Source organism: Streptomyces sp. C36 (genome assembly GCF_040932295.1).
Lineage (GTDB): Bacteria > Actinomycetota > Actinomycetes > Streptomycetales > Streptomycetaceae > Streptomyces > Streptomyces triculaminicus.
In genome coordinates, this window is sequence record NZ_JBFQGI010000004.1 from 396102 (window position 1) to 451846 (window position 55745).

Annotated in this window: 51 protein-coding genes, 3 tRNA genes and 2 pseudogenes (2 of these 56 cut by a window edge); 35 read left to right on the top strand and 21 right to left on the bottom strand. The window is 71.4% G+C overall.

What is annotated here, in order from left to right; translation table 11 throughout:
• From AB4K12_RS15320 to AB4K12_RS15345, 6 genes are all read left to right on the top strand, one after another.
• A protein-coding gene (locus tag AB4K12_RS15320; RefSeq protein ID WP_368434731.1) for a DUF721 domain-containing protein crosses the window boundary here: on the top strand, window positions 1–377 show its 3' portion. It extends 166 nt beyond the left edge of the window; the window shows 377 of its 543 coding nt (coding positions 167–543); its start codon lies beyond the left edge, outside the window; the stop codon is at window positions 375–377.
• Between the two features lie 336 nt (window positions 378–713).
• Window positions 714–2753: a DNA topoisomerase (ATP-hydrolyzing) subunit B gene (gene gyrB, locus AB4K12_RS15325; protein ID WP_368434732.1), complete on the top strand. Its 2040-nt coding sequence runs from the start codon at window positions 714–716 to the stop codon at window positions 2751–2753.
• A 51-nt stretch (window positions 2754–2804) separates the two neighbouring features.
• The gene (gene gyrA / locus AB4K12_RS15330; protein WP_368434733.1) at window positions 2805–5435 is read left to right on the top strand and encodes a DNA gyrase subunit A; all 2631 of its coding nucleotides are present in this window, start codon (window positions 2805–2807) and stop codon (window positions 5433–5435) included.
• Window positions 5436–5897: 462 nt separating this feature from the next.
• Window positions 5898–6572, top strand: coding sequence for a DUF3566 domain-containing protein (locus AB4K12_RS15335; protein ID WP_368434887.1), 675 nt, complete (start codon window positions 5898–5900; stop codon window positions 6570–6572).
• Window positions 6573–6644: 72 nt separating this feature from the next.
• Window positions 6645–6718, top strand: a tRNA-Ile gene (locus AB4K12_RS15340).
• 161 nt (window positions 6719–6879) lie between these two features.
• Window positions 6880–7014: a DLW-39 family protein gene (locus AB4K12_RS15345; protein WP_003958712.1), complete on the top strand. Its 135-nt coding sequence runs from the start codon at window positions 6880–6882 to the stop codon at window positions 7012–7014.
• A gap of 197 nt (window positions 7015–7211) precedes the next feature.
• On the opposite strand, the gene AB4K12_RS15350 is transcribed toward AB4K12_RS15345, so the two are convergent.
• On the bottom strand, window positions 7212–8339 hold the full coding sequence (locus tag AB4K12_RS15350; protein WP_368434734.1) for a serine/threonine-protein kinase: 1128 nt from the start codon (window positions 8337–8339) through the stop codon (window positions 7212–7214).
• Window positions 8340–8390: 51 nt separating this feature from the next.
• Window positions 8391–8936 carry a DNA-binding protein gene (locus AB4K12_RS15355; protein ID WP_086568698.1) on the bottom strand — a complete coding sequence of 182 codons (546 nt, stop codon included), beginning with the start codon at window positions 8934–8936 and terminating at the stop codon, window positions 8391–8393.
• A gap of 117 nt (window positions 8937–9053) precedes the next feature.
• Here AB4K12_RS15355 and AB4K12_RS15360 point away from each other — a divergent pair.
• A tRNA-Ala gene (locus tag AB4K12_RS15360) sits at window positions 9054–9126 on the top strand.
• A 112-nt stretch (window positions 9127–9238) separates the two neighbouring features.
• Here the strand turns inward: AB4K12_RS15360 and AB4K12_RS15365 are convergent.
• Together AB4K12_RS15365 and AB4K12_RS15370 are read right to left on the bottom strand one after the other, a co-directional pair.
• Window positions 9239–9475 carry an acyl-CoA carboxylase subunit epsilon gene (locus AB4K12_RS15365; RefSeq protein ID WP_368434735.1) on the bottom strand — a complete coding sequence of 79 codons (237 nt, stop codon included), beginning with the start codon at window positions 9473–9475 and terminating at the stop codon, window positions 9239–9241.
• A 199-nt stretch (window positions 9476–9674) separates the two neighbouring features.
• Window positions 9675–10322, bottom strand: a complete 648-nt coding sequence (locus AB4K12_RS15370; RefSeq protein WP_368434736.1) for a DUF5324 family protein — start codon at window positions 10320–10322, stop codon at window positions 9675–9677.
• A 226-nt stretch (window positions 10323–10548) separates the two neighbouring features.
• Between AB4K12_RS15370 and AB4K12_RS15375 the strand changes: the two genes are divergently transcribed.
• Window positions 10549–11076 carry a peptidylprolyl isomerase gene (locus AB4K12_RS15375; protein WP_368434737.1) on the top strand — a complete coding sequence of 176 codons (528 nt, stop codon included), beginning with the start codon at window positions 10549–10551 and terminating at the stop codon, window positions 11074–11076.
• Between the two features lie 128 nt (window positions 11077–11204).
• Window positions 11205–12068: a rhomboid family intramembrane serine protease gene (locus AB4K12_RS15380; protein ID WP_368434738.1), complete on the top strand. Its 864-nt coding sequence runs from the start codon at window positions 11205–11207 to the stop codon at window positions 12066–12068.
• A 388-nt stretch (window positions 12069–12456) separates the two neighbouring features.
• On the opposite strand, the gene crgA is transcribed toward AB4K12_RS15380, so the two are convergent.
• Window positions 12457–12714 (bottom strand): cell division protein CrgA, encoded by a 258-nt coding sequence (gene crgA / locus AB4K12_RS15385; RefSeq protein ID WP_368434739.1) that lies wholly within the window; start codon window positions 12712–12714, stop codon window positions 12457–12459.
• Between the two features lie 157 nt (window positions 12715–12871).
• On the opposite strand from crgA, the gene AB4K12_RS15390 reads away from it, so the two are divergent.
• The 6 genes and pseudogenes from AB4K12_RS15390 to AB4K12_RS15415 all read left to right on the top strand — a co-directional run bounded on the left by AB4K12_RS15390 (window position 12872) and on the right by AB4K12_RS15415 (window position 17059).
• Complete coding sequence (locus AB4K12_RS15390) at window positions 12872–13633, top strand: DUF881 domain-containing protein (RefSeq protein ID WP_368434740.1); 762 nt, start codon at window positions 12872–12874, stop codon at window positions 13631–13633.
• Between the two features lie 18 nt (window positions 13634–13651).
• Window positions 13652–14476, top strand: a complete 825-nt coding sequence (locus AB4K12_RS15395) for a class E sortase (protein WP_368434741.1) — start codon at window positions 13652–13654, stop codon at window positions 14474–14476.
• A gap of 76 nt (window positions 14477–14552) precedes the next feature.
• The gene (locus tag AB4K12_RS15400; protein WP_086568712.1) at window positions 14553–14747 is read left to right on the top strand and encodes a hypothetical protein; all 195 of its coding nucleotides are present in this window, start codon (window positions 14553–14555) and stop codon (window positions 14745–14747) included.
• 4 nt (window positions 14748–14751) lie between these two features.
• On the top strand, window positions 14752–15390 hold the full coding sequence (locus AB4K12_RS15405; RefSeq protein ID WP_086568713.1) for an aminodeoxychorismate/anthranilate synthase component II: 639 nt from the start codon (window positions 14752–14754) through the stop codon (window positions 15388–15390).
• 197 nt (window positions 15391–15587) lie between these two features.
• Window positions 15588–16298, top strand: a pseudogene (locus AB4K12_RS15410) (class E sortase); the annotation flags it as partial.
• A gap of 68 nt (window positions 16299–16366) precedes the next feature.
• On the top strand, window positions 16367–17059 hold the full coding sequence (locus tag AB4K12_RS15415) for a class E sortase (protein ID WP_368434742.1): 693 nt from the start codon (window positions 16367–16369) through the stop codon (window positions 17057–17059).
• A gap of 61 nt (window positions 17060–17120) precedes the next feature.
• Here the strand turns inward: AB4K12_RS15415 and AB4K12_RS15420 are convergent, their stop codons facing one another.
• Window positions 17121–17624, bottom strand: a complete 504-nt coding sequence (locus tag AB4K12_RS15420; protein ID WP_368434743.1) for an RICIN domain-containing protein — start codon at window positions 17622–17624, stop codon at window positions 17121–17123.
• Between the two features lie 415 nt (window positions 17625–18039).
• Here AB4K12_RS15420 and AB4K12_RS15425 point away from each other — a divergent pair.
• Window positions 18040–18192: pseudogene (locus AB4K12_RS15425) on the top strand (class E sortase); the annotation flags it as partial.
• 76 nt (window positions 18193–18268) lie between these two features.
• Here the strand turns inward: AB4K12_RS15425 and pknB are convergent.
• The 6 genes from pknB to AB4K12_RS15455 all read right to left on the bottom strand — a co-directional run bounded on the left by pknB (window position 18269) and on the right by AB4K12_RS15455 (window position 26327).
• Entirely contained in the window at window positions 18269–20290 is a 2022-nt protein-coding gene (gene pknB, locus AB4K12_RS15430; RefSeq protein ID WP_368434744.1) for a Stk1 family PASTA domain-containing Ser/Thr kinase, read from the bottom strand.
• 162 nt (window positions 20291–20452) lie between these two features.
• The gene (locus AB4K12_RS15435; protein WP_368434745.1) at window positions 20453–21910 is read right to left on the bottom strand and encodes a penicillin-binding transpeptidase domain-containing protein; all 1458 of its coding nucleotides are present in this window, start codon (window positions 21908–21910) and stop codon (window positions 20453–20455) included.
• Window positions 21907–23304: an FtsW/RodA/SpoVE family cell cycle protein gene (locus tag AB4K12_RS15440; RefSeq protein ID WP_086568718.1), complete on the bottom strand. Its 1398-nt coding sequence runs from the start codon at window positions 23302–23304 to the stop codon at window positions 21907–21909. The genes AB4K12_RS15435 and AB4K12_RS15440 overlap by 4 nt, the downstream gene beginning before the upstream one ends.
• Window positions 23305–23353: 49 nt before the next feature.
• Entirely contained in the window at window positions 23354–24874 is a 1521-nt protein-coding gene (locus tag AB4K12_RS15445) for a PP2C family serine/threonine-protein phosphatase (protein ID WP_368434888.1), read from the bottom strand.
• 75 nt (window positions 24875–24949) lie between these two features.
• Window positions 24950–25483 (bottom strand): FHA domain-containing protein, encoded by a 534-nt coding sequence (locus AB4K12_RS15450; RefSeq protein ID WP_368434746.1) that lies wholly within the window; start codon window positions 25481–25483, stop codon window positions 24950–24952.
• A gap of 10 nt (window positions 25484–25493) precedes the next feature.
• Window positions 25494–26327 carry a DUF3662 and FHA domain-containing protein gene (locus AB4K12_RS15455; RefSeq protein WP_086568720.1) on the bottom strand — a complete coding sequence of 278 codons (834 nt, stop codon included), beginning with the start codon at window positions 26325–26327 and terminating at the stop codon, window positions 25494–25496.
• Window positions 26328–26676: 349 nt separating this feature from the next.
• On the opposite strand from AB4K12_RS15455, the gene AB4K12_RS15460 reads away from it, so the two are divergent.
• The 4 genes from AB4K12_RS15460 (at window position 26677) to AB4K12_RS15475 (ending at window position 29976) form a co-directional block, all read left to right on the top strand.
• Window positions 26677–26760: transfer RNA gene (locus AB4K12_RS15460), tRNA-Leu, on the top strand.
• A 512-nt stretch (window positions 26761–27272) separates the two neighbouring features.
• Window positions 27273–28682, top strand: coding sequence for a DUF2252 domain-containing protein (locus AB4K12_RS15465; protein WP_368434747.1), 1410 nt, complete (start codon window positions 27273–27275; stop codon window positions 28680–28682).
• A 93-nt stretch (window positions 28683–28775) separates the two neighbouring features.
• Window positions 28776–29618, top strand: coding sequence for a J domain-containing protein (locus AB4K12_RS15470; protein ID WP_368434748.1), 843 nt, complete (start codon window positions 28776–28778; stop codon window positions 29616–29618).
• A gap of 10 nt (window positions 29619–29628) precedes the next feature.
• Entirely contained in the window at window positions 29629–29976 is a 348-nt protein-coding gene (locus tag AB4K12_RS15475; protein ID WP_086568725.1) for a rhodanese-like domain-containing protein, read from the top strand.
• Window positions 29977–30020: 44 nt separating this feature from the next.
• Here AB4K12_RS15475 and AB4K12_RS15480 read toward each other — a convergent pair whose 3' ends face one another.
• From AB4K12_RS15480 to paaA, 6 genes are all read right to left on the bottom strand, one after another.
• Window positions 30021–31157: an acyl-CoA dehydrogenase family protein gene (locus AB4K12_RS15480; protein ID WP_368434749.1), complete on the bottom strand. Its 1137-nt coding sequence runs from the start codon at window positions 31155–31157 to the stop codon at window positions 30021–30023.
• Window positions 31158–31245: 88 nt separating this feature from the next.
• Window positions 31246–32331, bottom strand: coding sequence for a 2Fe-2S iron-sulfur cluster-binding protein (locus AB4K12_RS15485; protein ID WP_368434750.1), 1086 nt, complete (start codon window positions 32329–32331; stop codon window positions 31246–31248).
• Window positions 32332–32877: a 1,2-phenylacetyl-CoA epoxidase subunit PaaD gene (paaD, locus tag AB4K12_RS15490; RefSeq protein ID WP_368434751.1), complete on the bottom strand. Its 546-nt coding sequence runs from the start codon at window positions 32875–32877 to the stop codon at window positions 32332–32334.
• A complete protein-coding gene (gene paaC / locus AB4K12_RS15495; protein ID WP_368434752.1) occupies window positions 32871–33575 on the bottom strand; it encodes a 1,2-phenylacetyl-CoA epoxidase subunit PaaC in 705 nt (234 codons plus the stop codon). The genes paaD and paaC overlap by 7 nt, the downstream gene beginning before the upstream one ends.
• The gene (gene paaB / locus AB4K12_RS15500) at window positions 33572–33859 is read right to left on the bottom strand and encodes a 1,2-phenylacetyl-CoA epoxidase subunit PaaB (protein WP_086570932.1); all 288 of its coding nucleotides are present in this window, start codon (window positions 33857–33859) and stop codon (window positions 33572–33574) included. Before paaB ends, paaC begins: the two co-directional genes overlap by 4 nt.
• Window positions 33856–34806 carry a 1,2-phenylacetyl-CoA epoxidase subunit PaaA gene (gene paaA, locus AB4K12_RS15505; protein WP_368434753.1) on the bottom strand — a complete coding sequence of 317 codons (951 nt, stop codon included), beginning with the start codon at window positions 34804–34806 and terminating at the stop codon, window positions 33856–33858. Before paaA ends, paaB begins: the two co-directional genes overlap by 4 nt.
• Before the next feature lie 216 nt (window positions 34807–35022).
• Between paaA and AB4K12_RS15510 the strand changes: the two genes are divergently transcribed.
• Genes AB4K12_RS15510 through AB4K12_RS15520 form a run of 3 tightly spaced genes read left to right on the top strand, consistent with a single transcriptional unit; the run spans window position 35023 to window position 37719 of the window.
• A complete protein-coding gene (locus AB4K12_RS15510) occupies window positions 35023–35700 on the top strand; it encodes a DUF5819 family protein (protein WP_368434754.1) in 678 nt (225 codons plus the stop codon).
• Window positions 35697–36944, top strand: a complete 1248-nt coding sequence (locus AB4K12_RS15515) for an HTTM domain-containing protein (protein ID WP_368434755.1) — start codon at window positions 35697–35699, stop codon at window positions 36942–36944. Before AB4K12_RS15510 ends, AB4K12_RS15515 begins: the two co-directional genes overlap by 4 nt.
• 10 nt (window positions 36945–36954) lie before the next feature.
• Complete coding sequence (locus tag AB4K12_RS15520; protein ID WP_368434756.1) at window positions 36955–37719, top strand: TrmH family RNA methyltransferase; 765 nt, start codon at window positions 36955–36957, stop codon at window positions 37717–37719.
• Window positions 37720–37724: 5 nt separating this feature from the next.
• Here the strand turns inward: AB4K12_RS15520 and paaN are convergent, their stop codons facing one another.
• A complete protein-coding gene (gene paaN / locus AB4K12_RS15525) occupies window positions 37725–39425 on the bottom strand; it encodes a phenylacetic acid degradation protein PaaN (RefSeq protein WP_368434757.1) in 1701 nt (566 codons plus the stop codon).
• A gap of 155 nt (window positions 39426–39580) precedes the next feature.
• On the opposite strand from paaN, the gene AB4K12_RS15530 reads away from it, so the two are divergent.
• Together AB4K12_RS15530 and AB4K12_RS15535 are read left to right on the top strand one after the other, a co-directional pair.
• The gene (locus tag AB4K12_RS15530) at window positions 39581–41104 is read left to right on the top strand and encodes a 3-hydroxyacyl-CoA dehydrogenase (protein ID WP_368434758.1); all 1524 of its coding nucleotides are present in this window, start codon (window positions 39581–39583) and stop codon (window positions 41102–41104) included.
• Between the two features lie 2 nt (window positions 41105–41106).
• Complete coding sequence (locus AB4K12_RS15535; RefSeq protein WP_368434759.1) at window positions 41107–41700, top strand: TetR/AcrR family transcriptional regulator; 594 nt, start codon at window positions 41107–41109, stop codon at window positions 41698–41700.
• A 14-nt stretch (window positions 41701–41714) separates the two neighbouring features.
• Here the strand turns inward: AB4K12_RS15535 and AB4K12_RS15540 are convergent, their stop codons facing one another.
• Window positions 41715–42239 (bottom strand): Lrp/AsnC family transcriptional regulator, encoded by a 525-nt coding sequence (locus AB4K12_RS15540; protein WP_368434760.1) that lies wholly within the window; start codon window positions 42237–42239, stop codon window positions 41715–41717.
• Window positions 42240–42409: 170 nt separating this feature from the next.
• On the opposite strand from AB4K12_RS15540, the gene pdhA reads away from it, so the two are divergent.
• From pdhA to AB4K12_RS15585, 9 genes are all read left to right on the top strand, one after another.
• Window positions 42410–43579: a pyruvate dehydrogenase (acetyl-transferring) E1 component subunit alpha gene (pdhA, locus tag AB4K12_RS15545; RefSeq protein WP_368434761.1), complete on the top strand. Its 1170-nt coding sequence runs from the start codon at window positions 42410–42412 to the stop codon at window positions 43577–43579.
• Window positions 43576–44622, top strand: a complete 1047-nt coding sequence (locus AB4K12_RS15550; RefSeq protein ID WP_368434762.1) for an alpha-ketoacid dehydrogenase subunit beta — start codon at window positions 43576–43578, stop codon at window positions 44620–44622. Before pdhA ends, AB4K12_RS15550 begins: the two co-directional genes overlap by 4 nt.
• Window positions 44622–45977, top strand: a complete 1356-nt coding sequence (locus AB4K12_RS15555; protein WP_368434763.1) for a dihydrolipoamide acetyltransferase family protein — start codon at window positions 44622–44624, stop codon at window positions 45975–45977. Before AB4K12_RS15550 ends, AB4K12_RS15555 begins: the two co-directional genes overlap by 1 nt.
• A gap of 109 nt (window positions 45978–46086) precedes the next feature.
• Window positions 46087–46956: an NTP transferase domain-containing protein gene (locus AB4K12_RS15560; RefSeq protein WP_368434764.1), complete on the top strand. Its 870-nt coding sequence runs from the start codon at window positions 46087–46089 to the stop codon at window positions 46954–46956.
• Complete coding sequence (locus tag AB4K12_RS15565; protein ID WP_368434765.1) at window positions 46953–48686, top strand: molybdopterin molybdotransferase MoeA; 1734 nt, start codon at window positions 46953–46955, stop codon at window positions 48684–48686. The genes AB4K12_RS15560 and AB4K12_RS15565 overlap by 4 nt, the downstream gene beginning before the upstream one ends.
• The gene (locus tag AB4K12_RS15570; protein WP_368434766.1) at window positions 48683–49756 is read left to right on the top strand and encodes a TrkA family potassium uptake protein; all 1074 of its coding nucleotides are present in this window, start codon (window positions 48683–48685) and stop codon (window positions 49754–49756) included. Before AB4K12_RS15565 ends, AB4K12_RS15570 begins: the two co-directional genes overlap by 4 nt.
• 46 nt (window positions 49757–49802) lie before the next feature.
• On the top strand, window positions 49803–50780 hold the full coding sequence (locus tag AB4K12_RS15575; RefSeq protein ID WP_368434767.1) for an NAD(P)H-quinone oxidoreductase: 978 nt from the start codon (window positions 49803–49805) through the stop codon (window positions 50778–50780).
• A 139-nt stretch (window positions 50781–50919) separates the two neighbouring features.
• Entirely contained in the window at window positions 50920–51387 is a 468-nt protein-coding gene (locus tag AB4K12_RS15580; protein ID WP_368434768.1) for a hypothetical protein, read from the top strand.
• A gap of 227 nt (window positions 51388–51614) precedes the next feature.
• Window positions 51615–52175, top strand: a complete 561-nt coding sequence (locus AB4K12_RS15585; protein WP_362256206.1) for a bacterial proteasome activator family protein — start codon at window positions 51615–51617, stop codon at window positions 52173–52175.
• Window positions 52176–52384: 209 nt separating this feature from the next.
• Here the strand turns inward: AB4K12_RS15585 and AB4K12_RS15590 are convergent, their stop codons facing one another.
• Window positions 52385–54058 carry a protein kinase gene (locus AB4K12_RS15590; protein WP_368434769.1) on the bottom strand — a complete coding sequence of 558 codons (1674 nt, stop codon included), beginning with the start codon at window positions 54056–54058 and terminating at the stop codon, window positions 52385–52387.
• Between the two features lie 380 nt (window positions 54059–54438).
• On the opposite strand from AB4K12_RS15590, the gene AB4K12_RS15595 reads away from it, so the two are divergent.
• Window positions 54439–55745, top strand: the 5' portion of a protein-coding gene (locus AB4K12_RS15595) for a protein kinase (protein WP_368434770.1). Its footprint extends 292 nt past the window's final position; only the first 1307 of its 1599 coding nucleotides appear in the window; it begins with the start codon at window positions 54439–54441; the stop codon falls past the right edge of the window.

Genomic DNA, 55745 nt, shown 5'->3' on the forward strand with positions numbered 1-55745 from the left:
CGCGCGCCGACGGGCGCGATCCGCTGCCCCTGGGCGCGGCCATCAACCGGCTGATCACCGAGCGCGGCTGGGAGACGCCCGCCGCGGTCGGCGGGGTGATGGGCCGCTGGCCGCAGATGGTGGGCCCGGAGGTGGCGCTGCACTGCGAGCCGCAGCGTTACGACGAGGACGCCCGGGTGCTGACGGTGCAGTGCGACTCGACGGCGTGGGCGACGCAGCTGCGGCTGCTGGCGCCGACGCTGGTGGCCCGGCTGAACGACGACCTGGGCCAGGGAACCGTGAAGATGATCAAGGTGCTGGGGCCCGGCGGCCCCGGGCGCCGGTACGGGCCGCTGCGCGCCCCCGGGAGCACGGGACCGGGCGACACCTACGGGTGATCCAGTGCCCTGGATTGACCTTCGGGCGTCGCGGCGGTGAACGGAGTGACGCCCGCCGACGGCTGAGACTCCGCTCACGGTAGCGGGCGGTTGACAGCTCGAAGCGCTGAGTGCCGCTGTGAGCCTCTTGGAGCCCCGGTCCCCATATAGGGAGTCGGCTGATGCCGGTTCAGGGCGGCACATGAGGACCCAGGCACCGCCAAACCCCCATTCATGTCAGTGCCACCGGTACACTGTGTAGTAATCCCGCCGGAATCGCGGGACTCGTCGATACACGCTGAACGACGCAGCCGCTCCTGCCTGCCCCGGACACCCCCGCCGCAGCAGGGAAGGCCTGTGCTGTGCCAGAAAGGGCGCTTCGTGGCCGATTCCGGCAACCCCAACGAGAACACCAACCCCTCCGAGACCCCGGGCACCGTGCCCGGAGGCGAGGCGTCGTCGTACGACGCCAGCGCGATCACGGTGCTGGAGGGACTGGACGCGGTCCGCAAGCGCCCCGGTATGTACATCGGCTCCACCGGTGAGCGCGGTCTGCACCACCTTGTGTACGAGGTCGTCGACAACTCCGTCGACGAGGCCCTGGCCGGTCACGCGGACACCATCGACGTCACGCTCCTCTCCGACGGCGGCGTGCGGGTCGTGGACAACGGCCGCGGCATCCCGGTCGGCATCGTGCCCTCCGAGGGCAAGCCCGCCGTCGAGGTCGTCCTGACCGTGCTGCACGCGGGCGGCAAGTTCGGCGGCGGCGGCTACGCCGTCTCCGGTGGTCTGCACGGCGTCGGCGTCTCGGTCGTCAACGCGCTGTCGACGCGCGTCGCGGTCGAGGTCAAGACCGACGGCTTCCGCTGGACCCAGGACTACAAGCTCGGCGTCCCGACCGCCCCGCTGCAGAAGAACGAGGCGACCGACGAGACGGGCACCTCCGTCACGTTCTGGGCCGACGGCGACATCTTCGAGACCACCGAGTACTCCTTCGAGACGCTCTCGCGGCGCTTCCAGGAGATGGCCTTCCTCAACAAGGGCCTGCGCATCTCGCTGACCGACCTCCGCGTCGACCACGTCGACGAGGAGGGCAAGGCGCTCGCGGTCGAGTACCACTACGAGGGCGGCATCGTCGACTTCGTGAAGTACCTCAACTCGCGCAAGGGCGAGCTGATCCACCCGACCGTCATCGACATCGACGCCGAGGACAAGGAGCGCATGCTCTCCCTCGAGGTCGCGATGCAGTGGAACAGCCAGTACAGCGAAGGTGTCTACAGCTTCGCCAACACCATCCACACCCACGAGGGCGGTACCCACGAGGAGGGCTTCCGCGCCGCGCTGACGGGTCTGATCAACCGTTACGCCCGCGACAAGAAGCTGCTCCGCGAGAAGGACGACAACCTCACGGGCGAGGACATCCGCGAGGGTCTGACCGCGATCATCTCCGTCAAGCTCGGCGAGCCGCAGTTCGAGGGCCAGACGAAGACGAAGCTGGGCAACACCGAGGCCAAGACGTTCGTCCAGAAGGTCGTCCACGAGCACCTCACGGACTGGCTGGACCGCAACCCCAACGAGGCCGCGGACATCATCCGCAAGGGCATCCAGGCCGCGACGGCCCGCGTCGCCGCCCGCAAGGCGCGCGACCTGACCCGCCGCAAGGGCCTGCTGGAGACCGCCTCCCTGCCGGGCAAGCTGAGCGACTGCCAGTCGAACGACCCGACCAAGTGCGAGATCTTCATCGTCGAGGGTGACTCCGCCGGCGGCTCGGCCAAGTCCGGCCGGAACCCGCAGTACCAGGCGATCCTCCCGATCCGAGGCAAGATCCTCAACGTCGAGAAGGCGCGCGTCGACAAGATCCTGCAGAACACCGAGGTCCAGGCGCTGATCTCCGCCTTCGGCACCGGTGTGCACGAGGACTTCGACATCGCGAAGCTCCGCTATCACAAGATCATCCTGATGGCGGACGCCGACGTCGACGGTCAGCACATCAACACCCTGCTGCTCACCTTCCTGTTCCGCTTCATGCGGCCGCTGGTCGAGGCCGGGCACGTCTACCTCTCCCGCCCCCCGCTGTACAAGATCAAGTGGGGTCGCGACGAGATCGAGTACGCCTACTCCGACCGCGAGCGCGACGCCCTGATCCAGCTCGGCCGGGAGAACGGCAAGCGGATCAAGGACGACTCGGTCCAGCGCTTCAAGGGTCTCGGTGAGATGAACGCCGAGGAGCTGCGCGTCACCACGATGGACGTCGACCACCGCGTGCTCGGCCAGGTCACCCTGGACGACGCCGCGCAGGCGGACGACCTGTTCTCGGTGCTCATGGGTGAGGACGTCGAGGCACGACGCTCCTTCATCCAGCGCAACGCCAAGGACGTCCGCTTCCTCGACATCTGAGCCTGTCGGCCCACGAGAAACAGCCGCAGCGCGAAAGGACTTTGAACACCAATGGCCGACGAGACCCCTGAGACTCCCACCGCTCCCGTGCCCGAGGTGACGCCCGAGGGCGCGCCCGCGCCTCTGGAGGGCGTGGGGATGCGTGTCGAGCCCGTCGGGCTCGAGACGGAGATGCAGCGCTCGTACCTCGACTACGCGATGAGCGTCATCGTCTCGCGTGCGCTGCCCGACGTGCGGGACGGCCTCAAGCCGGTGCACCGCCGCGTGCTCTACGCGATGTACGACGGCGGCTACCGCCCCGAGAAGGGCTTCTACAAGTGCGCCCGCGTCGTCGGCGACGTCATGGGTACGTACCACCCGCACGGCGACGCCTCCATCTACGACGCCCTGGTGCGCCTGGCGCAGTCCTGGTCGATGCGCATGCCGCTGGTGGACTCCAACGGCAACTTCGGTTCCCCGGGCAACGACCCGGCCGCCGCCATGCGGTACACCGAGTGCAAGATGATGCCGCTGTCCATGGAGATGCTCCGGGACATCGACGAGGAGACCGTCGACTTCCAGGACAACTACGACGGCCGTAACCAGGAGCCGACGGTCCTGCCGGCCCGCATCCCCAACCTGCTGATCAACGGCTCGGCGGGCATCGCGGTCGGCATGGCCACCAACATCCCGCCGCACAACCTGCGCGAGGTGGCCGAGGGCGCCCAGTGGTTCCTGGCGAACCCCGAGGCGACGTCCGAGGAGCTCCTCGAGGCGCTCATGGAGCGCATCAAGGGCCCCGACTTCCCGACCGGCGCCCTCGTGGTGGGCCGCAAGGGCATCGAGGAGGCCTACCGCACCGGCCGTGGCTCGATCACCATGCGTGCGGTGGTCCAGGTCGAGGAGATCCAGAACCGCCAGTGCCTGGTGGTCACCGAGCTGCCCTACCAGGTCAACCCGGACAACCTCGCGCAGAAGATCGCCGACCTGGTCAAGGACGGCAGGGTCGGCGGCATCGCCGACGTCCGTGACGAGACGTCCTCCCGCACGGGCCAGCGCCTGGTGATCGTCCTCAAGCGGGACGCGGTCGCCAAGGTCGTCCTCAACAACCTCTACAAGCACACCGACCTGCAGACGAACTTCGGCGCCAACATGCTGGCGCTGGTGGACGGCGTGCCGCGCACCCTGTCGCTGGACGCCTTCATCCGCAACTGGGTCACCCACCAGGTAGAGGTCATCGTCCGGCGCACCCGCTTCCGGCTGCGCAAGGCCGAGGAGCGCGCCCACATCCTGCGCGGCCTGCTCAAGGCTCTGGACGCCATCGACGAGGTCATCGCGCTGATCCGGCGCAGCGACACCGTCGACGTCGCCCGCGGGGGCCTGATGGGCCTGCTGCAGATCGACGAGATCCAGGCCAACGCGATCCTGGAGATGCAGCTGCGCCGCCTGGCGGCCCTGGAGCACCAGAAGATCACCGCGGAGCACGACGAGCTCCAGGCGAAGATCAACGAGTACAACGCGATCCTCGCCTCGCCCGAGCGGCAGCGGATGATCATCAGCGAGGAGCTCGCCGCCATCGTCGACAAGTTCGGCGACGACCGGCGCTCCGAGCTGATCCCCTTCGACGGCGACATGTCCATCGAGGACCTCATCGCCGAAGAGGACATCGTCGTCACCATCACCAACGGTGGCTACGTCAAGCGCACCAAGACCGAGGACTACCGCTCGCAGAAGCGCGGCGGCAAGGGCGTACGGGGCACGAAGCTCAAGCAGGACGACATCGTCGACCACTTCTTCGTCTCCACCACGCACCACTGGCTGCTGTTCTTCACCAACAAGGGCCGGGTCTACCGCGCCAAGGCCTACGAGCTGCCGGACGCCGGCCGGGACGCGCGCGGCCAGCACGTGGCCAACCTGCTGGCCTTCCAGCCGGACGAGAAGATCGCCCAGATCCTCGCCGTCCGCGACTACGAGGCGGCGCCCTACCTGGTGCTCGCCACCAAGTCCGGCCTGGTGAAGAAGACCCCGCTCAAGGACTACGACTCGCCGCGCTCCGGCGGTGTCATCGCCATCAACCTCCGCGAGACGGACAGTGGCGTGGAGGACGAGCTCATCGGCGCCGAGCTGGTCTCCGCCGAGGACGACCTGCTGCTCGTCAGCAAGAAGGCCCAGTCCATCCGCTTCACCGCGACGGACGAGGCGCTGCGCCCCATGGGCCGGGCCACGTCCGGCGTCAAGGGCATGAGCTTCCGCGAAGGGGACGAGCTCCTCTCGATGAATGTGGTCCGTCCCGGTACGTTCGTCTTCACCGCCACCGACGGTGGCTACGCGAAGCGGACGAACGTCGACGAGTACCGCGTCCAGGGCCGCGGCGGCCTCGGCATCAAGGCCGCCAAGATCGTGGAGGACCGCGGATCGCTCGTCGGTGCTCTGGTGGTGGAGGAGACTGACGAGATCCTCGCCATCACGCTGAGCGGCGGCGTGATCCGTACACGGGTCAACGAAGTCAGGGAGACGGGCCGTGACACCATGGGCGTCCAACTGATCAACCTGGGCAAGCGCGATGCCGTCGTGGGCATCGCCCGGAACGCCGAGGCCGGTCGCGAGGCTGAGGGTGTCGAGGACTTGACCGACGCAGCCGGCGGCGACGGGTCCGAGGCGGCCGAGGGTGTCGCGCCCCCGGTCGAGGACACCGAGGAGTAATTCGTGAGTCGAGCCACGGGCACCGCCGACGGCGGTGCGGGTACCAAGCGGCGGGACCCTGCCCGGCCCGCCACCGGCAAGACCGGTGCCCGTGGCTCGGATACGGATACGGATACGGCCAAGCCCGTCGACGCCGACGGGAAGCCGGCCGGGAAGCCGTCCGCCGAGCCGACGGAGAAGCCGGCCGCCCAGGCGGCCGACAAGGCGGCCGGGACCAAGCCGGACGCCAAGGCCGAGGCCAAGGCCGAGATCAAGGCAGCTGACGCCAAGACCGAGGCCAAGGCGGCCGACGTCAAGGCCGACCCCCGGGCCGCGGTCGCCAAGGGCGAGGCCGGGAAGACCGGCGACGAGACGGTCGCCATGAAGAAGGTCGCCGCCGACAAGGCCGGTGACAAGAAGGCCGGCGCGGACGGCGCCGGCTCCGGGGACGGCGGGGCCGGGCCCGCAGGCAGGGGGAAGACTGTGACGGAGACCCGAGGTCCGCAGCCGTACCACCCGCCGAAGGCCTACGAGCCTCCGGCCGAGCGTTCCGCTTCCGGTGCCGCTTCTGCTTCGGGTTCCGCTTCCGGTTCCGCTTCCGGTGCCGCGGCGCAGCCCGCCAAGGCCGCGGCCGACGGCAAGGGCGCCAAGGGTGCCAAGGCCGCCAAGAACGCGGGGAAGACCGTCCCCGCCGCCCGGCAGGCGCCCGAGCGGGCCGCCGACCGGGCCGAGGCCCCCGCGGCGCGCCCGGCGGCCCGTACGGCCCCGGCGGACGTCACCGCCCCTCGTACGCGCAAGGCCCGGCTGCGGGTGGCCAAGGCCGATCCGTGGTCGGTGATGAAGGTCAGCTTCCTGCTGTCCGTCGCGCTGGGCGTCTGCACCATCGTGGCCGCGACGGTGCTGTGGCTGGTCATGGACACCATGGGCGTCTTCTCCGCCGTCGGCGGCACGGTCAGCGACGCCACGGCCTCCGGTGAGGGCGGCGGCTTCGACCTGGAGTCGTTCCTGTCGCTGCCGCACGTCCTGCTCTTCACCTCGATCATCGCGGTGATCGACGTGGTGCTGGCGACGGCTCTGGCGACGCTGGGCGCCTTCGTCTACAACCTCTCGGCGGGCTTCGTGGGCGGCGTCGAGCTCACTCTCGCCGAGGACGAGTAGCACTCGTGCGCACGGGGCCCGGACACGATTTTGGGACTGGGCCCCACGTGCGCTAATCTTTCGGTGTCGCGAGGGGCTATAGCTCAGACGGTTAGAGCGCTTCCCTGATAAGGAAGAGGCCACAGGTTCAAGTCCTGTTAGCCCCACTCGCACGATCGGCCCGGACGGAATTCTCCGTCCGGGCCGATCGCTTTTGGGAGTTCGCCGGCCGTGGGCGGACCGGACGCAGGTCACCGATCGGTATCGGCCGGTGTGTATCATCGGCCCCCAGAGGTCCCCTCACGTCAAGGAAAGACGAGGTCGCGCGGTGAAGAAGCTGCTCCTGGTCGCACTGGCCGCCATCGGCGGGCTCCTCGTGTACCGGCAGATCCAGGCGGATCGCGCCGAGCAGGACCTGTGGACGGAGGCGACCGACTCCGTGCCCGCAGGTTCGGGTGTGTGAGCCACAACAAGCCTGATGCAGGGCCCTGACCGCTTCGGCGGTCGGGGCCCTGTCTCGTTTCCGCCGGTGCCGGCCAGCGCCCGCCGGGGGCGGGCGCGGCCGGGCGCCCCACCGGGCGGAACGATTTTGTTGCGTTCGCAAATAAAATGATTGCGAAAGTGAAGAATGTCCCGTCTGGAATGTCCCGTCCGGGCCGGTCAGCCCGCCGTGAGCGCCCACACCCCCACGGCGATGCAGAGCAGCGCCACGATCAGCACGGGGACGGCCACCTTCGCCGGCGGCCCCGAGTGCCCGCGCGCGGCCCGTACGGGCACCGCCGGGGCCTGGCGGGCCGAGGGTGGCGGCACGGCCCGGGGGACGGGCTGCGGGGCCGTGTAGGGGCGTGTGGGCGGGTAGTTCGGGCGCGGCGGGACCTGGGGAGGCCCGGGTGGCGGCATCGGGTGGCGCTCCGGCCCCTCCGGGCCGAATCCCGGCGGCAGCGGGCCCAGCTGGTCGAAGACCTCGATCTCCTCCTCGTCGGCGGGCCGTTCGCCCAGCAGCTCGACGGCCGCCGCGAGGGCCTTCCGCGCCCCGGCGGCCGTACGGAATCGGGCGTACGGGTCCGGGTGCAGCAGGCTCGAGATCACCTCCCACAGGGGCGCGGGCACCTCCTCGGGGGCATTCGGCACCCCTTGTTCCCGAAAGTGCTCCACCAGTGCCTCGGCGTCCGGTTTCCGGCCCGTGAGCAGATAGAGCGCCACCAGGCCGACGGCGAAGAGATCGGCGGGGAAGTCGGGCTCCTCGCCCAGCATTTGCTCCGGCGCGAAGTAACCGGGCGTGCCCATCACAAAGTTGGTGTCGGTCAGCCGTGGCTCGCCCTTGCGCATGGCGATCCCGAAATCGGAGAGCCGTAAATGCGGCCGGCCCGTACCGGTCGCCTCCAAAAGGAGATTGGCGGGCTTGATGTCCCGGTGCACCACGCCTTCCGCGTGCACCGCCGTGAGCCCGGACAGCAGCTGATCCAGGAGAACACACACGAAATGCGGTGGTAACGGCCCATAGTCACCGATGAGATGGGCCAGCGAACCGCCGCCCACCATCTCCATGGTGAACAGCACCTTGTCGTCGTCCGCCGCCCAGCTCATCGGCGCCAGCACATGCGGGTGGTCGATGCGCAGCGCCTGCTCGCGGACGAACCTCAGCAGCGTGTGGGCGTCGCTCTGCTGCAGCACCTTCGCCGCCACATAGCGCCGCCGTCGCTGGTCCCAGGCCCGCCAGACGGCTCCCACCCCGCCCCGCCCGATCGGGTCCACCAGCTCGTACCGCCCAGCGAAGACCTCACCCATGTCCGACGCGTCGCCCCCGCTTCCCCCGGCACCGGTCCCGCCCCGGCACGGTCAGCTCTGATGCGCCTCGTAGTGCGCGACGGCCTCGGCCGTCCGTCCGGCGCCGTACACCCGGAGGAACTCGGCCAGTTCGGGATGGGTGGGGGCGAGCGTTCCGGCGGCGTCGATGATGTCCCCCGCGCCCGCCACCGACCGCAGCAGCGACTGGATCTCGCGCACCACCCGGCGCACGGTCGGCGCCCCGCTGCTGGCGGTGGTCTGCGTGGAGTTGAGGACGGAGCCGCCCGAGCTCTTCTTGACCTCCTCCATCCGCTCGGCGGCCTCGGCGGCGCTCACGCTGCCGTCGGCGACCTGGCTGGAGAGCTCCTGCAGGGCCTGGACCCGCTGGACGACGGCGGGGTTGCCGATCTTGGCTCGCTGACCGCTCATCAGCTGGGACAGCATGGGCGCCGACAGGCCCAGGACGGACGCGAGCCGGGCCTGGTTGAGGCCCAGATCGTCGATGAGGCGACGGAAGAGCGCCCCCAGAGGCTCCCCGTACCAGCTGCGCTGCAGCTCCCGTGCGCGGGCGGTGGCTTCCTGCTGTGCTGCGTCCATTCGCTCTCCCCTTCGCTTCGCTGCAGCGAATCTTGCGGTGCATCCTACGGAGAGTGGTGGGTCGCGGCGATACCCGGTCGGGAAACACTCCAGGCACCGGGTAGTCTGGTCCCCGACGGGGCCTTAGCTCAGTTGGTAGAGCGCTGTCTTTGCATGGCAGATGTCAGGGGTTCGACTCCCCTAGGCTCCACAAGAAAAACCCCCTGACCTGCGCACATGCGGGTCGGGGGGTTTTGCTGTAGGGCGCCGGCGCGAACTCTTGCGCAACGGCTGCGACCGCTGGGATCCATGTGATCCGTGGGTCAGAAAACGGTGTTCCGCAGCCGGGGGCTCGTCCAACAGGCCGGTGGCCGGAACGCGGCGAGCGTCGTCCAATGGGGCGTGGGCAGCGCCGCGCCACCCGCCGGGGAGTCGTCCTCCGCCTCGCCCGAGCACAGGGCGAGGCCGATGACCAGCGCGGCGAGCTCGTCGGGGTCGGGGCGGCCGCGCGTCACCCGAACCGTGGTGGGGTCGAGGGCGCCGGACAGGTCGTCGTTCATGAGCGGGGCCTTACTGCCGTACCGGGTCGCTGAAGGGACGCCTTCCACCGTGCGCCCGATCACCGGCGGACGGGAAGCCGGGTACCTCCGGACGAGTGACGGCCGCGCGGACGACGGAAACCTGGAGGAACGACGACGGGCCCGGAGACCCCGTGGGTCTCCGGGCCCGCTCCCGGTCGTCCGCCCGTCTTCGTGCCGGTCAGCGCGGCGGGCCGTTGTCGTCCGGGGACGACGCCTCCGTGTCCGCCCGGTCCTGCTTGGCCTGGACCTCCGGGTCGAGGCCGGCGGAACTGCCGTCGACGGAGGTCAGAGAGGACCGTTCGCCGGGCTCGGTGGCCTCCGGGGGCTCGACCAGCCAGTCGGGGTTGGCCTGCTTGTCCCACCACTTCCACACGGCGACGGCCGCGCCGACGAGGACGCCCAGCACCACCAGGCGCTTGGCCGCCCGCCCCGCCCGGCCGCGGCGGCACCGGCGCTTGCCGAGCTTGCGCACGTCCTCCGCCGAGACCTCCCCGCGCAGTGCGGCGAGCGCGGCCGTGCCACGGGAGAGCGCCTCGTCCCGCACCGGCTCGGCGACGGCGCGGGCCCGCACGGCGGCGTGGTCGATCCTGGGCGGCAACGCGTCCCGGGCGTGTTCGAGGCGGGGATGGAGGTGCGCGTCGTACTGCGAGCGGGCCTGGTGCGCCGCCTCGGCCACCTTGGGGGCGAGCCGGGTGCGGGCCTCATGCGCGTAGTGCACGGCCGTGTCCTTCGCGGTGCCGGCGTAGGGCGCCACCACTTCCGCGGCGTGGCGCACGCTGTCCTTGGCAGTGTTGGTCGCGGCGCGCACGCTGTCCTTGCGGGTCACGAGAACCTCCTCCTCGGTGGCGTATGGTTTGTCGCCTTTCCACCCATTGAAAAATCATGCCTGCCGATGGGCGGTGCGGCATGTGCGAGCGGGCATCCGGGTCAAAGGGGGGCTTCGGTCGACAATGCCATGCTTCGCCGCCGCGCGCGGGGCTTTGATGGTTACTCGCCGCGAAGGCGCCGTGCGAGGATCGTCAGTCGTCAGCGAAGACTATGGAAGGTAGATCGTGGCTGAGCAGCTCTACGCCACCCTGAAGACCAACCAGGGCGACATCGAGATCCGGCTTCTCCCGAATCACGCGCCCAAGACGGTCGCGAACTTCGTGGAGCTCGCGAAGGGCGAGCGTGAGTGGGTGAACCCCGAGACCGGGGAGAAGACCACGGACAAGCTGTACGACGGCACGGTCTTCCACCGCGTCATCGAGGGCTTCATGATCCAGGGCGGTGACCCGCTGGGCAACGGCACGGGCGGCCCCGGCTACAAGTTCAAGGACGAGTTCCACCCCGACCTCGCCTTCACCAAGCCCTACCTGCTCGCCATGGCCAACGCCGGCCCGGGCACCAACGGCTCGCAGTTCTTCATCACCGTGTCGCCCACCGCGTGGCTGACGGGCAAGCACACGATCTTCGGCGAGGTCGTCAACGACGCCTCGAAGAAGGTCGTGGACGCCATCGCGACCACGCAGACCAACCCGCGCACCGACCGCCCGGTCAACGACGTCGTCATCGAGTCGGTCGTCGTCGAGACGCGCTGACCCCGAGGCCGTACGGTCCCACGGGAACCTGCCGCCCCGCCCGTGCGTATGACGGGCGGGGCCGCGCGGTGCGGACAGGGCACACCGGCCCAGGGCCGACCGGCCCGCGACAGGGGCAAGGGGAGAGCATGAGCGACCAGGCCGTCCGCTGCTACCGGCACCCGGACCGGGAGACGGGCATTCGCTGCACCCGCTGCGAACGTCCGATCTGCCCCGAGTGCATGGTCAGCGCCTCGGTCGGCTTCCAGTGCCCGGAGTGTGTGAGCAGCGGTTCCGGTACGGGTCACGCCCCCCGCGCGAACGCCCCGCGCACGGTCGCGGGCGGCGCCCATGTGGACGACCCGCGCCTGGTGACCAAGGTCCTCCTGGGGATCAACGTCGCCGTGTGGATCGCCGTGATGGTCACGGACGGCATCCTGCTCGACAGCCTCGAGCTGTTCGGGCGGGCGGCGCTGACGGAGGGCGGCCCGCTGGAGGGCGTCGCCGAAGGACAGTGGTACCGCCTGCTGACGGCGACCTTCCTGCACCAGACGCCGATGCACATCGCCTTCAACATGCTCTCGCTGTGGTGGCTCGGCCCCCCGCTCGAGATGGCCCTCGGCCGCGCCCGCTTCCTGGCGCTCTACCTGCTGTCGGGCCTCGGCGGCAGCGCGCTGACCTATCTGGTCGCCCCCGAGAACCAGCCCTCCCTGGGCGCCTCCGGTGCGATCTTCGGGCTGCTGGGCGCCACGGCCGTGCTGCTGCGCCGGCTGAACTACGACATGCGCCCGGTCATCATCCTGCTGGTGCTCAACCTGATCTTCACGTTCACCTGGAGCAACATCGCCTGGGAGGCCCACGTCGGCGGCCTGGTGGTGGGCACGGTGGTGGCGTACGGGATGGTGCACGCGCCCCGCGAGAAGCGGGTGCTCGTCCAGCGACTCACCTGCGCGGCGGCGCTGCTGGCGATCATCGTCGTGGTGGGCGTGCGGACGCTGCAACTGACGCCATGAGGCGGTCGTGACCCGCTGAACGGGCCCGTTTCCGGGCCCCGTCGCCCCTCACCCACACCGGTGGACGCACAGGTTGTCCACAACGAGTGGGGAATCTTGTGCACGACGTGGGGAACATGTGTTCGTGGCCGCCGTCACGCCCCTGAGCTGGGTTTCTGCCCCCGGATACCGGGGCCGCCATCGATACGCAGCGCTCGCGATCAGTCACACCGGCGTCAACTTCTGGGAAGTTATCCACAGACAGTCTGAGTTTTTCCCCACTGTGGACGAGGGTGTGGATAACTCCACGGCAAGTTCAGGGCAGGGTTTTACGGGTGCGGCGCCCGGCCATGGTCCGGGCGCCCGCCGCCTCCCTCGGGACGTGCGCTACCGCCACTGTGTGGATGCGCTACTTCCACTGTGTGGAGACGACGAATCCCGCGGCGATGAAGCCGAAGCCGACCACGATGTTCCAGTTGCGCAGGGAGTGGATCGGCATGTCGCCGCTCGTCACGTAGAAGACCACGATCCAGGCCAGCCCGATCAGGAACATCGCCAGCATCAGGGGCGCCACCCAGCCACGCCCGGTGCTCAGCTTGAGGTTCTGCTGCTGCTTCGCCGGCGGGGGCGTGAAGTCTTCTTTCTTGCGGATCCGTGACTTCGGCACGAGGGAACTCTCCTGTCGATGCGCTGCGTGACCGCGCTGGGATGAACGCTGGGATGAAACGGGCCTGTCCGCCGGGGCCGGAACGACGGGAACGCCGCCTTCCCCCGGGCGTCCGTTAGCGTAGTGCTTCCGCGGCGTCGGAGAGGATAAGGGTACGTTGAGCAATTCTGCCGACTCCACCGGTGCGCCCGTCCGGCGGTTCCGTCCGGTACGACTGTTGACCGGCGGCGTCTTCGCGCTGGCCGGGCTCATCTTCTGGATGAGCTTCAACACCGCCCAGGGCACCAACATCCGTACCGACGCCTCGATGCTGCGGCTGTCCGACCTCATCCAGGAGCGCAGCCGGAAGAACGGCGACCTCGAGGACAGCGCCGCCGGCGCCCGGGCCCAGGTCGACGCCCTCGCCCGGCGCGACACCGGCAACACCGCGCAGGACCGCAAGCTCACCGCGCTGGAGACCGCCGCCGGCACCCGCAGGCTCGACGGCCCCGGACTGACCGTCACCCTCATGGACGCCCCGCCCAACGCCACCGCCAGGATCCCCGGCGTCCCGCAGCCCCAGCCCAACGACCTGGTCATCCATCAGCAGGACCTCCAGGCCGTCGTCAACGCCCTGTGGAAGGGCGGCGCCAAGGGCATCCAGGTCATGGACCAGCGGCTGATCTCCACCAGCGCCGTCCGCTGCGTCGGCAACACCCTCATCCTCCAGGGCCGCGTCTACTCACCGCCCTACAAGGTCACCGCCGTCGGCGACCGCGGCATGCTGCGCAAGGCCCTCGACCAGTCCCCCGCGATCCAGAACTACCTCCAGTACGTCAACGCCTACGGCCTCGGCTGGAAAATCGACCAGCACGACGCGGTGACGCTGCCCGGATACTCGGGCACAGTGGATCTCCACTACGCCAAGCCCGTGGGGTGACCCGGGAGGGAGCCGGCGATGGGGTTACGGCTCGTCGTCCGCACGCTCAGCGAACTGTGCCTGACCATCGGTACGTTGATCGTCCTTTTCGTGGTGTACGTCCTGTACTGGACCTCGGTCCGCGCGGACGGCGCGATGGCGCACGAACTCGACCGCCTCGAGCAACGGTGGGCGGCCGCACCGGCCGAGCCCGCCGAGCCGGACTCGGGGCCCGGCACCGGCACCGGCACCGAACCCGCCCCGGACGCCGGTGAGGCCGGCCCGTCGGCCCCTCCGCCCCTCGCGGGCGGGCAGCCGGACGATGCCGCCGTCCCCCCGCCACCGGGCAGCGGAACGCGACGCCCGACCGTTTCCGCTCCCCGTACGGACTACCGCCCCGGCGCGTCCTTCGCCGTGATGCGCATCCCCCGCTTCGGCCCCGGCTGGGTCAAGCCCGTCCTCCAGGGCACCGGCACCGAGCTGCTCAAGAAGGGCCTGGGCCACTACGAACGCACCGCCCGCCTGGGGGAGACGGGCAACTTCGCGGTCGCCGGCCACCGCCGCACCTACGGCGACCCCTTCAAGGACCTCGACGAGCTGCGGCCCGGCGACGCCGTGGTGCTCGGCGACGGCACCAGCTGGTTCACGTACCGCGTGGACACGCGCCCGTACCGCACCCTGCCCGGCGACACCGCCGTCCTCGACCCCGTGCCGGCGGCCGCCGGCTACCGGTCGCCCGGCCGCTATCTGACGCTCACCACCTGCGATCCGGAGTGGGGACACAGCCACCGGCTGATCGTCTGGGCGCATCTGGAGGAGACCCGCCCGGTCGCCGCGGGAAGGCCCGCGGCTTTGTCCGGCTGACCCCCCGCTCACGGCGTGTCGCCCCTTAGGCTGGTGCCGCACATTACTGAACCGACCATCGGCGAGTGGGTAGAGCATGTACGTCTGGATCTGGCGTCATCTGCCGGGCAACGCGTGGGTGAAGGCGCTGGTCTCGCTGCTGCTCGTGCTGGGGACGGTCTACGTCCTCTTCCAGTACGTCTTCCCCTGGGCGGAACCGCTGCTGCCGTTCAACGATGTGACGGTCGACAACGGCATGCCCGCCGGCGGCGCAATGACGGAATGGCGGTAACGCGGTGAGCGCGCGCATCCTCGTCGTGGACAACTACGACAGCTTCGTCTTCAACCTCGTGCAGTACCTCTACCAGCTCGGCGCCGAGTGCGAGGTGCGCCGCAACGACGAGGTCGAGCCCGGCCACGCCCAGGACGGCTTCGACGGCGTCCTGCTGTCCCCCGGCCCCGGCGCGCCCGAACAGGCCGGCGTCTGCATCGACATGGTGCGGCACTGCGCGAACACCGGCGTGCCGGTCTTCGGCGTCTGCCTGGGCATGCAGTCGATGGCCGTCGCCTATGGCGGCGTCGTCGACCGCGCCCCCGAACTGCTGCACGGCAAGACCTCGCCGGTCACCCACGAGGGCAAGGGCGTCTTCCAGGGCCTCCCCTCGCCCTTCACGGCCACCCGCTACCACTCGCTGGCCGTGGAGAGGGACAGCTGGCCGGACGAGCTGGAGATCACCGCCTGGACGGACACGGGCATCGCCATGGGACTGCGCCACCGCGACCTGCCGGTCGAGGGCGTGCAGTTCCACCCCGAATCGGTGCTCACCGAATGGGGCCACCGGATGCTCGCGAACTGGCTCGCCGCCTGCGGTGACACCGGGGCGGTGGAACGCTCGGCCGGCCTGGCCCCGGTGGTGGGCAAGGCCGGAGCGTGACCACGCTCCGGCCCGAGCAGGAACCCCGGAGTACGGCGGCGGCCGCACGGCCGCCGCAGGGCGCCACGCACCACGCGTACGGCACGGGCTCCCTCTCGCAGCCGCTGCCGCCCGAGGACGTCCCGACGATGACGTTGCGCCGCCTCGAGCCCGCGCCGCCGTCCGCCACCGGAGGGCGCGCGGAGCGCCGCCGGGCCGCCCAGCGCGCCGCGCGCGCCCACAGGGACAGCCTCGGCGTGATCGTGAGCCGGTCCGTGGGCGAGCTGTTCATCACCCTCGGCGTCGTGATGCTGCTGTTCGTCGCCTACCAGCTGTGGTGGACCAACGTCATCGCCCAGCGCCAGGCGGGCGGCGCCACCAAGGACCTGCAGCACAGCTGGGCCGGCGACGACGCCGGGGCCGACCGCGACGCGGGGGAGTTCTCGCCCGGCCAGGGCTTCGCCATCCTCTACATCCCCACGCTGGACGTGAAGGCCCCGATCGCCCAGGGCATCGGCAAGCAGAAGGTGCTCGACCGCGGCATGGTCGGCCACTACGCCGACGGTCCGCTCAGGACCGCCATGCCCTGGGACCGGACGGGCAACTTCGCCCTCGCGGCCCACCGCAACACCCACGGCGAACCGTTCCGCTACGTCAACCGGCTGAAGCCCGGCGACAAGATCGTCGTCGAGACCAGGAGCGCCTTCTACACCTATGAGATGACGAGCCGCCTGGATCAGACGTCTCCCGCGAACGTGCGGGTCATCGAGCCCGTGCCCGTCGGCTCCCGCTTCACCGGGCCCGGCCGGTACATCACGCTGACCACCTGCACCCCCGAGTTCACCAGTACCTACCGCATGATCGTGTGGGGCAAGATGGTCGACGAGCGGCCCCGGAGCAAGGGAAAGCCGGACGCGCTCGTCAACTGAGACACGCGTGAGACAGCGTGAGACACGCGTGAGACGCACGAGAACAGCGAAGCGGGGTACGAACGTCTGTGGCACGGACAGACCGCGTACGGGGGCGCATCGCCGCCACCGTCAGCGTCATAGGCGAGCTGCTGATCACAGCAGGCGTGATCATGGCCCTCTTCGTCGTGTACTCCCTGTGGTGGACGAACGTCCTGGCCGACCGCGAGGCGAAGAAGCAGGGCAACCAGGTGCGCGACCACTGGGCCAACGCCCCGTCCGGCCCCGGCGCCCTGGACACCAAGGACGGCATCGGCTTCCTGCACGTACCCGCCATGAAGAACGGCGAGGTGCTGGTCAAGCCCGGCACCGGCGGCAAGGTCCTCAACGAGGGCGTCGCCGGCTTCTACCGCGAGCCGGTGAAGGCCGCCATGCCCTGGGACAAGAGCGGCAACTTCACCCTGGCCGCGCACCGCGACGGACACGGCGCGAAGTTCCACAACATCGACAAGATCAGCACCGGTGACCCGGTCGTCTTCGAGACGCGCGACGTCTGGTACGTCTACAAGGTCTTCGCCGAGCTCAAGGAGACCTCCCGCTTCAACACGGACGTGATCAACCCCGTCCCCAAGGAGTCCGGCAGGACCGCGCCGGGCCGCTTCCTGACCCTGACGACCTGCACCCCCGTCTACACCTCCGACTACCGCTACATCGTCTGGGCGGAACTGCAGCGCACGGAGAAGGTCGACGCCAAGCGCACACCGCCCAAGGAACTGCGCTAGCGGCTGGCCGCAAAGCCGCCGGTTTTGAGGTTGTCAGCGTCAGGACGGTTGTTCTGTCGGTTTAGTAGTTCCACAGCTGTCCGGGCGCCCCTGGGGAGAACAGCCACTGCTGAGCCCGTGCTCCATTGCTAGTGCTTGAATCTGCTATTTCCAGAACCTTTCCGCTGTTTAGGTTTACGATTGCTCCGTTGTTGAAGTACCACATCTGGGTTTTATTTCCTGGGTCGCAGAGCCACTGTTGGGCAGGTGCGCCGTTGTCGGTTCGGGAGTCTGCGATTTCCAAACACTTGTCGCTGTTGCTGTTTATGATATAGAAAGCCCATGATGGACCGCCGGATTGGCCAGCAGTGGCTGTGCGCCAGTACTGTCCGGCAGCCGAGCTGGTGCAGCTCCATTGTTGGACTCTCGCACCGTCCCGAGTGCTCGAGTTTTCGACCTCCAGGCACTTGTTGCTGCCTTGGTTTCCTAGGTGAGTGCCCTCGGATGCGTGCCCAGTTCCTGGGGATGTCAATGTTATGGCGGCGGCTATGGCCAGCGTTCCAATGGTCTTCGAGAGTTTCTTCATTTCTGCTCGCTGTCGTCGAGGATGGCGCTTTCTGCGTGTAAAGCGGAATGGATCTTACCCTAGTTTCTATTGGAGGTAATCGCATGGAATGCCTCTCTCCGTTTAATGGCGCATTTCAAGCCTTTCTGTAGGCAGCCCACGGTCTTGACAGGTGCCACTCATGGTGCAAGTTAGGTGGCGTGTGAGGAGGTAGTTTGATCGACCTTGAGGGAAGGCCGTGAGGTAAGGACGGGCCGGATTTGGAACTGTCTGGGGCGGCTTTCGACGGTCTGTTTTCTGTCGGGCCGGTCGGTGAGCTCTCGCTCAGGGGTCGGCAAAGTCTGCTGTGATGAAGGTGCTACGTGAGGGGGCGCCGCCCGTCACCTGTGGGAGGGGCACGCTGAGCACATTGCTCGCCAAGTCATCGCCGCCAAGTGAACTTGCGGGGGTTGATCGCCCCGGCCGCTTCCTGACCCTGACGACCTGCACGCCCGTCTACACCTCCGACTACCGCTACATCGTCTGGGCGGAACTGCAGCGCACGGAGAAGGTCGACGCCAAGCGCACACCGCCCAAGGAACTGCGCTAGCGGCGCCCACACGGCACGAAGAAGCCCCGGCGGCCATCGGGATGGCGCCGGGGCTTTCGCGTGTCCTACGGGGCGATCAGCTGCGTCGGCCGCCGGTGAAGCCGCCGAAGAGGCCGCCGATGTCCTGGTTGCCGCCCGTCTGACCGCCGGTCTGGCCGCCGGTGCCGGGGTTGGGCGGACCGGCCAGCGTCATGAGGTTGACCGGGGTGTCCTTGGCGACCTGGGCACCCGCGCCCGGGTCGGCGGTGACGACCACGGCGTTGTCGTCCTGCGGGCCGTTGATGCTGCCGACCTTCAGGCCCGCGTCCGTCAGCGTCTTCTTGGCGTCCTTCAGCTTCTGCTGGAGGACGCTCGGCACGGTGACCTTCGCGCCGCCCTTGGAGACGTACAGGGTGACCGTGGAGTTCGCCCTGGCCGAGGTGTTGCCGTCGGGGCTCTGGCGGGACACGGAACCGGCCGGGACGGTCGCGGAGTCCTCGTCCTCCCTGACCACCTTGAAGCCGAGGTCGGTGAGCTGCTTCTTGGCCGCGTCGAAGGGCTGGTTGACCACGGACGGGATCGTCTTGGTCGCGGCCGGCGTGGCGACGGTGAGCGTGATCTCCGTGCCCTTCGCGGCCTTGCCGTCCTTGGGGTCCTGCGCGGTGACGATGCCGGGGGTCCGCTCGGACTCCTCGTCCTTCTTGGTGACCGAGAAGCCCTTGGCCTCGAGCTCCTTGCGTGCGACGTCGAACTGCTGGCCGGTCACATCCGGGACGGCGATCTGCTCCGCGCCCGTCGAGACCACGACCTTCACGTCACCGCCACGCTTGACCTTGGAGCCGACGCCCGGGTCCTGCGAGCAGATCTTGCCCTTGTCCTGGTCGCAGGGCTTCTTCTCGGCCTCGACGACCTTGAAGTCGCCGTTCTCGCCCAGCTTCTGGGCGTCCGCCAGCGATTCGCCGATCAGCTTGGGGACCGAGACCTCGTCGTTGTTGCCGCCACCGCTGAAGAGCGAGCGGCCGATGAAGATGGCGCCGACGAGCACCAGGATGCCCGCGACGACCAGCAGGATCGTCGAGAGGTTGCTCTTCTTGCCGCCGTTTCCGCCCCGGTGCCCGCCGGAGTGGTCGTCGTAGCCGCCGTAGCCGCCGCCGTCGGAGACGGGCGGCATCATCGACGTCTGGCCGGCCGCGCCCGCGTGGTCCTGGGACCGCAGCATGGTGGTCGGCTGGTCGTCGCCGTAGCCGACGACGCCCATGGAGGCCGTGGCGGCCACGGGCTGGCCCTCGAGGGCCGCCTCGATGTCGGCGCGCATCTCGTCGGCGGACTGGTAGCGGTAGTCCGGGTCCTTGGCCAGCGCCTTGAGGACGATGGCGTCGATCTCCGGCGTGACCTCGGGGTCGTGGATGCTCGGCGGGTTCGGCTCCTCCCGCACGTGCTGGTAGGCGACGGCCACCGGCGAGTCGCCCACGAACGGGGGCCGGACCGCCAGCAGCTCGTAGAGCAGGCAGCCGGTGGAGTAGAGGTCGGAACGCGCGTCGACCTGCTCGCCCTTGGCCTGCTCGGGCGAGAGGTACTGGGCGGTGCCGATGACGGCCGCGGTCTGGGTCATCGTCATGCCGGAGTCGCCCATCGCACGGGCGATGCCGAAGTCCATGACCTTCACCTGTCCGGTGCGGGTCAGCATGACGTTGGCGGGCTTGATGTCGCGGTGGACGATGCCGGCGCGGTGGGAGTACTCCAGCGCCTGCAGCACGCCGATGGTCATCTCCAGCGACCGCTCGGGCAGCAGCTTGCGCCCGGAGTGCAGCAGTTCCCTCAGCGTCGACCCGTCCACGTACTCCATGACGATGTACGGGATCGAGACGCCGTCCACGTAGTCCTCGCCGGTGTCGTACACAGCGACGATGGACGGGTGGTTGAGGGAGGCGGCCGACTGGGCCTCGCGGCGGAACCGGGCCTGGAAGGACGGATCGCGGGCCAGGTCGACCCGCAGCGTCTTCACGGCGACGGTGCGACCGAGCCGGGTGTCGTGCGCGAGGTAGACCTCGGCCATGCCACCGCGGCCGAGCACCGAGCCCAGCTCGTACCGGCCGCCGAGGCGACGCGGCTCTTCCATAGCTCCAGCCCTTCCGTGTTCCTGACCTCACCGGCGTGGGTCCGGCGGTGTGCTGTCCGGCATACCGTACCCGGCGCGATGGGCGCCTTCCGGGCGCCACCGTCACCCGATATACGACCGGTACAGACGGTGGCGCTCAGCGGAAGCGGCGGGTGAGCCGGATCACTTCTCCGTGGCGAGGACCGCCTCCATGACGCTCTTCGCGATGGGGGCGGCGAGCTTGCCACCCGCGATGTCGTCGCGGACCGTCTCCGAGCCCTCGATGACGACGGCGACGGCGACCGGCGAGCCGTCGCCGGTCTTCGCGTAGGAGATGAACCACGCGTAGGGGTTGCCGCTGTTGTCGACACCGTGCTGGGCGGTACCGGTCTTGCCACCCACCTTGACGTTGCCGTTGTTGATCTGGGCCGCGGTTCCGGTGCCCTTCTCGACGACCGTCTCCATGATGCTCTGCAGCTTCTGCGCGTTCTCGGCGCTGAGCGGCTGGTTCATCTGCTTGGGCTGGTGGTGCTCGATGACGTTGAGGTTCGGGGCGCGCAGCTTGTCGACCATGTACGGCTCCATGAGCTTGCCGTTGTTGGCGACGGCCGCGGCCACCATGGCCATCTGCAGCGGGGTGGCGCGGTTGGACGCCTGGCCGATGCCCGCCATGGCGTTCTGCGGGCGGTTGTCCTTGGGGTAGACGCTGGGAGCGGCGCGCACGGGCGTGTCGACCGGCTTGTTGAAGCCGAACTTCTCCGCCGTCTCCATCATCTTCTTGTTGCCGAGGTCGGCGCTGACCTTGCCGAAGACGGTGTTGCACGAGTACTGCAGGGCCACGCGCAGCGAGGCCTCCTTGCAGGGGATGTTGCCCTCGTTCTCCAGCGCCACGCGGGTGTCCGGCAGGATCCACGGCAGCGGCGAGTCGGTCTTGGAGTCCACGTCCTTGTACAGGCCGTTCTCCAGCGCCGCGGCGGCCGTGACGACCTTGAAGGTCGAGCCCGGCGGGTAGGTCTGGCGCAGCGCCCGGTTGAGCATGGGCTGGTTCTTGTCGTCCTGCAGGCTCTTCCACGCCTTGTCGTCCTGCGCCCCGGCGATCTTCGAGGGGTCGTACGACGGGGTGGAGGCGAGGGCGAGGATCCTGCCCGTGCGCGGGTCGAGGGCGGCGACCGCGCCCTTCTTGTCGCCGAGGCCCTTGAAGGCGGCCTCCTGGGCCTTGCTGTTGAGGGTGGTGATCACGTCACCGCCCTTCTTGCCCTTGCCGGTGATCATGTCGACGGTGCGGTTGAAGAACAGCCGGTCGTCGTCGCCCGTGAGGACCTTGTCCTCGAGCTTCTCGATCTGGTTGGCGTCGAACACCTGCGAGCTGTAGCCCGTGACCGGGGCCCACATCTCGCCGTTCTTGTAGGTGCGCTTGTACTTGTAGTCGATGCCGCCGGTCTCCTGGGAGCCGGTGACGGCCTGCCCGTCGACGATGATGTTGCCGCGGGGCTGGCCGTAGCGGGCGATGGTCACCCGGCGGTTGTGCTTGTTCGACTTGAGCTCGTCCGCCTGGACGAACTGGATCCAGTTGTCCCGGATCATCAGCGCGAGGACGAGGAGACCGCAGAAGATGGCGATCCGGCGCACGGGCTTGTTCACGGGCGGACCACCTGGGTCATCTCGGCGTCGGGGGACGGGGCAGGGGCGGGAGCGGGACGCCGAGCGGTGTCGCTGATCTTGATGAGGACGGCGATCAGGGCCCAGTTGGCGATGACCGACGAACCACCCTGCGCCATGAACGGCATGGTCATACCGGTCAGCGGGATGAGGCCCATGACACCGCCGGCGACCACGAAGACCTGGATGGCGAATGCGCCGGACAGGCCCGTGGCGAGCAGCTTGCCGAAGGGGTCGCGGGCGGCCAGCGCGGTGCGCACGCCGCGCTCCACGATCAGGCCGTAGACCAGGAGTATGGCCATGACGCCCGCCAGGCCCAGCTCCTCGCCGACCGTGGCCAGGATGAAGTCGGAGTTGGCGGCGAAGCCGATGAGGTCCGAGTGACCCTGACCCCAGCCCGTGCCGAAGACGCCGCCGGAGCCGAACGCCATCAGGGCCTGGGCGATCTGGTCGGAGCTGCCGTCCTTGAACGCGTCGAAGGGGTGCAGCCAGGCGGTGACGCGCTCCTGGACGTGGTGCTCGAAGGTGGACACGGCCACCGCGCCGACGGCGGACATCAGCAGACCGAAGACGATCCAGCTGGTGCGCTCGGTCGCGACGTAGAGCATCACGACGAACATGCCGAAGAACAGCAGCGACGTACCGAGGTCGGTCTCGAAGACCAGGATCAGGATGGAGAACGCCCAGACCGCCAGGATCGGGCCGAGGTCACGGCCGCGGGGCAGGTACAGGCCCATGAAGCGGCGGCTGGCCAGGGCCAGGGCGTCGCGTTTCACCATCAGATAGCCGGCGAAGAAGATCGCCAGGACGATCTTCGCGAACTCGCCCGGCTGGATCGAGCCCAGGCCGGGGATGGTGATCCAGATGCGCGCGCCGAACTTCGCGGGGAAGAACATCGGGGCGACCAGCAGGATCAGCGCGGCCACCATGGAGATGTAGGTGTAGCGCTGGAGGATGCGGTGGTCCTTCAGGAGGACCAGCACGGCGACGAACAGGGCGATGCCCAGCGCCGAGAACATCAGCTGGTTGGTGGCGCTGGCCGTGAAGAACTTACGGGCCTGCAGTCGCGGCGACTGGTCGAGCCGCCAGATGATGACCAGGCCGATGCCGTTGAGGAACGTGGCCAGCGGCAGCAGCAGGGGGTCGGCGTACTTGGCGAACTTGCGCACCACCAGGTGCCCGACGCCGGCCATCAGGCCGAGGCCCATGCCGTAGCCGAGCAGACCGGAGGGCATCTCGCCGTCCATGGCGAGGCCCACGTTGGCGTAGGCGAAGCACGGGATCAGCACCGCGAAGGCCAGCAGCGCGAGCTCGGTGTTGCGCCGGCTCGGCGCGCCCTCGGTGCTGATCGTCGTGGTGTTGGTGGTGTTGGGCATGTTCGGCATGGGTGAAATAGGTGACATGACTTGATGGCCCCCTACGGCTTCACTGCGATGCGCTGCTGCACTGCGGGACCAACTTCTGCTCTTCCTCGCTGAGGGTGGGGCCCGGGGACGGTGCCGGGGTGGCCTGGACGGCGTTGTTGCGGGTCTCGGGGGCGCCGGGTTCCTTGGTGGCGCCACCGGTGCGGTCGCTGTTCTGCTTCTCGCTCTCCCGCTGCTGCGCCTCGGCCTTGCGGCGCTCGTCGTCCTTCTTGCAGGCGCCCGCGAGCGTGCCGAGCTCCTTGGCCTTCTGCAGGGCCTGTTCGCGGCTGCCGACCGTGATCGTGTCCACCACGCGGCTGCGCTGGTCGACCGGGAGGTACTTGAGTTCGATCTCGGGGTGGTCCTGGTAGAGCCTGCTCAGGCTCACCCACGCCAGGTCCTGGTTGATGCCCTGGTAGACGGCCACGTGGTCGTTGTCCTTGGCGCCCACGTAGTACTGCGTCTGGGTCCACTGGTAGCCGCCGTAGAGGCCGCCGCCGACGAGACCGAGCGCCAGCGCGATGATCAGCGACCGCTTGAGCCACCGGCCCTTGCGCTGCGGCTTGACGAAGTCCTCGTCCGTGAACGGGCCGAAGGAACCGTCCGGCGCGCCGCCCATCCCCGGGTCGCCGCTGCCGGGTGGCCCGAAGCCGCCCGAGGCGTCCTGCTGCGGTACGGGCCGGTGGGCGCGGGCGTGCTCGGCGGCCCGGCCGGCCGGGGTCTGCATGGCGCCGTTGTCGCCGAGCTGCATCTGGTTCTCGGCCACCGCGCCGACGATCACGGGAGTGTCGTTGAGCTGGCCGGCCATGGTGTCACCGCCGTCGGCGTCGAGGACGTCGGCGACGATGCAGGTGATGTTGTCGGGGCCGCCGCCGCGCAGGGCGAGCTGGATCAGCTCCTGGATCGTCTCGTGCGGACCCTGGTAGCTGGCGAGGGTCTCCTCCATCGTCTGATGGCTGACCACGCCGGAGAGCCCGTCGGAGCAGATCAGATAGCGGTCGCCGGCCCGCACCTCGCGGATGGAGAGGTCCGGCTCCACGTGGTCGCCGCTGCCCAGCGCGCGCATCAGCAGGGAGCGCTGCGGGTGGGTGGTGGCCTCTTCCTCGGTGATGCGGCCCTCGTCGACCAGGCGCTGCACCCAGGTGTGGTCCTGGGTGATCTGCGTCAGCACGCCGTCGCGCAGCAGGTACGCGCGGGAGTCGCCGACGTGCACCAGGCCCAGGCGCTGACCCGTCCACAGCAGCGCGGTCAGGGTGGTGCCCATGCCCTCGAGCTGGGGGTCCTCCTCGACCATGACCCGCAGCTGGTCGTTGGCGCGCTGCACGGCGGTGCCGAGGGAGGTGAGGAGGTCGGAGCCCGGGACGTCGTCGTCGAGCGTGACCAGAGTGGAGATCACCTCGGAGGAGGCGACCTCGCCGGCGGCCTGGCCGCCCATGCCGTCGGCGATGGCGAGCAGGCGGGGGCCGGCATAACCGGAATCCTCGTTGCCCTCCCGGATCATGCCCTTGTGCGATCCGGCGGCGAAGCGCAGTGACAGACTCATGCGCACCTCGCCCGTCGGCTCCGGGTACAGCCCCTTCCCAGCCACGCTGCCCACCCTCCGCTCGTCATGGTCCTACTACTTCCGCAGCTCGATGACGGTCTTGCCGATGCGGATCGGCGCGCCGAGCGGGATCGGGGTCGGAGTGGTCAGCCGGGTCCGGTCGAGATAGGTGCCGTTGGTCGATCCGAGGTCCTCGACGATCCACTGGCCGTCGCGGTCGGGGTAGATCCTGGCATGCCGGCTGGAGGCGTAGTCGTCGTCGAGGACGATCGTCGAGTCGTGCGCGCGGCCGAGGGAGATGGTCTGGCCCTGCAGGGCCACCGTGGTGCCGGTGAGGGTGCCTTCGGAGACCACCAGCTTGGTGGGCGCGCCGCGTCGGCCGCGGTCCGCGCGGCGACCGCCGGCCGGCGGCTGCTGCTGGCGCTGCTGCGGCGGCGCGGCCTGGGCGCGCTGGGCGCCCGCGGCCCCGGCGCCGCCCCGGCGCGAGCCGCGCTGGGTCACGCGGGTGCCGAAAAGATCACTGCGAATGACCTGTACGGCCACGATGACGAACAGCCACAGTACGGCGAGGAAACCCAACCGCATGACCGTGAGGGTCAGCTCTGACATTGCCCCCGCTTCACCCTTCGGCTTGCCTGTAAACGATGGTGGTGCTGCCCACGACGATGCGTGAGCCGTCGCGGAGCGTAGCGCGCGTGGTGTGCTGCCCGTCCACCACGATGCCGTTGGTCGACCCCAGGTCCTGGACCGTAGCGGGGGTGCCGACCCGGATTTCGCAGTGCCGGCGCGAGACCCCGGGGTCGTCGATGCGTACGTCCGCTTCGGTGCTGCGGCCCAGTACGAGGGTGGGCCGCGAGATTTGGTGACGGGTGCCGTTGATCTCGATCCAGCGGCGCGTCTGGGTGCCCGGCACGGCTCCCGGCCCCGGACCGCCGGTGCGCGGCAGGGGGCGGGCGCCGGGCGGCGGCGAGGTGGGCATGGGCGGCGCGCCCGCGGGGGAGGCGTAGCCGGCTCCGCTGGTGACGGCGCCGCTGCCGCGCGGGGCGGCCTGCTGCCGGGGCTGCGGGTCCTGCGACTCGCTGGAGGCGAGGGTGCGGCTGCGGACCCGGTACAGACCGGTGTCGAGGTCGTCGGCCTTCTCCAGGTGGACCTTGATGGTCCCCATGAAGGTGTACCGCTGCTGCTTGGCGTAGTCGCGGACCATGCCGGACAGCTCGTCGCCGAGCTGGCCGGAGTACGGGCTGAGCCGCTCGAAGTCCGGTGCGCTCAGCTCCACGATGAAGTCGTTCGGGACGACGGTGCGGTCGCGGTTCCAGATGGTCGCGTTGTTGTCGCACTCCCGCTGGAGTGCGCCCGCGATCTCGACCGGCTGCACCTCGGACTTGAACACCTTGGCGAAGGTGCCGTTCACGAGACCCTCGAGTCGCTGCTCGAAGCGCTTCAGTACTCCCACGGGGCACCTCCTTCCCTCAGTGACGTCTCTGATGCTCAGTGTCGTTCCTGATACTGCTTACTGATCGTATCCACGCGTCGGGAAAACAGCTGGTTCCCCTTCGACGCCATGAGTGACGAGTGTCGCCTTGTTCGGCCGCGCACGTCGCCCACGGGGGATCGTAGAGCCGCCTTGAGGCCAGTGTCCCGCAACCGGAGCCCTCCTCGCGGCCCCCCTGAGCACGGGGCGGCGGCAATGGGTGTGAAGGTGCCGTCCGGGCCGTGCTAATGTTCTGCATGTCGGAAGGCGGACGGACACGAACCGGGCGGAAACGCCGGGGGAACGGTCGGAAAGCAGAAGACACACCCATGCGCGGGTGGCGGAATAGGCAGACGCGCTGGATTCAGGTTCCAGTGCCCGAAAGGGCGTGGGGGTTCAACTCCCCCCTCGCGCACAATGCGAAACGGCCCCTCCGAGTGACGAGAGTCACCCGGAGGGGCCGTTTCGTCATGTCCGCACCCGGCGGGCTCCGGCCCGTCGCGGGACGGGGGCGCGGCCTCCTCCGGTCGTCGCCGGAGCACGAACCGGAATCCGCGACGGCGGCCCACGAGCCGGACGACGAGCACGGTCGCGCCCATCGGCCATCAACAGTGACGATTACCACGATGCCGCCGACGAACATCGGACGAACATCAGCACAGGACGTGCCGGACCGCCTCGGGTGGCCGGCGGACACGGGCCGTCCGCTACGTCCCGTCCGCTGCGTTCCGTCCGCCGCGTCCGGGCGGACCGGAGTGAAGTCGTCTTCCCCCAGGAGCAGTTGCCGTCCCGGCTTCGAGCGTGCCCCGGTATCCGGACCGTCGGAGCGTTGTCGGTGGCGAGGGGTACCGTCGTGGGGAGTCGACGCCGGTGACGCCGCGCGGGGGGAAGCCGCCGTGCCGTGGTGAAGGGGGAGGTGGCGCCGCGATGACGCGACTGCCGTACATACCTGGGTTCGCTGGTCCTGCGGCCGAAGGGGCCGCGCGCAAGGGCGGCAAGGGCCAGGGGAAGGCCGCCGGGAAGGCGCTGCGGGAGCGGGTCCCCCGGGGCGCGCACGCCGACTGGAAGCCGGACGGCTCCCGGCCCGGCGCGGTGGAGTCGGTCGAGGCGGGCAACGCCGGGCGGCTGACGGAGCTGACGCCGATACGCGTGGGCCGCATGGCCGCCTCGCCCTTCGCCTTCCTGCGGGGCTCCGCGGCCCTGATGGGCCACGACCTCGCGGACACGGCCGTCACCGGCGTGGGCGCGCAGCTGTGCGGCGACGCCCACGCCGCCAACTTCGGCCTCTACGGGGACGCCCGGGGCGAGCTGACCATCGACCTGAACGACTTCGACGAGACCCTGCACGGGCCGTGGGAGTGGGACGTCAAGCGGCTCGCCGCGTCGCTGGTGCTGGCCGGCCGGGAGGCGGGGGCCGACGAGCTCACCTGCCGGGCGGCGGCGCGCGACGCCGTCGGGGCCTACCGGCACACGATGCGGCTGCTGGCCCGAATGCCGGCCATCGAGGCGTGGAACGCCATCGCCGACGAGGCGCTCGTCTCCCACGCGGACGCCCATCAGCTGGCCGGCACGCTGGAGCGGGTCGGGGAGAAGGCCCGGCGCAACACGAGCGCGCGCTTCGCGGCCAAGGCCACGGAGAAGGACGGCACGGGCGGGCGGCGCTTCGTGGACGCGCCGCCGGTGCTGCGCCGCGTGCCGGACCGGGAGGCGGCGGCCGTCGCCGCCGCGCTGGGCCCGTACACCCGGACGCTGCCGCCGGACCTGCTGCCGCTGCTCGCGCGGTACGCGGTGCAGGACGTGGCGTTCCGCGTGGTGGGCACGGGCAGCGTCGGGCTGCGCTCGTATGTGGTGCTGCTGCTCGACCACCGCGGCGAGCCGCTGGTGCTCCAGGTGAAGGAGGCCCGGCCCTCGGTGCTGCTGCCGTACGCCCGCGCGGCGGGCTTCGCGTCGCCCGACGACGGGCACGAGGGGCGGCGCGTGGTGCTGGGACAGAAGTCGATGCAGGTGGTCAGCGACGTGCTGCTGGGATGGACGACGGTCGAGGGACGGCCGTACCAGGTACGGCAGTTCCGCAACCGCAAGGGAAGCGTCGACCCGGCGGCCCTGGCGAGCGACGAGCTCGACGACTACGGGCGCATGACCGGCGCCCTGCTGGCCCGGGCGCACGCCCACAGCGCGGACCCCCGCCTGATAGCCGGCTACTGCGGCAAGAGCGAGGAGCTCGACGACGCGATCGCGACATTCGCCGTGGCCTACGCCGACCGTACGGAGGCGGACCACGCGGAGCTGCTGGCCGCGGTGCGCTCCGGCCGGCTGCCGGCCGAGACGGGGGTGTGAGGAGGGTCCGGGGCCGGTTCCGGGGCCGGTTCCGGGCCGCGTGGCGGGAAGCCGTGCCCGGGGCCCGCGGGCACCTCGTACGCTGGGCGGGTGATGAACCCGGAAGCTGAGCAGAGCGCCGACCCCGGATCCGCGAGCCCCGGAGCCGCCGGTCCCGGGCCCGCCGAGGACACCACGCGGCTGGAGCGGGCCGTACGGGCCGCCGAGCAGGCGCTGATCGAGTTCGAGATCGCGGTGGAGACCTTCCGCGTGGAGGTGGAGAACTTCTCCCGCCTGCACCACCAGCGCCTCGGCCCGATGTACGCCCGCCTCGACGAGCTGGACGCGCTGATCGCCGAGGCGGTCGCCGCGCGCACGGGCGACGCCGAGGACCAGCGGCGGGCGCGCGAGATGCGCGGGCTGGCGCAGCCCATGCCGGGGGTCGACGAGCTGTTCGGCGGCTGGATGGACGGCGAGGGACTCTCGCCGGAGGCGACGGCGATGCTCACCGAGAAGCCGGTGCAGCCCCCCAAGCGGGTGCGCCCCAGCGACGAGGCCCGCCGCGCCTACCGCGAGCTCGTCCGCAAGGCCCACCCGGACCTGGCGCCGGACGAGGCGGACCGGGTGCGCCGCGAGGCCTTCATCGTGCGGGTCAACGCCGCCTACGGCGAGGGCAACGAGGCGCTGCTGCGCGAACTGGCCGAGGAGTGGGCGGCCGGGCCGGTGCCCGCGCAGCGGCGGCCCAGCCTCGCCGAGGAGCTGTACGCCCGGCTGGAGTGGCTGGCCGAGCGCAAGGAACTGCTGTCGGTGGTGGCCGCCGACCTGGAGTCCTCCGCGATCGGCGCGATGATCAAGATGGCGCCGGACGACCCGGACGGGCTGCTGGTGGAGATCGCCGACGGCCTGGTGGTCCAGATCGCCGAGCGCGAGGCCCATCTGGCGTCGCTGGTCGGGTAGCGTCGGGCTCATGGTTTTTGGTTCCGGGATTCCCACCGTCGGCGTCGACGCCCTCTCGTCGGACGACTTCCTGCTGGACGTGCGCGAGGACGACGAGTGGCAGGCGGGGCACGCCGAGGGCGCCCTGCACATTCCCATGAGCGACTTCGTGGCGCGCTTCGGTGAGCTGACCGAGAAGGCGCCCGAGGGCGGCCGCATCAACGTCATCTGCCGCGCCGGCGGCCGTTCCGCGCAGGTCACCGCCTACCTGGTGCAGCAGGGCATGGACGCGGCGAACGTCGACGGCGGGATGCAGGTCTGGGAGGCCGCCGGCCGCCCGGTCGTGTCCGCCGACGGCACTCCCGGCACGGTGATCTAGCCGGTCGGTGTCCTAGCCGGTCGGTGTCCTGGCCGATCGGTGATCTAGCCGTTCGGCGGGTGGGCGGCCAGGAGGTCGCCCAGGGCCTCCTCGTGGGCGGCGGCCGGGCCGAGCGAGAGCTCGAGCTGCTTGGCCCACGCGTGATAGCGGTGCAGGGCGTAGTCGGTGTCCGCGCCGAAGCCGCCGTGCAGATGCTGTGCGGTCTGGACGACGCGGCGTACGCCCTCCGCGGCCCAGACCTTGGCGACGGCGATGTCGGCCGCCACGGGCAGCGGGCCCGACGCTCCCGATTCCAGGCGCCAGGCCGCCTGCCAGAGCGTCGCCTCCATCGAGCGCAGGTCGATGTAGCGGTCGGCCGCCTGGACGGCCACCGCCTGGAACGTGGCGATGGGGAAGCCGAACTGCTCGCGCTTGCTCGCGTACGCCCCTGTCATCGCCGCCGCGGCCTCGCCCAGGCCGAGGGCGAGGGCGCAGGTGCCGGTGGCCAGCAGACCGCGCAGCCACTCCCACGCGCCGTCCGCGGTGATCAACTCGTCCTCCCGGACGCGTACGGACTCCAGCGCCACCTGTGCGTACCGCTCGCCGCTGGTGGAGACCTGGTCGGCGAGGGTCACTCCGGGGCGGTCCGGTGGGACGAGGGTGAGGACGGCGCGGCCTTCGGCGGTGTGGGCGGGCAGCAGGACGCGGTCGGCGCCCTGAGCCCAGGGAACGGCCGTCTGCAGCCCGTCGAGGAGCCAGTGGGCCCGTCCGTCGGGGCGGGCGGTGACGGCCAGCTCGGCGCCGTCGTGGCCGGTCCGGCCGCTGGCGGCGACGGTCACGACGAGCTCGCCGCGGCCGATCGCGGGCAGCAGGCGGCCCGGGCCGGCGGTGCCGTACGTCCGCAGGACCAGGGCTGCCGCGCTCGTCTCCAGCAGCGGAACACGCGCCAGCACCTTCCCGGCCTCGCGCAGCACCAGGCACAGGGCGATCGGCCCGAGCTCCGCGCCGCCGTGCTCCTCCGGAACCATCAGGCTCAGCAGGCCGGAACCGGCCAGCCGGCGCCACAGGGAGCGGTCGAAGTCCTCGGCGACGGCGCCCGGCACCAGCGCCGGGCTGGGCACGGCGTCGGGGGCGACCCCGGACAGGACGGCCCGCGCCGCCTCGGCGGCGGCCTGCTGTTCCTCGGTGAAGGTGAAGTCCACTGCCCGGCCCCTCCGCTCGCGCCCACCCCAGGGCGTCGGATTACCTGACGGATCGTCAAGTTAGGGCAGTGGGAGGGAATTGGGAACGTCAGCGGTCGAAGTCCAGCTCCACCTTCTCCGTGGCCGGGTGCGACTGGCAGGCCAGTACGTACCCCGCGTCCAGCTCCTCCCGTTCCAGAGCGAAGTTCCGGTCCATTCGCACCTCGCCCGACACCAGATACGCCCGGCACGTCCCGCACACCCCGCCCTTGCAGGCGTACGGGGCGTCGGGGCGGTTGCGCAGCACCGTCTCCAGCAGCGACTCCCCGTCCCGTACCGGCCAGCTACCGCTGCGCCCGTCCAGCGTCGCGGTCACCGCGCTGTGCTCCGGACCGGGCGGCGCCCCGGCCCCGGCGCGCGGCCCGGAGGGCGCGTCCTCCACATGGAAGATCTCCTCGTGGATGCGCTCGCGGGCCACTCCCAGGGCACGCAGCGCCGCCTCCGCGCCCAGCACCAGGCCATGGGGGCCGCACAGGAACCAGCCGTCGACCGTGTCCACCGGCAGCAGCGCGGGCAGCAGCCGGGTCAGCCGCTCCTCGTCGAGCCGCCCGGACGCCGGACCGGCCTGCTGCTCCTCGCGGGAGAGCGTCTGGACGAGCTGGAGGCGGCCGGGATAGCGGTCCTTGAGGTCGGCGACCTCGTCCAGGAACATCGTCGACGCCGTCGTGCGGTCGCTGCGTATCAGGCAGAACCGGGCCTCGGGCTCGCGGGCCAGCAGCGTGGAGACGATGGAGAGCACGGGCGTGATGCCGCTGCCGCCGACGATCGCGGCGAAGTGACCGGGGCGTGGCTCGAGCACGAACCGCCCGGCGGGGGCCATCACCTCGACCGTGTCCCCGGGGGCCAGCTCCTTGAGCGCGTAGGTGGAGAACGCGCCGCCGTCCACCAGCCGCACCGCCACCCGCAGCGTGCGCGGCCCGTCGGCGCCGGGCGCCTGGCCGCAGAGGGAGTACGTGCGGCGGATCTCCCGGCCGTCCACGGTCCGGCGCAGGGCCAGGTGCTGGCCGGGGACGTGGCGGAAGTCCTCGCGCAGCGCCGGGGGCACGGCGAGGGTGACGGCGACCGCGTCGTCGGTGAGCGGGTCGACGGCCGCCACTCGCAGGGAGTGGAAGGCGCCATGGCGGGCCGCTGCCATCTACAACTCCTTGAAGTGGTCGAACGGTTCGCGACATGCCTCGCAGCGGCGCAGGGCCTTGCAGGCGGTGGAGGAGAAGCGGCTGAGCAGCGTGGTGTCGGTGGATCCGCAGTGCGGGCAGCGGATGGCGAGGTCGACCGGCACAGGGCCGCTCACCGGGCCCGTCGTCCTGGGCGGGGCTATGCCGAACTCGGCGAGTTTGCGCCGTCCTTCGGCGGTGATGTCGTCCGTGGACCAGGCCGGGGAGAGGACCGTACGGACGGTCACATCCTCCTGTCCCCGATCACGCAGCACGCGCTCGATGTCCGCGGACATCGCCTCGACGGCGGGGCAGCCGGTGTAGGTGGGGGTGAGCTCCACCTCCACCCGGCCGGGGCCGGTGACGTGCAGGCCGCGCAGCACGCCGAGCTCGGCCAGGGTGAGCACCGGCAGCTCGGGGTCGGGGACGGCCCCGGCCAGCGCGCGGAGTTCCTCCTCGAGGGGCGTGGGGCCGAGAGGAGCGGGGCCGATGGGCGTGGGGCCGATGGGCGTGTGCGTGGTCACCATGTCGCCCCCGGGTGGCTGCGGTGCAGGTGCTGCATCTCCGCGAGCATCCTGCCGAACGGTTCGGTGTGGATGCCCTGCCGTCCGGCGCCGGCCGTCCAGGCGCCGACCTGGGGGCCGCCGGGCAGGGTGAGCGTGGCGCGGGCCACGACGTCGGTCACGGTGGTCAGCCAGCCGTCGCGCAGCGCGGCCCAGTCGACGGGCAGGGCTTCCACCGGCTCGAAGAGCTCGCCCGTGTACCGCCACAGGGAGTCCAGGGCACGCTGCATGCGCTCGTGGCTCTCGGGCGTTCCGTCGCCGAGGCGGAGCGTCCAGTGCTCCGCGTGGTCGCGGTGGTAGGCGACCTCCTTGACCGCCTTCGCCGCGACCGGCGCGAAGGCCGACCGTCCCTCGCTCGCCAGCTGTCCGTACAGCAGCTCCTGGTAGGAGGAGAAGTAGAGCTGGCGGGCGATGGTGTGCGCGAAGTCGCCGTTGGGCTGTTCGACGAGCTGGACGTTGCGGAAGGCACGTTCCTCGCGGAGGTAGGCGAGTTCGTCCTCGTCCCCCTCGAGCGAGAGCAGCACACGGGCCTGTCCGAGCAGGTCGAGGGCGATGTTGGCGAGGGCGACCTCCTCCTCGAGCACGGGAGCGTGCCCGGCCCACTCCCCCAGGCGGTGGGAGAGCACGAGGGCGTCGTCGCCCAGAGCGAGTGCGGCGGTCACAGGTGCTGCACCCCCTCGGGGATGTCGTAGAAGGTCGGGTGGCGGTAGGGCTTGTCGGCGGAGGGCTCGAAGAAGGGGTCCTTCTCGTCGGGCGAGGAGGCGGTGATCGCCGTGGACGGCACCACCCAGATCGAGACGCCCTCGCCGCGCCGGGTGTACAGGTCGCGGGCGTTGCGCAGGGCCATCTCCGCGTCGGGCGCGTGCAGGCTGCCGGCGTGGGTGTGCGACAGGCCGCGCCTGCTGCGCACGAACACCTCCCACAGTGGCCAGTCGGTGCCGGTCATGCGCTTGCCTCCCCATGCCTGGCCGCGTACGCCGCGGCAGCCTCGCGCACCCAGGCGCCTTCCTCATGGGCCCGCCGACGCTGGGCGAGCCGCTGGTCGTTGCAGGGGCCGTTGCCCCGGAGCACCTCGTGGAACTCGTCCCAGTCGATGGGGCCGAAGTCGTGGTGCCCGCGCTCCTCGTTCCACCGCAGGTCCGGGTCGGGGAGCGTCAGCCCCAGCGACTGGGCCTGCGGCACGCAGATGTCGACGAATCGCTGGCGCAGCTCGTCGTTGGAGTGACGCTTGATCTTCCAGGCCATGGACTGGGCGGAGTGCGCCGACTCGTCGTCCGGCGGGCCGAACATCATCAGGGAGGGCCACCACCAGCGGTCCACCGCGTCCTGGGCCATGGCGTGCTGGGCCTCGGTGCCCCGGCTCAGGGCGAGGAGGAGTTCGTAGCCCTGGCGCTGGTGGAAGGACTCCTCCTTGCAGACGCGGATCATGGCGCGGGCGTAGGGCCCGTAGGAGCAGCGGCACAGGGGGACCTGGTTGGTGATGGCCGCGCCGTCGACGAGCCAGCCGATGGCGCCGACGTCCGCCCAGGTCAGGGTGGGGTAGTTGAAGATCGAGGAGTAGCGCTGGCGGCCGCTGTGCAGCTTGTCGAGCAGCTCCTCGCGGCTGGTGCCCAGGGTCTCCGCGGCGCTGTAGAGATACAGGCCGTGGCCCGCCTCGTCCTGGACCTTGGCCATCAGGATCGCCTTGCGCCGCAGCGAGGGCGCCCGAGTGATCCAGTTGGCCTCGGGCTGCATGCCGATGATCTCGGAGTGGGCGTGCTGGGCGATCTGCCGGACGAGGCCGGCGCGGTAGGCGTCGGGCATCCAGTCGCGTGGCTCGATGCGCTCGTCGGCGGCGACGGCGGCGTCGAACACCGCCTCGAGCGCTCCTGCCTCCGGCGCAGTCGTGGTCATGCCGTGCCCCCTCGTGCTCGTTGGTGCCGAATCTCCCTACCGACCGATCGTTCGGTTCAATGGTGAGGGGAGCCCAGGACCGTGTCAACCCTGTGGATAACCCGTGGGCGCTGTGCCTCGTGGGGCGTCGTCGGTACGGTTCGGGTGCGCGCCGAGACGGCGTGCACATGGCAGCAGGGCGCGGCACCAGGCGCGGCACAGCGAAACGGGGCGGGTATGGAAACGGACGACGGACACGAGCGGCCCGGCGGCGACGCCGGACTGGAGGGGCTGTCCCTGCTCTCACGCGTCGTCGTCGCGGCCGGGGCCGCTGTGGTGGCGGTGGCCGCGGCCGTGCACCTGACGATGGTGTTCCTGCACGTGGCGCCCGCGAACACCGTCAGCAAGCAGCACGCGGCGGAGATCGACGACTACGTCCTCCCGGAGTTCGAACAGAACTGGAAGTTCTTCGCCCCCAACCCGCTGCAGCAGAACATCGCCGTCCAGGCGCGCGCCGAGCTGCGCGGACCCGACGGCCGCCCGGTCGTCACCCCCTGGACCGACCTGTCCGCCCAGGACGGCGCGGCCATCCTCCACCACCCCCTGCCCAGCCACACCCGGCAGAACGAGCTCCGCCGCGCCTGGGACTTCTACTCCGGCACCCATGACGCCCGCGAGCAGCCGAGCGGCCTGCGCGGTCGCCTCTCCGAGCAGTACGTCCGCCGCCTCGTCGTCTCCCGGCTGGGCGCCGAGCGGGACGGCCGGCCGGTCGACCGCGTGCAGGTGCGGTCCGTGACCGTGCCCGTCGCACCGCCGCCGTGGAGCGAGGAGAAGGCCGACACCAGGCCGGTCCACCGGGTGCTGCCCTGGTGGCCGGTCACCACCGCGGACCTCCCGGAGGCGAAGAACCGATGAACGCCTCCGCCCTCCAGCGCGGGCTCGCCCGCGTCACCGGCTCCTCCCTGGGCCCGTACCAGACGGCCGTCGTCCGCATCGGGCTGTCCTTCACCTGGCTGTGCTACCTGCTGCGCGAATGGCCCAACCGCCATGAGCTCTACGGACCAGACTCGCCCTGGAGCTGGGACCTGGCCCGGCAGCTGATCGCCGACAACCACGCCTTCACCACGCTGATGTGGTCCCGGGGAAGCCTGTGGTTCGAGACGGTCTACGCGCTGGCGATCGTCTCCAGCGCACTGCTGATGCTCGGGTGGCGCACGCGCACCATGTCGGTGCTGTACATGCTCGGTGTGCTGGCGTTGCAGAACCGCAGCGTCTTCATCGGCGACGGCGGCGACAACGTCATCCATCTGATGGCGCTGTACACGGTGTTCACCCGCTGCGGCCAGGTCTGGTCGCTCGACGCCCGGCGCGCCGCGCGCCGCGCCGGACGCGACGCCGCGGAGCTCGGTGCGGACCGGGACGTGCCCGGCATCGTGCTGTGGGCGGCGTGCGGTCTCGCGCTCGTCGCCGCGCAGGCCCTGGGCGGGACCGGGCTGTCGTGGACCGCGCGCGGCCCGCTGCCGGGGATCGGCTGGGCGACCGCCCTGTGGGGCCTGTGGCTGGTGCACGGCCTGTGGTGGCTCGCCTGCAAGCACGCCCCCGGTGAGCCCCGGGCCGTGCTCGACACGCTGGCCCATCTGGCGCACAACGCCGCGCTGTTGGTGATCATGGCCGAGGTCTGCCTGATCTACGCCACGGCCGGCTGGTACAAGGTGCAGGGCTCGCGCTGGCAGGACGGCACCGCGCTGTACTACCCGATGCACCTCGACTACTTCTCGCCCTGGCCGGGGCTCTCCCACCTGCTCGCGGGCAGCGGGGTCATCGTGCTGCTGCTGAGCTACGGCACGGTGGCCGTGCAGGTGGCGTTCCCCTTCACGCTGCTGAACCGGCGGGTCAAGAACGTCCTGCTGGCGGTGATGATGGCCGAGCACGTGGGGATCGCCGTGCTGCTCGGGCTGCCGTTCTTCTCCCTGGCGATGATCGTGGCGGACGCCGTCTTCCTGCCCACCTCCTTCCTGCGGCGGGTCGGGGACGCCGTACGGACGCTGGTGCTCGGCGCCCGTCCCGCGGCGCGGCCGGAGCTCCCCGCCGGACCCGGGGCGGTCGTTCCCGGCATCCGCCGGGAGGCGCCGCCGGAGACGGAGAAATCCGCCCCGTAGGCTGAGGCGCATGACCGAGGACGACGCCAGGGCCGCCGCCGCGTTGCGGCTCTGGGAGGCCACCGCCCCCGACGCCGTACTGCTCGACGGCTTCCACGCGCTCAAGCACGCCCTGCGCTTCGAAGCCCCCGTGCGGGCGGCCGTCACCAGTGACAAGACGGCCGCACTCGCGCTCGCGGCCGATCTCGCCGACGACCTGACGGACACTCTCGACCGGCTCTTGGTGGAGGTGCCCGCGGGCACGCTGCGCGAGCTCGTGCCCAGGGTCCACCCGACGGGCGTGGCCGCCCTGGCCGAACGCCGGAACCGCACGGCCAACCTCGACGCCATGTCGCGACTGCCCCGGCGGTCGCCCGTAGTCGTCCTGGACAACCCCCGCAACCTCGGCAACGTCGGCGCGGTCGTGCGCCTGGCTGCCGGGTTCGGGGCCGCGGGCGTGGTCACCACCGGAGACCTCGACCCCTGGCACCCCAACGCCGTGCGCTCGGGCGCCGGCCTGCACTACGCCACGGCCGTCGAGCGGCTGCCCCTGGAGGAACTGCCGCCCGGGCCGCTGTACGTCCTGGACCCGGAGGGCGACGACATCCGGTCCGTCCCCCTCCCCGACGACGCTCTGATCGCCTTCGGCTCCGAACGGCACGGCATCTCGCCGGACCTGCGGGAGAGGGCGACCCGGCTGGTCGCCCTGCCCATGCGCCCCCAGGTCTCCAGCTACAACCTCGCCACCAGCGTCGCCATGGCGCTCTTCCACTGGGGCGGCCCGGCGCCGCTCTGACCGGATCAGGCCGGCCGGCGCACCTCCACCGTCCGGAAGCGCGTCGCCACGAACGCGCTGTCGCACAGCGCGGCGTTGGCCGCCGGGTTGCCGCCGGAGCCGTGGAAGTCGGAGAAGGCGGCCGTCTGGTTGAGGTACACGCCGCCGGTGAGGTTGAGGGAGAGCTGGGCGCACTCCTCCAGACAGGCCTCCTCCACCAGCCGCTCGACGTCCGCCGCCGTGGTGTACGCGCCGACCGTCATCGCGCCCTTGTCGCGCACCGTGCCGCGCAGCAGCTCCACGGCGTCCGCCGCCGAGTCGACGGCGACCGCGAACGAGACCGGGCCGAAGCACTCCGAGCGGTAGACCGCCTCGCTGTCCGGCTTCGCCCCGTCCAGCTTGACGATCACGGGCGTGCGGACCGTGGCGCCGGGGAAGTCGGGGTTGGCCACGGACCGGGAGGCCAGCGCCACCTCGCCGAGCTGCGCGGCCGCCTCGAGGCGGGACTTCACTCCGTCGTTGACGATGGCGCCCAGCAGGGCGTTGGCCCGGGCGTCGTCGCCCAGCAGCTTGTCCACGGCGGTCGCCAGGTCGGCCACGACCTCGTCGTAGGTCTTGTGGCCGGCGTCGGTGCCGATGCCCTCGCGCGGGATGAGGAGGTTCTGCGGGGTGGTGCACATCTGGCCGCTGTAGAGCGACAGGGAGAAGGCCAGGTTGGAGAGCATGCCCTTGTAGTCGTCCGTGGAGTGGATGACCACGGTGTTGACCCCGGCCTTCTCCGTGAAGACCTGGGCCTGGCGGGCGTTCTCCTCCAGCCAGTCGCCGAAGGCGGTGGAGCCGGTGTAGTCGATGATGCGGATCTCCGGGCGCAGCGCCAGGGACTTGGCGATGCCCTCGCCGTCCCGCTCGGCGGCCAGCGCCACCAGGTCGGGGGAGAAGCCGGCCTCCCTCAGCACCTCGCGGGCGATGCGCACGGTCAGCGCGAGCGGCAGCACCGCGCGCGGGTGCGGCTTGACCAGCACGGCGTTGCCGGTGGCCAGGGAGGCGAACAGCCCGGGGAAGCCGTTCCATGTGGGGAAGGTGTTGCAGCCGATGAGCAGCGCGACGCCCCGCGGCACGGCCGTGAACTGCTTGTTCATCTCCAGGGGATCACGCTTGCCCTGCGGCTTGACCCACTGGGCGGACGCGGGAGCGGCGGTCTGGGCCTCGTAGGCGTAGGCGACGGCCTCCAGGGCGCGGTCCTGGGCGTGCGGGCCGCCGGCCTGGAAGGCCATCATGAACGCCTGGCCGCTGGTGTGCATGACCGCGTGCGCGAACTCGTGGGTGCGGGCGTTGACGCGGGCGAGGATCTCCAGGCAGACCGCCGCCCGGGCCCGCGGCCCGGCGTCCCGCCAGGCGGGCATGGCCGCGCGCAGGGCCGGCAGCAGGACATCGATGTCGGCGTGCGGATACTCCACGCCCAGCTCCAGGCCGAAGGGCGAGACCTCCGTGGCCGTCCAGCCGTCCGTGCCCGGCTGGTCCAGCTCGAAGCGCTTGCCGCGCAGGGCGTCGAAGGCGGCCTGGCCCGCGGCGGCGTCCAGGCTCCCGGCGATGCCCTCGGGGCCGTAGGCCTTGGGGTGCTCGGGGTACGGGGACCAGTACGCGCGCGTGCGGATGGCGTCCAGCGCCTGGTCGAGGGTCGGGAGGTGCTTCTCGGTCAACTGGGCGGTGGTGAGTGCGGCGGTCACGTCTGACCAACTCCTCGTCGAGCGGGGCTCCGATACGGGGGACCGACAGATACGGGGGACCGGCAGCACCCCCGATGGATACAGTAACCGAACGATCGGTCGGGACAAGAGGGCCCGGCGAACCTGTGGACAACTCATCGGGGAGGATCACTGCCATGACCGCAATCGACCCGGCCCGCACCGTCTCGGTCGTCGGTACCGGGACCATGGGCCAGGGCATCGCCCAGGTCGCCCTGCTCGCCGGGCACCCCGTGCGGCTGTACGACGCCGCACCGGGCCGCGCGGCGGAGGCCGGACGCGCCATCGCCGCCCGCCTCGACCGCCTCGTGGACAAGGGCAGGCTCGACGCGGCCCGCCGGGATGCGGCCCTCGAGGGCCTGCGCCCCGCCGAGGACCCGGCCGAACTCGCCGACTCGGCGCTCGTCATCGAGGCGATTCTCGAGCAACTCGACGCCAAACAGAAGCTGTTCGTCCGCCTGGAATCGGTCGTCCGGGACGACTGCCTGCTCGCCACCAACACCTCCTCCCTCTCCGTCACCGCCGTCGGCGGCGCGCTGCGCCTGCCCGGACGCCTCGTCGGCCTGCACTTCTTCAACCCCGCACCGCTGCTGCCGCTGGTGGAGGTCGTCCGCGGTCACGCCACGGACCGGGCGGCCGCCGACCGCGCCCGGGCCACCGTGGCCGCGTGGGGCAAGACGCCGGTGAGCTGCGCCGACACCCCCGGCTTCATCGTCAACCGCGTCGCGCGGCCCTTCTACGCCGAGGCCTTCCGCGTCCACGAGGAGGGCGCGGCGGACCCTGCCACCATCGACGCGGTGCTGCGCGAGAGCGGCGGCTTCGCCATGGGGCCCTTCGAACTGACCGACCTCATCGGCCAGGATGTGAACAACGCCGTCACCCGTTCGGTCTACGAAGCCTTCTTCCATGACCCGAGATTCCGGCCCGCGCTCTCCCAGCAGCGCCTGGTCGAGGCCGGCCTGCTGGGCCGGAAGTCGGGCCGGGGCTGGTTCGACCACGCCGAGGGCGCGGCGCACCCTCGCCCGCACACCGCCGAGCCGTGCGCGGCCCCCGGCACGGTCGGCCTGCACGGCCGGCTGCCCGCCAACGCCGACGTCCTGCACTCGATGATCGAAGAGGCGGGTATCAAGGTCGTCCACGACCGCGCAGTCGCAGGTCAGGACGGGTTCATCGCACTCCCCGGCGGCACGGAGCTCACCCTGGCCGACGGCTCGGGCGCCACGGACAGGGCGCACCGGAGCCCGCGCATCACCTTCGACCTCGCCCTCGACTACCGCGACTGCTCACGTGTGGCGCTCGCGGCCGCCGAGACCGTGCCCGCAGCGGACCTGACGGCGGCGACCGGCCTGTTCCAGGCCCTGGGCAAGAACGTCAGCGTCATCGGCGACGTCCCCGGGATGATCGTCGCCCGGACGGTCGCGATGCTCGTCGACTTCGCCGAGGACGCCGCGGGCCGTGGCGTCGCGAGCCGCGAGGACACCGACACCGCCATGCGTCTGGGCGTGAACTACCCGATGGGCCCCCTGGAGTGGGGCCGGTCGATCGGCTACGGCTGGGTCCGCGGCGTACTGCGGAACCTGGACGACGAATACCCAGGCGGCCGCTACGCCGCCTGCCAGCCCCTGCGCCGCCGTGCGGCCGTCGAAGAGAGCCTGCTGTAATCATGACCATGGCCAAGCGCGACACCTACACGCCCGAATCGCTGCTCGCGGTCGCCGTCACGGTGTTCAACGAGCGGGGCTACGACGGCACGTCCATGGAGCACCTCTCCAAGGCGGCCGGAATCTCCAAGTCCTCCATCTACCACCACGTCAAGGGCAAGGAGGAGCTCCTGCGGCTGGCGATAAGCCGCGCGCTCGACGAGCTCTTCGCCGTCCTGGACGAGCCGGGGGCCACCGGCGGGCGGGCCATCGACCGGCTGGAGTACGTCACCCGGCGCACGGTGGAGGTGCTCATGGCCGAGCTGCCGTACGTGACGCTGCTGCTGCGGGTGCGGGGCAACACCGGCACCGAGCGCTGGGCGATGGAGCGCCGCCGCGAGTTCGACCACCAGGTCGCCGAGCTCCTGAAGGAGGCCGCCGCGGACGGCGACCTGCGCGAGGACGTGGACGTCCGGCTGGCGACCAGGCTGCTCTTCGGAATGATCAATTCCGTCGTGGAGTGGTACCGCCCGGAGCGTGGCGGGGCGGCCACCAGCGACGAGGTCGCCGACGCCGTCGTCCGCACCGCCTTCGCCGGCCTGCGCACGTACCGCTAGCGGCGCACGTACCGCTAGCGGCCCTCCTCGAGGGGGCGGTCCTGGCCGGAGTGCCGGTCCTCCTTCAGGTCCGTCTCCTCGAAGACCAGTAACGTCCGGGTGCTCAGCACGTCCTCGATGGCCTGGATGCGGGTCAGGACCAGCTCGCGCAGGGCGCGGTTGTCCTTGGTGTGCACCAGCAGCAGGACGTCGAAATCCCCGCTGACCAGGGCGATGTGCGCCACCCCCGGCAGCTCTCTGAGCTGTTCGCGGACCGTCCGCCAGGAGTTCTGGACGATCTTCATGGTGATGTACGCCGACGCGCCGTGACCGGCCCGCTCCTGGTCGACGCGGGCGCCGAAGCCCCGGATGACCCCGTCGTCGATGAGCCGGTTGATCCGCGCGTAGGCGTTCGCCCGCGAGACGTGTACACGCTCGGCCACGGACCGTATCGAGGCCCGGCCGTTGCTCTGGAGCATGCGCAGAATCGAGCGGTCGATGTCGTCGAGCGGACGGGCGGCCTGCCTGCCGCCCGAAGTGGCCATCTGTTCGTCCGGCATACCGCCATGCCTCCCCTTCATGGACGCCCTGCCCATATCTCAGGCTGTGGAGAACCGTTTGTCCACAGGCTTGGGCCGCCTGTAGCCAAAAAGTGCCGTCAACCGAACAATCGGTAGGGAGAGCGCAGGTCGCTTTCCGGTCAAGCTCGTCCCAAGAGGAGGTGCTCGCCATGACGGTTCTGGAGCAGCCCGGCTCGTACCGGCCCACCCCGCCCCCGGCCTGGCAACCCCGTACCGACCCCGCGCCGCTGTTGCCCGACGCGGAGCCCTACCGTCTGCTGGGCACCGAGGCCGCCGACAGGCTGGACCCGGAGCTGCTGAAGCGGCTGTACGGCCAACTTGTGCGCGGCAGGCGCTACAACACCCAGGCCACCGCCCTGACCCGACAGGGCAGGCTGGCCGTCTATCCGTCCTCCACCGGCCAGGAGGCCTGCGAGGTCGCCGCCGCCCTGGCCCTGGAGGAGCGCGACTGGCTCTTCCCCAGCTATCGCGACACGCTGGCCGCCGTGGCGCGGGGGCTGGACCCCGTCGAGGCCCTGACGCTGCTGCGCGGCGACTGGCACACCGGCTACGACCCGCACGAACACCGCGTCGCCCCGCTGTGCACCCCGCTGGCCACCCAGCTCCCCCACGCGGTCGGCCTCGCGCACGCCGCGCGGCTCAAGGGCGACGACGTCGTGGCGCTGGCCATGGTGGGCGACGGGGGAACGAGCGAGGGCGACTTCCACGAGGCGCTCAATTTCGCCGCCGTCTGGCGGGCCCCGGTCGTCTTCCTCGTGCAGAACAACGGCTTCGCCATCTCCGTGCCGCTCGCCAAACAGACCGCCGCGCCGTCGCTCGCCCACAAGGCGGTCGGCTACGGCATGCCCGGCCGGCTGGTCGACGGCAACGACGCCCCGGCCGTCCACGAGGTCCTCTCCGAGGCCGTGCGGCGAGCCCGCGCCGGCGGGGGGCCCACGCTGGTCGAGGCCGTCACCTACCGCGTCGACGCGCACACCAACGCCGACGACGCCACCCGCTACCGCAGCGACGCCGAGGTCGAGGCCTGGCGCGCGCACGACCCGATCGCGCTGATGGAGCGCGAGATGACCCGTCGCGGGCTGCTCGACGACAGCGTCATACAGGCCGAACGGGACGCGGCCGAGCGCATGGCCGCCGATCTGCGCGAGCGGATGCACCAGGACCCCGTGCTCGACCCGATGGAATTGTTCGCGCATGTTTACGCCGAGCAGACTGCCCAACTGCGCGAGCAGCAAGCACAATTGCGAGCCGAGCTGTCCGCGGCGGGGGAGTTCCCGGACGCCCACGGAGGCGGCCCCCAGGAAGGAAGGCAGCGATGACCACCGCGCCTGTCGACGCCGGCCGTAAGCCCGCCACCATGGCGCAGGCCCTCGGCCGCGCCCTGCGCGACGCCATGGCCGACGACCCGGCCGTCCACGTCCTCGGCGAGGACGTCGGCACCCTGGGCGGCGTCTTCCGGGTCACCGACGGGCTGGCCAAGGAGTTCGGCGAGGAGCGCTGCACGGACACCCCGCTGGCCGAGGCCGGCATCCTCGGCACGGCGGTCGGCATGGCCATGTACGGGCTGCGGCCCGTCGTGGAGATGCAGTTCGACGCCTTCGCGTACCCCGCGCTCGAGCAGCTCGTCAGCCACGTCTCCCGCATGCGCAACCGCACGCGTGGCGCCCTGCCCATGCCGATCACCGTCCGCGTCCCCTACGGCGGCGGCATCGGCGGCGTCGAGCACCACAGCGACTCCTCCGAGGCCTACTACATGGCCACGCCCGGCCTCCACGTGGTGGCTCCGGCGACCGTCGCCGACGCCTACGGCCTGCTGCGCGCCGCGATCGCCTCGGACGACCCGGTGATCTTCCTGGAGCCCAAGCGGCTCTACTGGTCCAAGGCCGACTGGGACCCCGACCACCCCGAGCCGGTCCCCGGCATCGGCCGCGCGGTCGTCCGCCGGCCGGGCACCTCCGCGACGCTCATCACCTACGGGCCGTCGGTGCCGGTCTGCATGGAGGCCGCCCAGGCGGCCACCGCCGAGGGCTGGGACCTGGAGGTCGTCGACCTCAGGTCGCTGGTGCCCTTCGACGAGGAGACCGTCTGCGCCTCCGTACGCCGCACCGGCCGGGCCGTGGTCGTCCACGAGTCGCCCGGCTTCGCCGGCCCGGGCGGCGAGATCGCGGCCCGCATCACCGAGCGCTGCTTCCACCACCTGGAGGCGCCGGTGCTGCGCGTCGCGGGGCTGGACATCCCGTATCCGCCGCCCATGCTGGAGAAGCACCATCTCCCCGGCGTCGACAGGGTGCTGGACGCGGTGGCGCGCCTGCAGTGGGAATCGGAATGGACCGTCGACGAATATGAGAGTGGTGCGCGCTGATGGCCGTGGTGCGCGAGTTCACGCTGCCCGACCTGGGTGAAGGACTCACGGAGGCACAGGTCGTCCGCTGGCTGGTGAACGTCGGCGACGTCGTCGCCGTCGACCAGCCCGTGGTCGAGGTCGAGACGGCGAAGGCGATGGTGGAGGTCCCCTGCCCCTACGGGGGAGTGGTCACCGCCCGCTTCGGCGACGAGGGGACGGAACTGCCCGTCGGCGCACCGCTGCTGACGGTCGCGGTGGGCGAGCCGTCGCCCCGGCCGCCCGCCGGGGACGCGGCCGCCGCCCGGGACGGCGACGGCGGCCAGGACGAGGGCTCGGGCAATGTGCTGGTCGGCTACGGCACGCAGGCCCCCGCGGCACGTCGCCGCCGGGTCCGGCCGACCGGCCAGGACGGCGCGCGCCCGGCCGAGCCGGACCCCGCGCCCACGGCCGTCGCGGTCATCTCCCCGCTCGTACGGCGCCTCGCCCGCGAACGCGGCGTCGACCTCGCCCAGGTGCGCGGCACCGGCCCGGACGGGCTGATACTGCGCGCCGACGTCGATCGGGCGGCGCACGCGGCACAGACGGTGCCCGCCGCCCCGGCGTCGCGCGAGACGCAGGCCGGCCACGCGGCCCGCCCGGCGGCGCGTTCCGGCCGCCGTGTCGCGGCGGGCCGCCGGACGGCCGACGGGCTGCGCGTGCCGCTGCGCGGAGCGCGCGGCGTGGCCGCGGAGAAGCTGAGCCGCAGCCGCCGGGAGATCCCCGACGCGACGTGCTGGGTGGACGCGGACGCCACGGAGCTGATGGCGGCCCGCCACGCGATGAACGCCTCCGGAGGGGCCAAGGTGTCCCTGCTGGCCCTCCTGGCGCGGATCTGCACGGCGGCCCTCGCGAAGTACCCCGAGCTCAACGCGACCGTCGACGTCGACGCCCAGGAGATCGTCCGGCTGCCCGACGTCCATCTGGGGTTCGCGGCGCAGACCGACCGCGGCCTGGTCGTGCCGGTCGTCCGGGACGCCCACGCGCGCAACGCCGTCGAGCTGTCGGTCGAGATGGCCCGGCTCACCGAGGCCGCGCGGGCGGGCAAGCTCAGCCCGGCCGAGCTGACCGGCGGTACGTTCACCCTGAACAACTACGGGGTGTTCGGCGTCGACGGCTCCACGCCCATCATCAACCACCCGGAAGCGGCCATGCTCGGCGTCGGCCGGATAGCCCCCAAGCCGTGGGTGCACGACGGGGAGTTGGCGATACGGCAGGTGGTCCAGCTGTCGTTCACCTTCGACCACCGGGTGTGCGACGGCGGAACGGCGGGAGGCTTCCTGCGGTACGTGGCCGACTGCGTGGAGCAGCCGGCGGTGCTGCTGCGGTCCGTCTGACGCGGTCCGTCTGACGCGGTCCGTCTGAGGTGGGCGGTCCGACGCGGGCCGTCCGAGCAGGGGGCCCGCCGCCGTCCACCGTGCCCGTAGGCCTGGCCATACTCGACGGATGACGGTTTACGACGCGGTAGTGCTCGCCGGAGGCGCCGCACGGCGTCTGGGCGGGGCGGACAAGCCCGGGCTGCGGGTCGGGGGCCGGACGCTCCTGGACCGGGTCCTGGGCGCCTGCGACGACGCCGGGCGCACGGTGGTGGTCGGACCGCGGCGTGCCACGGCCCGGCCGGTGACCTGGGCCCGCGAGGAGCCCCCGGGCGGCGGCCCCCTGGCCGGGCTGGACGCCGGGCTGCGCCGGGTCGCGGCCGAGCGGGTGCTCGTCCTCTCGGCGGACCTGCCGTTCCTGACCCCGGCGGCCGTACGGGCGCTGCTCGAGGCGCTGGACGGCACCCCGGCCGCAGACGGCGCCGTGCTCACCGACCCCGGCGGCCGGGAACAGCCGCTGGTGGCCGCCTACCGCACGGAGTCGCTGCGCCGCGAGCTCGCCCTGCTCGCGGCCGAGCACGGCACGCTCGCCGGGCTGCCGCTGCGGCTGGTCACCGCCGACCTCTCGCTCGCCCGGGTCCACCACCCCACCGCCTCCTTCGACTGCGACACCTGGGAGGACATCAGCACCGCCCGTGGGCGCATCAGGGACGATAGGAGCGTGCTGGATGAATGGATCTCCGCGGTCAAGGCGGAGCTGGGCATCGATCTCGACGTCGACAAGACCGGTCTCCTCGATCTCGCGCGCGACGCCGCGCACGGCGTGGCGCGGCCCGCGGCGCCCCTGACGACCTTCCTCGTCGGCTACGTCGCCGCCTTGCGCGGCGGCGGACCGGAGGCGGTGGCGACGGCGATCCGCGAGGCCGAGGCGCTGGCGGCACGGTGGGCCGAGGAGGCCCGGGCGGCCGAGGAGCCCGGGACGCCGGACGGCTCGTCATGAGGGACCTGGAGGGTGACTCGGGGCTCGACCGGGCCACCGACGAGGCGCTGTCCCTGCTCGCCGACGAGCGCCGCGCGGCCCCCGGCCCGGGGCCGCGCGCCGGCTCGGCGCACCCGGGCGGCGGCCGCTTCTTCTTCGACTTCGTCGAAGACCCGTTCGCCGACGAGGCATCGTCGGCGCCCCCCGGCGGGCCGGCCGGAACGCCCGCCGGAAGGACACCCCGCACAACCATCGGCACGACCACCCCCACGACCACCGGCACGACCGACAGCACACCGGCCGGCGCGACCGCCCGCGCCGCCGACGACGAGCTCGACGTGCCCTTCGCCGGGGTCCGGTTCTACGACACGATGCGGCCGCGGGAAGGCACCGCCTCCACCCCGCCGTCCCCCCGGGCCGGGAGCCCCGCCGGCCCCTCGCCCCTCGAGGGCGACCCGGCCGGCCCCGCCCCCGACAGCCCGGCCCACCTCCTGGACGCCCCTCACGCCATGGCAGAGACACACCTCTCCTGGGCCGCCGCCCGCGCCGCGGCCTCCCGGGCCGCCCGGCCGCTCGAGCCGACGGTACGGCCTCTCGGCGACGCCCTCGGGCACCTGCTCGCCGCACGGCTGACCGCGCTCACCGACCTGCCGTCGTTCGACACCTCCGCCATGGACGGCTGGGCCGTCGCGGGGCCCGGGCCGTGGCGGCTGCCCAAGGACGGCGGCGGCGTGCTCGCCGGCCACGGCGACGCCGGCCCGCTGGCCGACGGCGAGGCCGTCCCCATCGCCACGGGCGCGCGCGTGCCGCCCGGTGCCACCGCCGTCCTGCGCAGCGAGCACGGCACCGTACGCATGGACGAGGAGCTCTACGCGAGCCGGCACCTGACGCAGGGCCAGGACATCCGGCCCAAGGGCCAGGAGTGCCAGGCGGGCGACGTGCTGCTGTCCGCCGGCACGCTCGTCACCCCCGCCGTTCTCGGCCTGGCGGCCGCCGCGGGCTACGACCAGCTGCGCGTCGTCCCCCGCCCCCGCGTGGAGGTGCTCGTGCTGGGCGACGAGCTGCTGCGCGAGGGGCTGCCGCACGACGGCCTGATCCGCGACGCCCTCGGGCCGATGCTCGCCCCGTGGCTGCGCGCCCTGGGGGCCGAAGTGGCCCAGACCCGCTGCCTCGGCGACGACGAGACGGCGCTGCGCGCCGCCCTGGAGGCGTCCGACGCCGACGTCGTCCTGACCACCGGCGGCACCGCCGCCGGCCCCGTCGACCATGTGCACCCCACGCTGCGCCGGCTGGGCGCGGAGCTGCTGGTGGACGGCGTCGAGGTGCGTCCGGGTCACCCGATGCTGCTCGCCCGCCTCGCGTCCGGCCGCCACCTGGTGGGCCTGCCCGGCAACCCGCTCGCCGCCGTCGCCGGCCTGCTGACGCTCGCCGAGCCCCTGCTGCGGGCGCTCGCCGGCCGGCCGCCCGCGCGGCCGGTGGCGGACCGGCTCACCGAGCCCGTGGCCGGTCACCCCACCGACACCCGCCTCGTCCCCGTCGTTCGCCGTGGCGACGGCACGGCCCGCCCGCTGAGCTTCCACGGGCCCGCCATGCTGCGCGGCCTGGCCGCGGCCGACGCGCTGGCGGTCATCCCGCCGGGCGGCACGGTCCGGGGCGGCGAGGCCCTCCTGCTGACCTTCGCCCGGCACGCCGAGTGGTACGCCGAGCGTCACGACGAGTGGCACGAGGCCGCCGGGGGCGGCGCCCCGTGATCCTCCCGCGCCAGGACGCCGCCGCCCGCGAGGCCCACCACGACACCGACTTCCGCGTCCTGCTGCCCCGCTACAGCGTGGCGCCGATACGTCAGGTCGGCCGGCGGCTGCTCATGGCCTTGCTGGTCATGGTCGCCACGATCTTCATCGTCTACTCCGACCGTACCGGCTACCACGACAACGCCGACGGGAGCGTGGACTTCCTCGACGCCGTCTACTACTCCACCGTCACCCTGTCCACCACCGGATACGGCGACATCGTCCCGTACAGCGACAGCGCCCGGCTGAGCAACGTGCTGCTGGTGACGCCTCTGCGTGTCCTGTTCCTGATCATCCTGGTCGGCACCACCCTCGAGGTCCTCACCGAGCGCACCCGCGAGCAATGGCGTCTGACCCGCTGGAGGTCCGCCTTGCGCGATCACACCGTCGTCGTCGGCTTCGGCACCAAGGGGCGCTCCGCCGTGCAGACCATCTGCGGCCCGTCCGCCTCCCCCCGGGAGAAGGAGCGGATCGTCGTGGTCGACCCCAACCCCAAGGTCGTCGAGTCGGCCACCGCCCACGGCTACGCGGGCGTCATCGGGGACGCCACCCGCAGCGACGTGCTGCTGCGCGCTGAGGTCCAGAAGGCCCGTCAGATCATCGTCGCCACCCAGCGCGACGACACGGCCGTGCTCGTCACGCTCACCGCCCGGCAGCTCAACCGCGCCGCGAAGATCGTGGCGGCGGTGCGGGAGGAGGAGAACGCCCCGCTGCTGCGGCAGTCGGGCGCGAACGCGGTCATCACGAGCGCCAGCGCCGCGGGCAGGCTGCTGGGCATGTCTGTGCTCAGCCCCAGCGCGGGCACCGTCATGGAGGACCTGATCCAGAAGGGCAGCGGCCTCGACCTCGTCGAACGGCCCGTCGTCAAGGCGGAGGTGGGACGCGGGGTGCGGGACACCGACGACCTCGTGGTGTCCGTGCTCCGCGGCCACCGGCTGCTGGCGTACGACGACCCGGAGGCGAGCCCGCTCAAGGCGACGGACCGTCTGATCATGATCGTCCGGGCGCGCCCGGACGGATCCGGCGCATAGCGCGCGCCACGGGAATCAGGACGGCACCGGGAGTAGTTTCGCTGGCATGCATGCGATCACCATTCCCGTTCCCGGCGGACCCGAGGCCCTGGTGTGGGCCGAGGTCCCCGACCCCGTGCCCGGCGAGGGCGAAGTGCTGGTCGACGTGGTGGCCAGTGGCGTCAACCGCGCCGACGTGGTGCAGCGGCAGGGCTTCTACGACCCGCCGCCCGGCGCCTCCCCCTACCCGGGGCTGGAGGTCTCCGGCCGGATCTCGGCGGTGGGGCCGGGCGTGAGCGGCTGGGCCGTCGGCGACGAGGTGTGCGCGCTGCTGGCCGGCGGCGGCTACGCCGAGAAGGTCTGCGTGCCGGCGGGGCAGTTGCTGCCCGTGCCGGCCGGCATGGACCTCGTCTCGGCGGCGTCCCTGCCCGAAGTGACCGCCACGGTCTGGTCGAACGTGTTCATGGTGGCCGGGCTGCGGCCCGGCGAGACGTTCCTGGTGCACGGCGGCGGCAGCGGCATCGGCACGATGGCCGTGCAGCTGGCGAAGGCGGTCGGCGCCCGGGTGGCGGTCACGGCCGGCGGCCAGGACAAGCTCGAGCGCTGCCGCGAACTGGGCGCCGACATCCTCATCGACTACAGCACCCAGGACTTCGTCGAGGAGCTGCACAAGGTGACGGGCGGCGTCGGCGCGGACGTCATCCTCGACATCATCGGCGCGAAGTACCTCGACCGGAACATCGACGCCCTCGCCGTCAACGGCAGGCTGGCCATCATCGGCCTCCAGGGAGGCCGCAAGGCCGAGCTGGACCTGGCCAAGCTGCTCACCAAGCGGGCGGCCGTCGCCGGCACCTCGCTGCGCGGGCGGCCGCTCGCGGAGAAGACGGCCATCGTGGCGGCCGTGCGCGAGCACGTGTGGCCGATGATCGCGGGCGGGCGGGTGCGGCCCGTGGTCGACCGCACGCTGCCGCTGCGGGACGCCGTGACGGCCCACCGGGTGCTGGAGGAGAGCTCGCACGTCGGCAAGGTGCTCCTCACTACGTGAGGAGCGAGACAGCGTGATGTGAGGAGGGTGGCCGTCCGTGGCCGCGTTCACCCGACCGGCCGCTCAGCGCGCCTCCCGGCGGCGCGCGTGTGAGGGTTGGGGTGTCCGTAGGGGGGTGACTCGTACGGAGGACGGCGACATGAGCGGTGGAGCGAGGGCGGCGATCCTCTTCGGGCTGGCGGTGTCGGCCTCCCTGATAGCCCCGGAGGCCGCGCGGGCGGACGACCCCGAGCCGTCGGCCCCGCCGCCCTCGATACCCGTCGCCTCCACGACGTCGACCACCGTCTTCCCGTCCGCGCCGCCGTCGCCCGGGGCCGGGGACCTGGCCGGCACGGCGGCGGGCGCCGGCCGCAGACACCCCGGCCGCGCCGCCGAGCCGTCCCCGGCCACCTCGGCGGAGGCCGAGGGCCGGAAGGCCGCCGAGGAGCCGGCCCCGAAGCCGGCGCCGCCTCGCGCCCCGGCCCGGCGCGCCGCGCCCGAGCGGGCCCGGCGCGAAGCCTCCGGCGCCGACCGGGAGCGGGTGATGCGGGTCCTGCCGCTGGGCACCGGGATGGCCCTCACGGGCCTGGGCCTGGGCTTCATCGCCCTGCGCCTGCGCCGCAGATAGGGCCCTGGACAGGACCCCTGACAGGGCCGGACAGGACCCCTGACAGGCCCCGGACAGGCCTGGGCAGGCCCCCGGCAAGGCCGTCGCGGGAGCGGTGAAGGCCCGTTGCGCGGGCGGCGGTACGGGCGTGCGCCGAAAATCTGTGCGCCCCTGTGCGCCCCCGCGTTGGATCAGGTGTGTACGGGGGCATCACCAGGGGGAAATCACTTGTGCGAGAGAATGGCGGCATGGATATGCCGAGGAATGAACGGTCGCAGGAGAGCCCGCACGTCCTGGTCGTGGGACCGGACGGCATGGCTCTCGGCAGCGCCAGCCCCGGCGGCGGGGAGGGCGACAACGAGTCGCGCGAGGTCCCGGTGACGGAGATGGTGGAACAGCCCGCCAAGGTCATGCGCATCGGCAGCATGATCAAGCAGCTGCTGGAGGAGGTGCGCGCGGCACCTCTGGACGAGGCGAGCCGCGTCCGGCTCAAGGAGATCCACCACAGCTCCGTCAAGGAGCTGGAGGACGGACTGGCTCCCGAGCTGGTGGAGGAGCTGGAGCGCCTGTCGCTGCCCTTCACGGACGAGACGATTCCGACCGAGGCGGAACTGCGCATCGCGCAGGCCCAGTTGGTCGGCTGGCTCGAGGGTCTCTTCCACGGCATCCAGACCGCGCTCTTCGCCCAGCAGATGGCCGCCCGGGCCCAGTTGGAGCAGATGCGCCGGGCCCTGCCGCCCGGGATGTCGGGCGACGACGACCACGAGGACCTGCAGCACGGCGGCGCCCGCTCGGGCCCGTACCTGTAGAGACGCCGGACGCGGCAGGCACGCCGGATACGCCGGATACGGCCGACACGCCGCGACACGCCGAAGGCCGGTCACCGGGGAGCACCCGGTGACCGGCCTTCGCCGTAAGGTCCCGCCGGCTCCCGGCCGGCGACAGCCCCCTGGAAGGAGCCCCCTGGAAGGAGCCCCCTGGAAGGAGCCCCCTGGAAGGAGCCCCCTGGAAGGAGCTCCTAGGAGGGCGCCTGGCCCGACGACACGGTGAGCACGAACTGACCGGTCTTGGGGTCGAACGGGTCGCTCGAGTCCGGGAGCTGGGTCATGACGGTGCCCTTGCCCCAGGTGTTCTCGTCCACCGTGTCGATCCGGTACTTCCACCCGGCGGCGACGAGGCACTCCTTCACCGAGTCGATGTAGATGTACTTGAAGTCCGGCGCGCTCTTCTTCGTCTTGTCGCGGTAGCTGTCGTAGGCCTTCGTGCACCGCTCGGAGTCGATGGTCTTGGACTTGTCGCCTTCCTTGACCTTCGCCTGGGTGCCGCCGCCGGTGGTGCCGCCGGTGACGCCTCCGCCGCCGCCCGTGGAGCCCGCGGACGCCGACGGGGTCGGGCTGTCCTTCGCCTCGTCGGTTCCGCCGCCGCGGTTCAGCGCGATGGCCGCGATGACGCCGATGACGGCCAGTACCGCCACCACGCCCGAGCCGATGAGGACCGGCTTGTTGCTCTTGCCGCCGGAACCGCCCGGGCCGGAGGCCGAGGGGTTCGCGTAGGGCGGCGGGGTGCTCGGGCCGCTCTGGTAGGGCTGCGTGACGGTCGGGTAGCCCTGCGGGCCGGGAGGCGGCGTGGAAGGGCCGTAACCGCCGCTGTACGGGCTCTGGGGGGCCGTCTGGGGCTGGTACGGGGTCTGGACGCTGTGCGGGCCGGGAGCGACCGCCTGGCCGTCCACGGGCGGGAAGACCGCCGAGCCGACGCCGGCGCCGCTGCGAGCCGGCGGACCGCCCGCGATGATGATCGGCGAGGGCGCGGACATGGCCGTGCCGGCCACCCGGGCGCACTCGTCGCGCATCGCCTCGGCGCTGGGGAAGCGCTCGTTCGGGTTCTTCTTCAGCGCGCGCATGACCAGCGCGTCCACGGCCGGCGGGATCGACCGGTTGATCGTGGAGGGCGCGACCGGCTCCTCCTGGACGTGCGCGTAGGCGATGGCCAGCGGGGAGTCCGCGTCGAACGGCAGCCGGCCCGTCAGCAGCTCGAAGAGCATGATGCCGACCGAATACAGGTCGGAACGGGCGTCGACGCCGCGCCCCAGCGCCTGCTCGGGCGAGAGGTACTGCGGGGTGCCGACGACCATGCCGGTCTGGGTCATCGAGGTGACGCCCGACTGCATGGCGCGGGCGATGCCGAAGTCCATGACCTTGACCACGTTGCGCTTGGTCATCATCACGTTGCCGGGCTTGATGTCGCGGTGGACCAGGCCCATCTCGTGGCTGACCTCGAGCGCCGCCAGCACATCGGCTGTGATCTTGAGCGCCTTCTCGGTGGGCATCGCGCCGTACTGCGCCACGTCCGCGTCCAGCACCGAGCGCAGCGGCTGGCCCTCGACGTACTCCATGACGATGTACGGCATGGTCGAGCCGTCGAGGTCGTCCTCGCCGGTGTCGAACACCGAGACGATGTTGGTGTGGGTGAGCTTGGCCACCGACTGCGCCTCGCGGCGGAAGCGCTCGCGGAAGGAGGCCTCGCGGCCCAGCTCGGTGTGCAGCGTCTTGATCGCGACCTGGCGGTCGAGGACCGAGTCGTAGGCCAGGTGTACGGACGCCATGCCGCCCTCGCCGAGCAGATCGCGCAGCTGGTAGCGGCCGCCGCCGACCGTCCGGCCCGCGTAACGGCCCTGTGCGCCGTCCTGGCTCATGGTGTTACTTCCCCCTCGGCGCACTGCCTCGCGTCGAACAGATCATCGAACAGGCTAGTGAACAGGCCATTTCGGACTCTTCTGAGTGCCTGTTCAAAGGTCTGATCCAGCTGTTCCTCGTTGAATCTTCGTCGTATCCCGGCCAAGTCTGCCCCAGGCCACGGGCACGTCAAGCCGCGTGCCCGTTCCGTGACCGGATGCGCGACAAGGTGTCACGGGATTTGCCTTGCTCATACCGGTACGGGTTTGATAACCGGTCCATCCCGGACCGGTGCATGCCCCGGAGGCTGTAGCGTGCCTTAGCGGAAGGCAGCTTCAAAGAGTTTCCCCGCGCATTCGCCTCTCAGTGCGAAGCGGACCAGACACGACGGCGAGGACTGATGGCACAGACGCAGAGCGCCCAGGGTCCATCCGACCCTGACGCCAACGGGGGCGGAATGCCCGATGTGCCTGAAATGTGGGGTAACGGCGGACTGGTCGGGGACGGCCGCTACCGCCTGACCCACCGGCTGGGCCGCGGCGGCATGGCGGAGGTCTTCGCCGCCGAGGACGTCCGCCTGGGCCGCACGGTCGCCGTGAAGCTCCTGCGCGCCGATCTCGCCGAGGACCCGGTCTCCAAGGCCCGCTTCACCCGCGAGGCACAGTCCGTCGCCGGCCTGAACCACCACTCCGTGGTCGCCGTGTACGACTCGGGCGAGGACACCGTCGGCCGCAACGTCGTGCCGTACATCGTCATGGAGCTGGTCGAAGGCCGCACCATCCGCGACCTGTTGCTCAACGCCGAGGCGCCGCCGCCGGAGCAGGCGCTGATCATCGTCTCGGGTGTGCTCGAGGCGCTGGCCTACAGCCACCAGCACGGCATCGTGCACCGCGACATCAAGCCCGCCAACGTGATCATCACCAACACGGGCGCCGTCAAGGTCATGGACTTCGGCATCGCCCGCGCCCTGCACGGCGCGGCGTCGACCATGACCCAGACCGGCATGGTCATGGGCACCCCGCAGTACCTCTCCCCCGAGCAGGCCCTCGGCAAGACCGTCGACGCCCGCTCGGACCTCTACGCCACCGGCTGTCTGCTCTACGAACTGCTGGCCCTGCGCCCGCCGTTCACCGGCGAGACCCCCCTGTCGGTGGTCTACCAGCACGTCCAGGACACCCCCGTGCCGCCGTCCCAGGTGACGGACACGGTGCCGCCGGAGCTCGACGGCCTGGTCATGCGCTCCCTCGCCAAGGACCCGGACGACCGGTTCCAGAGCGCCGAGGAGATGCGCGGCCTGGTCCAGTACGGCCTGCAGATGCTGCACGACGCCGGCAGCCACACGGGCGTGTGGAACACCGGTCCGGTCGACCACGCCACCGCCGCCACCCAGGTGATCGGCGGCGTCGGCATGGGCGCCACCACGGCCATGCCGCACCCGCAGCACGGCGACACCTCGCAGCAGCCGGTCATGCCGCGGCGCCCGGGCGGCGACGACGGCGGCTTCGACGGCTACAACGGCGGCCGCGGGCCGGGTGGTGCCGGCAAGGGCAAGATGTGGCTGGTCGCCGCGCTGGCGATCGTCGCGGTCGTGGCGGGCATCGCCTTCATGGTCAAGACCGGCGGCCTCGGCGGCAGCAACAGCGAGAAGACGCACAAGGACAAGCAGACCACCACGTCCACCTCGCCGACCCCCGAGGCCAGCAAGGG

Excerpts from the sequence above, each read along its gene's own strand:
- gyrA (WP_368434733.1), top strand. The coding sequence starts at position 2,805 with ATGGCCGACGAGACCCCTGAGACTCCCACCGCTCCCGTGCCCGAGGTG.
- AB4K12_RS15350 (WP_368434734.1), bottom strand. The coding sequence starts at position 8,339 with ATGGGTGAGGTCTTCGCTGGGCGGTACGAGCTGGTGGACCCGATCGGG.
- AB4K12_RS15355 (WP_086568698.1), bottom strand. The coding sequence starts at position 8,936 with ATGGACGCAGCACAGCAGGAAGCCACCGCCCGCGCACGGGAGCTGCAG.
- AB4K12_RS15365 (WP_368434735.1), bottom strand. The coding sequence starts at position 9,475 with ATGAACGACGACCTGTCCGGCGCCCTCGACCCCACCACGGTTCGGGTG.
- AB4K12_RS15380 (WP_368434738.1), top strand. The coding sequence starts at position 11,205 with ATGAGCGACCAGGCCGTCCGCTGCTACCGGCACCCGGACCGGGAGACG.
- AB4K12_RS15395 (WP_368434741.1), top strand. The coding sequence starts at position 13,652 with ATGGGGTTACGGCTCGTCGTCCGCACGCTCAGCGAACTGTGCCTGACC.
- AB4K12_RS15400 (WP_086568712.1), top strand. The coding sequence starts at position 14,553 with ATGTACGTCTGGATCTGGCGTCATCTGCCGGGCAACGCGTGGGTGAAG.
- AB4K12_RS15420 (WP_368434743.1), bottom strand. The coding sequence starts at position 17,624 with ATGAAGAAACTCTCGAAGACCATTGGAACGCTGGCCATAGCCGCCGCC.
- pknB (WP_368434744.1), bottom strand. The coding sequence starts at position 20,290 with ATGGAAGAGCCGCGTCGCCTCGGCGGCCGGTACGAGCTGGGCTCGGTG.
- AB4K12_RS15440 (WP_086568718.1), bottom strand. The coding sequence starts at position 23,304 with ATGCCCAACACCACCAACACCACGACGATCAGCACCGAGGGCGCGCCG.
- AB4K12_RS15445 (WP_368434888.1), bottom strand. The coding sequence starts at position 24,874 with ATGAGTCTGTCACTGCGCTTCGCCGCCGGATCGCACAAGGGCATGATC.
- AB4K12_RS15450 (WP_368434746.1), bottom strand. The coding sequence starts at position 25,483 with ATGTCAGAGCTGACCCTCACGGTCATGCGGTTGGGTTTCCTCGCCGTA.
- AB4K12_RS15465 (WP_368434747.1), top strand. The coding sequence starts at position 27,273 with ATGACGCGACTGCCGTACATACCTGGGTTCGCTGGTCCTGCGGCCGAA.
- AB4K12_RS15470 (WP_368434748.1), top strand. The coding sequence starts at position 28,776 with ATGAACCCGGAAGCTGAGCAGAGCGCCGACCCCGGATCCGCGAGCCCC.
- AB4K12_RS15475 (WP_086568725.1), top strand. The coding sequence starts at position 29,629 with ATGGTTTTTGGTTCCGGGATTCCCACCGTCGGCGTCGACGCCCTCTCG.
- AB4K12_RS15485 (WP_368434750.1), bottom strand. The coding sequence starts at position 32,331 with ATGGCAGCGGCCCGCCATGGCGCCTTCCACTCCCTGCGAGTGGCGGCC.
- paaD (WP_368434751.1), bottom strand. The coding sequence starts at position 32,877 with ATGGTGACCACGCACACGCCCATCGGCCCCACGCCCATCGGCCCCGCT.
- paaB (WP_086570932.1), bottom strand. The coding sequence starts at position 33,859 with ATGACCGGCACCGACTGGCCACTGTGGGAGGTGTTCGTGCGCAGCAGG.
- paaA (WP_368434753.1), bottom strand. The coding sequence starts at position 34,806 with ATGACCACGACTGCGCCGGAGGCAGGAGCGCTCGAGGCGGTGTTCGAC.
- AB4K12_RS15510 (WP_368434754.1), top strand. The coding sequence starts at position 35,023 with ATGGAAACGGACGACGGACACGAGCGGCCCGGCGGCGACGCCGGACTG.
- AB4K12_RS15515 (WP_368434755.1), top strand. The coding sequence starts at position 35,697 with ATGAACGCCTCCGCCCTCCAGCGCGGGCTCGCCCGCGTCACCGGCTCC.
- AB4K12_RS15520 (WP_368434756.1), top strand. The coding sequence starts at position 36,955 with ATGACCGAGGACGACGCCAGGGCCGCCGCCGCGTTGCGGCTCTGGGAG.
- AB4K12_RS15530 (WP_368434758.1), top strand. The coding sequence starts at position 39,581 with ATGACCGCAATCGACCCGGCCCGCACCGTCTCGGTCGTCGGTACCGGG.
- AB4K12_RS15535 (WP_368434759.1), top strand. The coding sequence starts at position 41,107 with ATGACCATGGCCAAGCGCGACACCTACACGCCCGAATCGCTGCTCGCG.
- AB4K12_RS15540 (WP_368434760.1), bottom strand. The coding sequence starts at position 42,239 with ATGCCGGACGAACAGATGGCCACTTCGGGCGGCAGGCAGGCCGCCCGT.
- pdhA (WP_368434761.1), top strand. The coding sequence starts at position 42,410 with ATGACGGTTCTGGAGCAGCCCGGCTCGTACCGGCCCACCCCGCCCCCG.
- AB4K12_RS15550 (WP_368434762.1), top strand. The coding sequence starts at position 43,576 with ATGACCACCGCGCCTGTCGACGCCGGCCGTAAGCCCGCCACCATGGCG.
- AB4K12_RS15555 (WP_368434763.1), top strand. The coding sequence starts at position 44,622 with ATGGCCGTGGTGCGCGAGTTCACGCTGCCCGACCTGGGTGAAGGACTC.
- AB4K12_RS15560 (WP_368434764.1), top strand. The coding sequence starts at position 46,087 with ATGACGGTTTACGACGCGGTAGTGCTCGCCGGAGGCGCCGCACGGCGT.
- AB4K12_RS15565 (WP_368434765.1), top strand. The coding sequence starts at position 46,953 with ATGAGGGACCTGGAGGGTGACTCGGGGCTCGACCGGGCCACCGACGAG.
- AB4K12_RS15575 (WP_368434767.1), top strand. The coding sequence starts at position 49,803 with ATGCATGCGATCACCATTCCCGTTCCCGGCGGACCCGAGGCCCTGGTG.
- AB4K12_RS15580 (WP_368434768.1), top strand. The coding sequence starts at position 50,920 with ATGAGCGGTGGAGCGAGGGCGGCGATCCTCTTCGGGCTGGCGGTGTCG.
- AB4K12_RS15585 (WP_362256206.1), top strand. The coding sequence starts at position 51,615 with ATGGATATGCCGAGGAATGAACGGTCGCAGGAGAGCCCGCACGTCCTG.
- AB4K12_RS15590 (WP_368434769.1), bottom strand. The coding sequence starts at position 54,058 with ATGAGCCAGGACGGCGCACAGGGCCGTTACGCGGGCCGGACGGTCGGC.